This window comes from Streptomyces sp. NPDC001513, assembly GCF_042894695.1.
Lineage (GTDB): Bacteria > Actinomycetota > Actinomycetes > Streptomycetales > Streptomycetaceae > Streptomyces.
This window is the reverse complement of sequence record NZ_JBIAVU010000001.1, coordinates 671989-729265: the sequence shown is the minus strand read 5'-3', so window position 1 is coordinate 729265 and position 57277 is coordinate 671989. Positions and strand designations below refer to the sequence as shown.

General features: G+C 71.4%; 47 protein-coding genes and 2 pseudogenes (2 of these 49 running past the window's edge). 35 read left to right on the top strand and 14 right to left on the bottom strand.

The window, feature by feature from the left end:
* The 5 genes in view from ACFYZ4_RS03320 to ACFYZ4_RS03300 are tightly spaced (each overlapping or abutting the next) and all read left to right on the top strand, a layout consistent with a single transcriptional unit that may run on beyond the window.
* Positions 1–1381, top strand: the 3' portion of a protein-coding gene (locus ACFYZ4_RS03320; protein ID WP_351292502.1) for an ABC transporter substrate-binding protein. The gene continues 281 nt to the left of window position 1, outside the view; the window shows 1381 of its 1662 coding nt (coding positions 282–1662); its start codon lies beyond the left edge, outside the window; the stop codon is at positions 1379–1381.
* The gene (locus ACFYZ4_RS03315) at positions 1378–2337 is read left to right on the top strand and encodes an ABC transporter permease (protein WP_351292500.1); all 960 of its coding nucleotides are present in this window, start codon (positions 1378–1380) and stop codon (positions 2335–2337) included. Before ACFYZ4_RS03320 ends, ACFYZ4_RS03315 begins: the two co-directional genes overlap by 4 nt.
* Entirely contained in the window at positions 2334–3188 is an 855-nt protein-coding gene (locus ACFYZ4_RS03310; RefSeq protein ID WP_351292498.1) for an ABC transporter permease, read from the top strand. The genes ACFYZ4_RS03315 and ACFYZ4_RS03310 overlap by 4 nt, the downstream gene beginning before the upstream one ends.
* Positions 3185–4207, top strand: a complete 1023-nt coding sequence (locus ACFYZ4_RS03305; protein ID WP_351292496.1) for an ABC transporter ATP-binding protein — start codon at positions 3185–3187, stop codon at positions 4205–4207. Before ACFYZ4_RS03310 ends, ACFYZ4_RS03305 begins: the two co-directional genes overlap by 4 nt.
* Entirely contained in the window at positions 4200–4997 is a 798-nt protein-coding gene (locus tag ACFYZ4_RS03300; RefSeq protein WP_390782848.1) for an ABC transporter ATP-binding protein, read from the top strand. Before ACFYZ4_RS03305 ends, ACFYZ4_RS03300 begins: the two co-directional genes overlap by 8 nt.
* Positions 4998–5031: 34 nt before the next feature.
* On the opposite strand, the gene ACFYZ4_RS03295 is transcribed toward ACFYZ4_RS03300, so the two are convergent.
* Complete coding sequence (locus ACFYZ4_RS03295; RefSeq protein ID WP_390782847.1) at positions 5032–5664, bottom strand: TetR/AcrR family transcriptional regulator; 633 nt, start codon at positions 5662–5664, stop codon at positions 5032–5034.
* Between the two features lie 157 nt (positions 5665–5821).
* Between ACFYZ4_RS03295 and ACFYZ4_RS03290 the strand changes: the two genes are divergently transcribed.
* The gene (locus ACFYZ4_RS03290; RefSeq protein ID WP_390782846.1) at positions 5822–6976 is read left to right on the top strand and encodes an agmatine/peptidylarginine deiminase; all 1155 of its coding nucleotides are present in this window, start codon (positions 5822–5824) and stop codon (positions 6974–6976) included.
* Positions 6977–7203: 227 nt separating this feature from the next.
* The gene (locus ACFYZ4_RS03285; protein WP_384346151.1) at positions 7204–9234 is read left to right on the top strand and encodes a SpoIIE family protein phosphatase; all 2031 of its coding nucleotides are present in this window, start codon (positions 7204–7206) and stop codon (positions 9232–9234) included.
* Here ACFYZ4_RS03285 and ACFYZ4_RS03280 read toward each other — a convergent pair.
* Both ACFYZ4_RS03280 and ACFYZ4_RS03275 read right to left on the bottom strand, forming a co-directional pair.
* Positions 9221–10720: a carboxylesterase/lipase family protein gene (locus ACFYZ4_RS03280; protein WP_390782845.1), complete on the bottom strand. Its 1500-nt coding sequence runs from the start codon at positions 10718–10720 to the stop codon at positions 9221–9223. The two genes, ACFYZ4_RS03285 and ACFYZ4_RS03280, sit on opposite strands and share 14 nt — an antisense overlap.
* A gap of 34 nt (positions 10721–10754) precedes the next feature.
* Entirely contained in the window at positions 10755–10949 is a 195-nt protein-coding gene (locus ACFYZ4_RS03275) for a hypothetical protein (RefSeq protein WP_390782844.1), read from the bottom strand.
* 348 nt (positions 10950–11297) lie between these two features.
* Here ACFYZ4_RS03275 and ACFYZ4_RS03270 point away from each other — a divergent pair, with 348 nt between their 5' ends.
* Entirely contained in the window at positions 11298–12050 is a 753-nt protein-coding gene (locus tag ACFYZ4_RS03270) for a class I SAM-dependent methyltransferase (protein ID WP_390782843.1), read from the top strand.
* Positions 12051–12065: 15 nt separating this feature from the next.
* Here the strand turns inward: ACFYZ4_RS03270 and ACFYZ4_RS03265 are convergent, their stop codons facing one another.
* Positions 12066–12455, bottom strand: coding sequence for a DUF6461 domain-containing protein (locus tag ACFYZ4_RS03265; protein WP_390782916.1), 390 nt, complete (start codon positions 12453–12455; stop codon positions 12066–12068).
* 397 nt (positions 12456–12852) lie between these two features.
* Between ACFYZ4_RS03265 and ACFYZ4_RS03260 the strand changes: the two genes are divergently transcribed.
* The 8 genes from ACFYZ4_RS03260 (at position 12853) to ACFYZ4_RS03225 (ending at position 24751) form a co-directional block, all read left to right on the top strand.
* Positions 12853–13092, top strand: coding sequence for a hypothetical protein (locus tag ACFYZ4_RS03260; RefSeq protein WP_351292478.1), 240 nt, complete (start codon positions 12853–12855; stop codon positions 13090–13092).
* A gap of 99 nt (positions 13093–13191) precedes the next feature.
* Complete coding sequence (locus ACFYZ4_RS03255) at positions 13192–13998, top strand: HlyD family efflux transporter periplasmic adaptor subunit (protein WP_390782842.1); 807 nt, start codon at positions 13192–13194, stop codon at positions 13996–13998.
* Positions 13995–16283, top strand: coding sequence for an NHLP family bacteriocin export ABC transporter peptidase/permease/ATPase subunit (locus ACFYZ4_RS03250; RefSeq protein ID WP_390782841.1), 2289 nt, complete (start codon positions 13995–13997; stop codon positions 16281–16283). Before ACFYZ4_RS03255 ends, ACFYZ4_RS03250 begins: the two co-directional genes overlap by 4 nt.
* A 121-nt stretch (positions 16284–16404) precedes the next feature.
* Entirely contained in the window at positions 16405–19173 is a 2769-nt protein-coding gene (locus tag ACFYZ4_RS03245) for an NHLP bacteriocin export ABC transporter permease/ATPase subunit (protein ID WP_390782915.1), read from the top strand.
* A gap of 142 nt (positions 19174–19315) precedes the next feature.
* Complete coding sequence (locus ACFYZ4_RS03240; RefSeq protein ID WP_384346166.1) at positions 19316–20089, top strand: maleylpyruvate isomerase family mycothiol-dependent enzyme; 774 nt, start codon at positions 19316–19318, stop codon at positions 20087–20089.
* 135 nt (positions 20090–20224) lie between these two features.
* Complete coding sequence (locus ACFYZ4_RS03235; RefSeq protein WP_384346169.1) at positions 20225–21514, top strand: cation:proton antiporter; 1290 nt, start codon at positions 20225–20227, stop codon at positions 21512–21514.
* A gap of 58 nt (positions 21515–21572) precedes the next feature.
* Positions 21573–22925, top strand: coding sequence for a diacylglycerol/lipid kinase family protein (locus ACFYZ4_RS03230; protein ID WP_390782840.1), 1353 nt, complete (start codon positions 21573–21575; stop codon positions 22923–22925).
* A 215-nt stretch (positions 22926–23140) separates the two neighbouring features.
* Complete coding sequence (locus ACFYZ4_RS03225; protein WP_351292466.1) at positions 23141–24751, top strand: alpha/beta hydrolase; 1611 nt, start codon at positions 23141–23143, stop codon at positions 24749–24751.
* A 27-nt stretch (positions 24752–24778) separates the two neighbouring features.
* On the opposite strand, the gene ACFYZ4_RS03220 is transcribed toward ACFYZ4_RS03225, so the two are convergent.
* The 4 genes from ACFYZ4_RS03220 to ACFYZ4_RS03205 form a co-directional block, all read right to left on the bottom strand.
* Positions 24779–25144 carry a hypothetical protein gene (locus ACFYZ4_RS03220; RefSeq protein ID WP_390782839.1) on the bottom strand — a complete coding sequence of 122 codons (366 nt, stop codon included), beginning with the start codon at positions 25142–25144 and terminating at the stop codon, positions 24779–24781.
* Positions 25145–25271: 127 nt separating this feature from the next.
* Positions 25272–27119, bottom strand: coding sequence for a serine/threonine-protein kinase (locus tag ACFYZ4_RS03215; protein ID WP_390782838.1), 1848 nt, complete (start codon positions 27117–27119; stop codon positions 25272–25274).
* 116 nt (positions 27120–27235) lie between these two features.
* Positions 27236–27613 carry an FKBP-type peptidyl-prolyl cis-trans isomerase gene (locus tag ACFYZ4_RS03210; protein ID WP_351292460.1) on the bottom strand — a complete coding sequence of 126 codons (378 nt, stop codon included), beginning with the start codon at positions 27611–27613 and terminating at the stop codon, positions 27236–27238.
* 80 nt (positions 27614–27693) lie between these two features.
* Positions 27694–28593 carry an alpha/beta hydrolase gene (locus tag ACFYZ4_RS03205; protein ID WP_351292458.1) on the bottom strand — a complete coding sequence of 300 codons (900 nt, stop codon included), beginning with the start codon at positions 28591–28593 and terminating at the stop codon, positions 27694–27696.
* 346 nt (positions 28594–28939) lie between these two features.
* Here ACFYZ4_RS03205 and ACFYZ4_RS03200 point away from each other — a divergent pair, with 346 nt between their 5' ends.
* The 6 genes from ACFYZ4_RS03200 to ACFYZ4_RS03175 all read left to right on the top strand — a co-directional run bounded on the left by ACFYZ4_RS03200 (position 28940) and on the right by ACFYZ4_RS03175 (position 36423).
* A complete protein-coding gene (locus tag ACFYZ4_RS03200; protein WP_390782837.1) occupies positions 28940–29194 on the top strand; it encodes an acyl carrier protein in 255 nt (84 codons plus the stop codon).
* Positions 29191–30414: a beta-ketoacyl-[acyl-carrier-protein] synthase family protein gene (locus tag ACFYZ4_RS03195; RefSeq protein ID WP_351292454.1), complete on the top strand. Its 1224-nt coding sequence runs from the start codon at positions 29191–29193 to the stop codon at positions 30412–30414. The genes ACFYZ4_RS03200 and ACFYZ4_RS03195 overlap by 4 nt, the downstream gene beginning before the upstream one ends.
* A 34-nt stretch (positions 30415–30448) precedes the next feature.
* Entirely contained in the window at positions 30449–31738 is a 1290-nt protein-coding gene (locus tag ACFYZ4_RS03190) for a cytochrome P450 (RefSeq protein ID WP_351292452.1), read from the top strand.
* A complete protein-coding gene (locus ACFYZ4_RS03185) occupies positions 31735–32550 on the top strand; it encodes an SDR family NAD(P)-dependent oxidoreductase (protein ID WP_351292450.1) in 816 nt (271 codons plus the stop codon). The genes ACFYZ4_RS03190 and ACFYZ4_RS03185 overlap by 4 nt, the downstream gene beginning before the upstream one ends.
* A gap of 56 nt (positions 32551–32606) precedes the next feature.
* Positions 32607–33824 carry a macrolide family glycosyltransferase gene (locus tag ACFYZ4_RS03180; protein WP_351292448.1) on the top strand — a complete coding sequence of 406 codons (1218 nt, stop codon included), beginning with the start codon at positions 32607–32609 and terminating at the stop codon, positions 33822–33824.
* 64 nt (positions 33825–33888) lie between these two features.
* Positions 33889–36423 carry an ABC transporter permease gene (locus ACFYZ4_RS03175; RefSeq protein ID WP_390782836.1) on the top strand — a complete coding sequence of 845 codons (2535 nt, stop codon included), beginning with the start codon at positions 33889–33891 and terminating at the stop codon, positions 36421–36423.
* A 42-nt stretch (positions 36424–36465) separates the two neighbouring features.
* Here ACFYZ4_RS03175 and ACFYZ4_RS03170 read toward each other — a convergent pair whose 3' ends face one another.
* The gene (locus tag ACFYZ4_RS03170) at positions 36466–38202 is read right to left on the bottom strand and encodes an amidase (RefSeq protein WP_390782835.1); all 1737 of its coding nucleotides are present in this window, start codon (positions 38200–38202) and stop codon (positions 36466–36468) included.
* A gap of 127 nt (positions 38203–38329) precedes the next feature.
* Between ACFYZ4_RS03170 and ACFYZ4_RS03165 the strand changes: the two genes are divergently transcribed.
* Entirely contained in the window at positions 38330–38998 is a 669-nt protein-coding gene (locus ACFYZ4_RS03165; RefSeq protein ID WP_384346189.1) for a TetR/AcrR family transcriptional regulator, read from the top strand.
* A gap of 13 nt (positions 38999–39011) precedes the next feature.
* Here ACFYZ4_RS03165 and ACFYZ4_RS03160 read toward each other — a convergent pair whose 3' ends face one another.
* On the bottom strand, positions 39012–39197 hold the full coding sequence (locus ACFYZ4_RS03160; protein ID WP_390782834.1) for a hypothetical protein: 186 nt from the start codon (positions 39195–39197) through the stop codon (positions 39012–39014).
* Between the two features lie 169 nt (positions 39198–39366).
* On the opposite strand from ACFYZ4_RS03160, the gene ACFYZ4_RS03155 reads away from it, so the two are divergent.
* The 3 genes from ACFYZ4_RS03155 (at position 39367) to ACFYZ4_RS03145 (ending at position 44141) form a co-directional block, all read left to right on the top strand.
* Positions 39367–40365 carry a hypothetical protein gene (locus tag ACFYZ4_RS03155; RefSeq protein WP_390782833.1) on the top strand — a complete coding sequence of 333 codons (999 nt, stop codon included), beginning with the start codon at positions 39367–39369 and terminating at the stop codon, positions 40363–40365.
* Between the two features lie 619 nt (positions 40366–40984).
* Complete coding sequence (locus ACFYZ4_RS03150; protein WP_390782832.1) at positions 40985–42394, top strand: DUF5685 family protein; 1410 nt, start codon at positions 40985–40987, stop codon at positions 42392–42394.
* A gap of 220 nt (positions 42395–42614) precedes the next feature.
* Positions 42615–44141 (top strand): DHA2 family efflux MFS transporter permease subunit, encoded by a 1527-nt coding sequence (locus tag ACFYZ4_RS03145; protein WP_390782831.1) that lies wholly within the window; start codon positions 42615–42617, stop codon positions 44139–44141.
* Between the two features lie 148 nt (positions 44142–44289).
* Here ACFYZ4_RS03145 and ACFYZ4_RS03140 read toward each other — a convergent pair whose 3' ends face one another.
* On the bottom strand, positions 44290–44868 hold the full coding sequence (locus tag ACFYZ4_RS03140; RefSeq protein WP_390782830.1) for a TetR/AcrR family transcriptional regulator: 579 nt from the start codon (positions 44866–44868) through the stop codon (positions 44290–44292).
* A gap of 91 nt (positions 44869–44959) precedes the next feature.
* Between ACFYZ4_RS03140 and ACFYZ4_RS03135 the strand changes: the two genes are divergently transcribed.
* From ACFYZ4_RS03135 to ACFYZ4_RS03100, 8 genes are all read left to right on the top strand, one after another.
* The gene (locus ACFYZ4_RS03135; protein WP_351289799.1) at positions 44960–45406 is read left to right on the top strand and encodes a DUF1772 domain-containing protein; all 447 of its coding nucleotides are present in this window, start codon (positions 44960–44962) and stop codon (positions 45404–45406) included.
* A 101-nt stretch (positions 45407–45507) separates the two neighbouring features.
* Positions 45508–46170: a hypothetical protein gene (locus ACFYZ4_RS03130; RefSeq protein ID WP_390782829.1), complete on the top strand. Its 663-nt coding sequence runs from the start codon at positions 45508–45510 to the stop codon at positions 46168–46170.
* Positions 46171–47497: 1327 nt separating this feature from the next.
* Complete coding sequence (locus ACFYZ4_RS03125) at positions 47498–48514, top strand: GMC family oxidoreductase (RefSeq protein WP_390782828.1); 1017 nt, start codon at positions 47498–47500, stop codon at positions 48512–48514.
* A gap of 72 nt (positions 48515–48586) precedes the next feature.
* Entirely contained in the window at positions 48587–49021 is a 435-nt protein-coding gene (locus tag ACFYZ4_RS03120; protein WP_390782827.1) for a GMC oxidoreductase, read from the top strand.
* A 232-nt stretch (positions 49022–49253) separates the two neighbouring features.
* Entirely contained in the window at positions 49254–50072 is an 819-nt protein-coding gene (locus tag ACFYZ4_RS03115) for a 3'(2'),5'-bisphosphate nucleotidase CysQ (protein WP_390782826.1), read from the top strand.
* A gap of 66 nt (positions 50073–50138) precedes the next feature.
* The gene (locus ACFYZ4_RS03110; RefSeq protein ID WP_390782825.1) at positions 50139–50735 is read left to right on the top strand and encodes an NADPH-dependent F420 reductase; all 597 of its coding nucleotides are present in this window, start codon (positions 50139–50141) and stop codon (positions 50733–50735) included.
* 71 nt (positions 50736–50806) lie between these two features.
* Entirely contained in the window at positions 50807–51658 is an 852-nt protein-coding gene (locus ACFYZ4_RS03105) for an acyl-CoA thioesterase (RefSeq protein WP_390782824.1), read from the top strand.
* 304 nt (positions 51659–51962) lie between these two features.
* Positions 51963–52997: a helix-turn-helix domain-containing protein gene (locus ACFYZ4_RS03100; protein WP_390782823.1), complete on the top strand. Its 1035-nt coding sequence runs from the start codon at positions 51963–51965 to the stop codon at positions 52995–52997.
* A 351-nt stretch (positions 52998–53348) separates the two neighbouring features.
* On the opposite strand, the pseudogene ACFYZ4_RS03095 reads toward ACFYZ4_RS03100, so the two are convergent.
* Positions 53349–54161, bottom strand: a pseudogene (locus tag ACFYZ4_RS03095) (glycoside hydrolase family 16 protein); the annotation flags it as partial.
* Between the two features lie 500 nt (positions 54162–54661).
* On the opposite strand from ACFYZ4_RS03095, the pseudogene ACFYZ4_RS03090 reads away from it, so the two are divergent.
* Positions 54662–55118: pseudogene (locus ACFYZ4_RS03090) on the top strand (molybdate ABC transporter permease subunit); the annotation flags it as partial.
* A 76-nt stretch (positions 55119–55194) separates the two neighbouring features.
* Here the strand turns inward: ACFYZ4_RS03090 and ACFYZ4_RS03085 are convergent.
* Both ACFYZ4_RS03085 and ACFYZ4_RS03080 read right to left on the bottom strand, forming a co-directional pair.
* A complete protein-coding gene (locus ACFYZ4_RS03085) occupies positions 55195–56745 on the bottom strand; it encodes a DUF4157 domain-containing protein (protein ID WP_390782822.1) in 1551 nt (516 codons plus the stop codon).
* 280 nt (positions 56746–57025) lie between these two features.
* Positions 57026–57277, bottom strand: partial view of a DUF4157 domain-containing protein gene (locus ACFYZ4_RS03080; protein WP_390782914.1) — the final stretch only. The gene runs 1563 nt beyond the window's last position; only the last 252 of its 1815 coding nucleotides appear in the window; its start codon lies off the right edge, out of view — the gene reads right to left on this strand; its stop codon occupies positions 57026–57028.

Genomic DNA, 57277 nt, shown 5'->3' with positions numbered 1-57277 from the left:
CGAGAGCCTGATGCGCTGGACCCCGGCGCTCACCACCGAACCCGGGCTCGCCCAGAAGGCCTCCAACCCCGACCCCACCACCTGGGTCTACGACCTGCGCCCCGGCGTGCGCTTCCACGACGGCAAGGAGATGACCGCCGACGACGTGGTCTTCAGCCTCGGCCGGCAGATGAACCCCGACAACGCCGCCGCCTGGGCCCAGGTCTTCCAGAACGTCTCCGCCGTCACCAAGAGCGGCCCGCTCCAGGTCACCGTCAAGCTCAAGAAGCCCGACTCCCAGTTCCCGCAGTACATGGCGACCGCGGCCGGCGTGGTGGCCTCCAAGGCCGGCGTCGAGGCGGCCGGCGAGGACTACGGCACCGCCGGCGGGCTCGCCTGCACCGGCCCCTTCGAACTCGGCACGTGGAACAAGGGCCAGTCGATCGAACTCAACCGCTTCGACGGCTACTGGGGCACCAAGGCCAAGTCGAAGAAGGCCGTCTTCCGCGTACTGACCGACCCCTCCGCCCGCACCAACGCCATGCTCAGCGGCGAGGTCGACGGGGGCTACCTGATCCCCACCGAGAGCTACGCCCGCCTGCGCGCCGGCGGCACGGGCACCCTCTACTTCGGCGAGGGCCTGAGCACGGTCAACGTCAACGTCACCAACATGGAGGGCCCCCTCGGCGACGTCCGCGTCCGCCGGGCCCTGTCCCTGGCGCTCGACCGCACCGGATTCGTCAAGGCCGGACTCGGGGGCGCGGGCACCGTCACCAACTCCCTCACCACCAGGGCCGCGTGGGCCGCCGCCCCCGAGCGCACCCTGAAGACGGCCTTCGACAGCCTCCCGCCCTCCGGCCAGGACCTCGCGAAGGCCAAGGCCCTGATCCAGGAGGCCGGGGCCACCGGCAAGACCCTGACCATGGCCACCAGTTCCATAGGCCAGGACGTCTCCCTCCTCGCCACCGCCGTCCAGGCGGCCGGCACACAGATCGGCCTGGACGTCCGGCTGAAGACCATCGCCCCCAACGCCTTCACCGCACTGTTCACCGACCCCAAGGCGCGCGAGGGCATCGACATGTTCCCGCTCACCTACTACGACTCGATCACCGACCCGCTCGACCTCCTGGCGAACTTCAAGACCGGCGCCTACATGAACTTCGCCGGCTACAGCGACCCCCAGTACGACCAGCTCGTCGACCAGGCCACCGCCCTCTACCCGGTCGATCAGCGGATGGAGATCGAGGCGAAACTCCAGCACCAGGCCTCCGAGCAGCTGCTGTGGATCCCCGTGGCGGAGTGGCCGACCGCGCTGTTCCTGGGCAAGCGGGTCACGGGAGCGCCCACCACGATCTCGTACATGTACTACCCGTGGGCCGCCGACGTGGGGGCCGCACAGTGAGCTTCGTCCGCTTCGCCGTACGACGGGTGGCGGAAATGGCCGCCACCCTCCTCACCGCCTCGTTCGTGGTCTTCGGCGCCATGTACCTGGCGCCGGGCAGCCCGGCGAGCTTCCTGCTCGCCGGCCGGTCGGCCTCCCCGGAGGCCCTGGCCTCGATCAACGCCCAGTACCACCTGGACGACCCCTTCCTCACCCGCTACCTCCGCTGGCTCGGGGACGTGCTCCAGGGGGACTTCGGGCGCTCGATCACCTACCGCACCGATGTCTCGCGGCTCCTGGCGGACCGGCTCCCCGTGACCCTGCTGCTGATCACCATGGCTCTCGTCGTGGTCGTGGCGGTCGGCCTGCTGCTCGGCCGGACCGCCGCCGTCCGGGGCGGGGCCACCGATTCCGCCATCCTGGTCACGACCACCTTCGCCGTCGGCACCCCGTCCTTCGTCGCGGCCGTCCTCCTCCAGGGCCTGTTCGCCGTCCAGCTGGGGTGGTTCCCCAGCAGCGGCGCCGGCGAGGGCTTCGCGGACATGCTCTGGCACCTCGCGCTCCCCGCGGTCGCCCTCGCGCTCTACCTGATCGGCATGCTCGCCCGTGTCACCCGCTCCGCGATGCTCGAAGCCCTCGACAGCGAGCACGTCACCGTCGCCCGCAGCCGCGGAGTCCCGGAGCGCCAGGTCATCCGCCGCCACGTCTTCCGCAACTCCCTCGGGACCGTCCTGACCACCGGCGGACTGATCGTCTCCACCCTCCTCGTGTGCACCATCCTGGTCGAGACCGCCTTCAGCATCGGCGGCATCGGCCAGCTCCTCGAACTGTCCACCACCACCAAGGACTTCCCGACCGTCCAGGCGATCTCCCTGATCATCGTCGCCCTCTTCATGATCGTGAACCTGTTCGTGGACCTGCTGCTGCCCCTGGTCGACCCCCGGGTCACCCTCGGAACGAGGGGAGCCGCCGCGTGAGCGCCGTACTCGTCCGCCGGCCCGGCCTCTCCCGGATCCGTGCCACCGGCTCCCCGCTCCACCTCCTCTGCCTGGGGCTCGTCGCCCTCGTCGTCCTCGCCGCGCTGCTCGCCCCCTGGGTGGTACCGCAGGACCCCAACGCCGTCGACCTGGGCAACGCCCTCGCCGGACCCTCCGCCGCGCACCCGCTCGGCGTGGACGCCGCCGGCCGTGACACGCTCTCCCGGCTGCTGCTGGGCGCGCGGACCTCGCTCCTCGGCCCGCTGGGCGTCGTCGCCTTCTCCACCGTGGCGGGCATCGCCATCGGCATGGCCGCCGCCTGGCGCGGCGGCTGGCTCGACTCCGTCCTGTCCCGCAGCACGGAACTGGTCTTCGCCTTCCCCGGCATGCTGCTGGCCATCCTGATCATCTCCGTCTACGGCGAGGGCCTGCTCGCCCCCGTCATCGCGCTGGCCGTCGCCTACCTGCCCTACGTCAGCCGCCTCACCCGCTCCCTCGTGCTCGCCGAGCGCACCCGCCCGTACGTCAGCGCCTACCAGGTCCAGGGCCACTCGGCCGTGCAGATCTGCCTGCGCCACGTCCTGCCCAACATCGCCCCCGTCGTCCTCGCCCAGTCCACCATCAACTTCGGCTACGCCCTGATGGACCTCGCCGGGCTGTCGTTCCTCGGGCTCGGCGTTCCGGCGCTCACCCCCGACTGGGGCCGCATGGTCTTCGACGGGCAGACCGCCATCCAGCACGGCTACCCGCTGTCCGCGATCCTTCCCTGCCTCTTCATCGTGCTGACCGTCGTCGCGTTCAACGTGGTGGGCGAGCGGTGGGCCGACCGCGTAGCCAGGAGGACCCCATGAACCCCACGCGACAGGCGCCCCCGGCGCAACCGGGGCGCCCGGCCCACACGCTCGACATCCAAGGGCTGAGGATCACCCTCCCCGGCACCGCCCGTCCCGTCCTCGACGGCGTCGACCTCGCCGTCGCCGCCGGCGAGACCGTCGCCCTCGTCGGCGAGTCCGGATCCGGCAAGACCCTCACCTCCCGCAGCGCCCTGCGGCTGCTGCCACCCGGCGCGGTCGTCGAAGGCACCGTCCTGGTCGAGGGCCACGACGTGCTGGCCATGGACACCGGCCGCCTGCGCGACGTACGGGCCGGCACGGTCGCCATGGTCTTCCAGGACCCGCGCGCCGCCGTCAACCCCCTGCGCCGCATCGGCGACTTCCTCACCGAGAGCGTCACCCTCACCGGGGCCATGAACCGGACCGAGGCCACCGCCCGTGCGGTCGAACTCCTCCGGGCCGTGGGCCTGGACGAATCCGTCCTGCGCAAGTACCCCGGCCAGGTCTCCGGCGGCATGCTCCAGCGCGTCGTGATCGCGGCGGCCCTGATGGGGGACCCCGCTCTCCTGCTGGCCGACGAGCCCACCACGGCCCTGGACGTCAGCAGCCAGGCCGAGGTCATCGCCCTCCTGGCCACGCTGCGCGAACGCTTCGGCACCGGGCTGCTGTTCGTCACCCACGACCTCGACCTCGCCGCCGCCATCAGCGACCGCGTCTACGTCATGTACGCCGGCCGGATCGCGGAATCCGGGCCCGCCGAGGTCCTCTTCGCCCGCCCCCGGCACCCGTACACGGCGGCCCTCCTCGCCTCCACCCCACGGATGGAGGGCCCGCGCGGCAGGCTCGCCGCCATCGAGGGCCAGCCCCCGGACCTGCGGGAACCACTGCACGGCTGCGCCTTCGCGGCCCGCTGCCCGCTCGCCACGGAGGTCTGCGACCAGCGCGCCCCACTGCCCTCCGCGGCCCCGGGCCGGCCGGACCACCAGGCGGCCTGCCACCACAGCGACCTGCTCGAAGGGAGCGTCGTCGATGCCTGAGAACGTACTGGAGGTCAAAGGGCTGAGCCGCTCCTTCGGAGCCGTCCGCGCGGTGGACGACGTGTCCTTCGCCCTCCCCGAGGGCGGATCGCTGGGCATCGTCGGCGAGTCCGGCTCCGGCAAGACGACCACCGCCCGCATCATCGTCGGCCTGGAGCGCGCCGACGGGGGAGAGGTCCTGGTCCGCGGCCGGTCCCGGACCGGGCACACCCGCGGCCGGGCCGCGCGTCTCGCCCGCGCCCGTGAGATCCAGATGGTCTTCCAGGACCCGTACCTCTCCCTCGATCCGCGCACCAGCGTCGAAGCGGCCCTGCGGGAGACCCTGACCCTGCACTTCCCCGGCCGCGACCACGCGCGGCGCGTACGCGAACTGCTCGACCAGGTGGGCCTGGGCACCCGCGCCGCCGACGCCCTGCCGCGCCGCCTGTCCGGCGGGCAGCGCCAGCGGGTCGCCATCGCCCGGGCGCTCGCCGTGGAACCGGCCGTACTCGTCCTCGACGAGGCCGTCGCCGCGCTCGACGTCTCCGTACAGGCGCAGATCCTCAACCTGCTGGCCGATGTCAGGGAACAGACCGGGATCGCCTTCCTGTTCATCACCCACGACCTCGGGGTGGTGCGGTGCGTGACCGACGAGATCGTCGTGATGCGGCACGGGGCCGTGGCCGAACAGGGCGGCACGCAGGAGGTGCTCGCCGCGCCCGGGCATCCGTACACCCGGCTGCTGTTGGAGTCCGTGCCCCGCCCGGGGTGGGATCCGGCGGCCATCGCCGCGGCCCGGCGGGCACTGTAGCGGGCGTACGGGAGCGGGCGCTCCGGGGCCCGGATCAGGCGCCGGCGGCGAGCGTACGGATCAGGGTGCGCAGCACCGGCCCGGAGTCGACCTCGGAGCCCAGTGACTCCGCCGCGGCCAGGCCGTCCACGGCGGCGGCCACCGCTTCGCCCAGCAGGCGCGGGTCGATTTCACCGCCCCGTTCCTCCGCCAGGACCTGGAACAGGGTGACGAAACAGCCGCGCCAGCGCCGGTACTCCGCCTCCAGGCACTCCCGGACCCGGGCGTCGTTCAGGGCGTGCCAGTGCAACGCAGAGTGGAGGTGGGAGAGTTCCGCGCCCTCGGGCCGGCCCAGCAGCTCGACCACGCGCTCGGCCCGTTCGGCGAACGACCCGGGAGCGGCGGCCGCCTCCTCCAGGGGGTGGATCCACTCGGGGCGGATGTCCTCGACGACCGCCAGCACGAGGTCGGTCCGGTCCTGGAAGTGGTAGTGGCACATTCCGTGCGAAACGCCGGACAGGGCCGCCACGTTGCGCGTGGTGAACCGTTCGCTCATCCCGCCCGCCAGCAGGGTCCGCGCGGCGGTGATCAGCCGTGCCCGGGTCTGCTCGCCCTTGGCCGAGGCCCGGGGCCGCCCGGTGCGGGCAGGGGCGGCGGGCGGGTTCGGGTTCTTCGCGGAAGCGGCCATGGCGTCACTCTAACGAGCCTGCGCGTCGCCACCTGCGGCTTTCCGTGATCCACCGGAATGACCCCGTCCAAACTATTGACCGAGCGCTTGGCCAGTTTTAGCTTTCCGGTCAACCCCGCAGTCGGCGCGGGAAGTTGACCCTCCTAGGGAGCCCCTCATGAACGATCACGCAGTGAACCCGCCCGGTGCGGGCCTGGACCGGCGCAAGTTCCTGGCAGCGGCGGGACTCACCGCCGCGGCCGCCGCCCTCGCGGCCACCGAGGGACGGGCACGGGCCGAGGTCCGCCCGGCCGCCGCCGCGGCGGGCACCTTCCGGGTGCCGATCGAGGACGTCCGCCACACGCGCACCTGGATGGCCTGGCCGGACTCCACCTCCATCTGGGGCAACACCCTCAGCGGGGTCCAGGCCGACATCGCGCTCATCGCCCGCACCATCGCCAAGTACGAGCCGGTCTACATCTGCGCCAACTCCGGCAGCGCCGCCAAGGCCCGTTCCCTGTGCGGCTCCACCGTCACCGTCGTCACCACCATCCCCGTCGACGACTGCTGGATGCGCGACACCGGACCCGTCTTCCGCACGGACGGGGCCGGCGGCATGGACGCGGTCGGCCTGAACTTCAACGGCTGGGGCAAGAAGCAGGCCCACTCCAAGGACACCCTGGTCGCCGGCCGGATCGCCGCCTACCTCGGCGTCCCCTTCACCGCCGCCGGCCTGGTGGGCGAGGGCGGCGCGGTCGAACAGGACGGCGCGGGCACCCTGATGGCCACCCGCAGCAGCCTGGTGAACCGCAACCGCAACCCCAACATGTCGCAGAGCCAGATCGAGGCCGCGCTGCGCACCGCCTACGGCGCCTCCAAGGTGATCTGGTTCGACGGCGTGGTCGGCCAGGACATCACCGACGACCACGTCGACGCGACCTCCCGGTTCCTCGCCCCCGGGAAGGCCCTGGTCCAGATGCCGCTGGCCTCGGACAACGACGTCTACGCCAAGGACGCGCGCCAGCAGTTCCAGATCCTGTCCGCAGCGACGACCGCGGGCGGCACCCGGATGACCGTCGAGAAGCTCCAGGGCCCCGACTACGACAAGATCCGCTCCACCAACCGGGACTTCCTCGCGTCCTACGCCAACTACTACGTGTGCAACGGCGCCGTCATCAGCGGTCAGTTCGGCGACACCCAGGCCGACGCCGCCGCGCGCGCCACGCTGACCCGCCTGTTCCCCGGCCGCGTCGTGGAACGGCTCAACATCGACCGCCTCGGCGCCGGTGGCGGCGGCATCCACTGCGTCACCCAGCAGCAGCCGGTGCCGTAACCGCCCGGCGGCAGGCCGGCGGCCGCGCACCCGCGCGTCCACCGGTCTGCCGCCGCCCCCCGACCGCCGAGGGAGCGGAGATCTCGCGCGACGGTGACGGTCGGCACGGCCCGTGAGCCCGCTGCGGGTCGCCGGGTCCGTCCCCGGGGTCGATACTGAAGGTTGCGGTGCGTGGAGGCGACATGCGTGAACCGGAGCATCGTGGCCCGAGGACGGCCTCGGTGCCCGTGACCGAGACGGCAGCGGTCGTACTGGACGACGCGGGAGTGGTCGTCGCCCGTTCGGAGTGGGCTGCGAAGCTGCTCGACTGCCCGCCGGGTCAGACCTGTGCCCCCCTGCTGGGGATGCTGCCGCGCGCCGGGGCGGAGGCGGGACCGGCCCGGCGCCTGGTGACCCTTCCCGCAGGCGAGCACATCGGCACGAAGGTGCCTCTGGTCTGCACGGTCGTCCGGCTCGCGGCCCGCGCACCCGGCGATCGCGACGCCGAAGCACAGTGGCTCGTCCTGGTCACCCCGGCGGAGACCGCGGTGGACGCGGCCGAGCCCGACTCGGAGCGACGTAGGAAGCGGCTGTCCCACACCGCCGCCACGAGCATCGGGGCCTCCCTGGACGTCACGGACATGGCCCAGGTCCTCGTGAACCTGCTCGTCCCCGACTTCGCGGACTTCGCGACCGTGGACCTCGCCGAGCCGGTGCTGGTCGGCGACGAACCGCTGCGGCTCGACACCAGCGGTGAGGTCCGCCTGCGCCGGACCGCCGCCGCGCAGAGCCCGGGGGTCTCCGCGGAGGACCTCCTCCCGGTCGGCGAGGCGCTCCCTCCCGTACCGGACACCGAGGTGATGCGCCCGCTCATGGCGGGACGGCCCGTGCTCGTGTCCGACGTCGACGTACTGCGCGCCGCGCTCGGCGTGGACACCGAGACCCTGCGCCTGTTCGTCCCGAGCGGGGCGCACTCCACCGTCGCGGTGCCCCTGTACGCACGCGGTCTGATCCTCGGCTGCGTCACGGTCTGGCGCAGCCAGCTGCCCTCCGCCTTCGGCGAGGAGGACGCGGTCCTCCTCCAGGACGTCGCCTCCAGAGCCGCACTCGGCGTGGACAACGCGCGCCGCTACACGAAGGAACACCGGTCGGTGGTGGCCCTGCAGCGAAGCCTGCTCCCGCAGTCCGTCCTGAACACGGCGGCCGCGGACACGGCCGGGATCTACCAGCCGGCGGGCGGCGGCGCCGGGGTCGGTGGGGACTGGTTCGACGTCATCCCCCTGCCCTCGCTGCGCGTGGCGTTCGTCGTCGGGGACGTCGTCGGCCACGGACTCGAGGCCACCGCGGCCATGGCCCGGCTGCGGACCGCGGTGCAGACCCTGGCCGACCTCGACCTGGATCCCGGCGAACTGCTCACGCACCTGGACGACCTGGTGCTCGGATTCTCCAACGAGCAGATGACCGGCGAAGCCCGCACGGAACCCGCGGTGCTCGGAGCGACGTGCCTGTACGCCGTCTACGACCCGGTCACGAGCCGCTGCCTCGCCGCCACCGCGGGACATCCCCCGCCGGCCGTGCTGCCCCCGGGGGAGGAGCCGCACTTCCTGGACATGGTGCCGGGACCGCCGCTCGGCGTCGGCGGAATGCCCTTCGAGGTCACGGAGTTCGGCGTACGGCCCGACAGCACACTGGCGTTCTTCACCGACGGACTCGTGCGCCGCCGCGGCGGCGACATCGAGGAAGGGATGGAGAGACTGCGGAGCTCGCTCGTCGGCGCCGGATCGAGCCGGCCCCTGGGGGACGTCAGCCAGAGCGTGTTCGACAAGGTGCTGCACCACGAGCCCTCCGACGACGTCGCCCTGCTGCTCGCCCGCACCCACTCCCTCCCCTCCGACCGGGTCGCCGAGTGGGAGTTCGAAGCAGACCTTTCCCTCGTCGCGCACGCCCGCGAACTGGTGGGGGGCCGGCTGTCCGGCTGGCAGCTGGACGAACTGAGCTTCGTGACCGAGCTCGTCGTCAGCGAGCTCGTCACGAACGCGATCCGCTACGCGGGCGGCCCGGTCGGGCTCCGGCTGATCCGCGACCGGGTACTCGTCTGCGAGGTGTCCGACCCCAGCAGCACGCAGCCGCGCCTGCGCCGTGCACGGGAGACGGACGAGGGCGGACGCGGCCTGTTCCTCGTCGCCCAGCTCACCGACCGCTGGGGCTGCCGGTTCACCGGCACCGGGAAGACGATCTGGACGGAGCAGCCCATCGGCGGGCCCCTCAGTACGGCGTGAGACGGGAAACGGCCGTGGTGACGGTGTCGAAGCGCATGGTGGTGCGGGACCGCTCGTCGTACCGGTCCCAGCGCGGCATCGCCGGGTGGTTGGGGTCCCCGGTACGGACGAACGAGATCCAGGCCCGGTGCACGGTCCTGGCCAGGCCGTCCCTGATCCTGGTGTCCATGCCCGCCAGGAACGGCGCGTGCGCCCACGCGTCGAAGTTGTCGAACACGAAGGGCAGGTCCAGGCAGTGCGGGGCACCCAGCCGGCCTTCGTACGCGGGCGTGGGGAAGGCGAACTCGTACGCCCAGACCGGGCGGCCCCGTGCCGCCCGCGCCTGCGCGAACGCCAGCGTGGGCTTCCTGAACAGCTCGTCGGTGCTCAGGTCGACGAGGACGTCGACGGGCCGCGCCCCCGGGCGGGCGGCCTCGTACGCCGCGTAGGCATCGGCCGCGCCGTCGCCGAAGGTGGCCCGTGCCCGGCGCAGCACCTGCTCCCTGGTGGCCGACGCGTACATCTCGCCGAGCGCGAAGCTGAAGCTCGACTCCTCCGCAGTCCAGCCGATGAGGACGTCGATGTCGGCGCCGGGACCGTCGAGCAGGTTCTCGACGGGTTGCCGCGGGGCCGTCGAGCCGTCCAGGACCGGCATGAACGGCACGGTCCAGTGCCCCCATTCCGCGGTGTTCCCGAGGAGTCCGGCGGTGGCCTCGACCAGCAACGGCCAGGGTGTGGTGCGCAGTTCGTCCATGTCCTTCGCGCCGGTGATCCCGAGAAAGGCTGAGGTGCGGGCGAGGGACGCGGCGGGTGTGGCGAGCGGCATCCCGAGCGGGACGCTCTGGAGGACGGCGCGCCGGAAGGGACGGCCGTCGCCCACGTGGCCCGCGAGCGCCGCGGTGGAGAGGGCGCCGGCGGACTGGCCGGCGACGGTGACGTTGTCGGGGTCTCCGCCGAACGCGGCGATGTTGTCGTGGACCCAGCGCAGTGCGGCGAGCTGGTCGGTGAGCCAGAGGTTGCCGTGCTCGGCGCCGTCGTCCGACTCGAAGTAGAGCAGGCCGAGCGGTCCGAGCCGGTAGTTGAGGTTCACCACCACCAGGTCGCCGTCGCGTGCGAAGGTCTCGCCCGAGTAGGTGGGCATCGCGCCGGACCCGGAGAGGAAGGCGCCGCCGTGGATCCAGACCAGGACAGGCCGGCGCGCGTCGTCCGCGCCGGGCGTCCACACGTTGAGGGTCAGGCAGTCCTCGTCGAAGGGCGGGAGGCCGTGGCTGCCGAGTACGGGGTCGCCCGCACGGACGGCCTGCGGCGCACTCGGACCGTACGCCGAGGCGTCAAGAACCCCGGACCACCCCGGATGCGGCTGAGCGGGGAGCCATCGGAGGGACCCGACGGGCGGTGCGGCGTAGGGCACGCCCCTGAACACGGCGAGGCCCCCTTCGACGACGCCCCGGATCCGGCCCGAGCCGGTGGTGACGACGGGCGCGGTGCCGTCCTGAGAAAGACCCATCTGGTGTTTCCTTCCGTTGAATGGGGGGCTGCTTTCACGTGGAGAGCCTGAGGACCGCGTCCAGCAGGCAGGCCCCGCCGAACATCAGGTCGGAGATCCGGGCGTGCTCGTCCGGCGCGTGGATGAGCCGCATGGCGTCCGCGTCACTCGCGGAGGGAAAGAACCCGACCACCTTCGTCTCGGGGAAGGCACGGGCGTCGGTGGCGGCCGGGTTGATGTACGGAACCACGCGCGCACCCGGTTCGTGGGCCGCGACCCGTCCCGCGGACAGCAGCGTCGGGGTGGCGGTGCTGTGCAGGCCGGTGACGCTCCCGGGAGAGGTGGCGCGCGACGGCGATCTCGTGGCCCGGCGGGTTCGAGGCGTCCAGGCGGATCAGCGCCGAGAGGTGGCCGACGAGGTGCCGTTCCTGTTCGGTCCAGGAGAACGGCAGCGGCATCGGCTCGGGTGTGGTGCACATGTGCGCTCCGGGCTGCTGAAAAAACGCGGACAGACTGCTGTTACACGTGTAACCATCTCTGGTGGTCCTGTGTAGCACCCCGCCGCGCTCCCGCGCCAGCCCACCCGGAGGTTCACCTCATGGCCCACGACTACGAGACGCACGTCGCGGAAGCCCGACGGGCCGCCCTGACGGGCTGGGACTTCGGCTGGCTGACGGGCCGCACGGCCGGCGAGGGCCCCTCCTGGGACTACGCGGAGCGCGCCCGCGCCCTGCTCCCGCGCGCCCGTCGGCTGCTGGACATCGACACCGGCGGCGGCGAGTTCCTCGCCTCGCTCGCCCCGCTCCCGCCCGGGGTCGTGGCCGTGGCCACCGAGAACTGGCAGCCGAACCTCCCCCTGGCCCGGCAGCGGCTCGCCCCGCTGGGCGTGGAGGTCCACCGGACATCGGGGCTCAACCTGCCCCCCGGACCCTTCGACCTGATCCTCAACCGGCACGGGCTGCTGGACGCGGCCGGCATCCGCGCCGCCCTCGCGCCGGGCGGCCGCCTCCTCACCCAGCAGGTGGGCAGCCGCAACCAGCTCGCACTGAACGAAGCCGTCGGCATCCCCGCACCGGCGGATCCCGACGGGTGGACCCTGGACCTGGCCGTACGGGCCCTGGAGGCCGCGGGCCTGCGCGTGACCGCGGCGCGCGAGGAGATGAGCCCCTACACCTTCCACGACATCGGAGCCGTGATCTTCCAACTGCGCGCCATCCCCTGGCAGTTCCCCGGCTTCACCCCGTCCGCACACGAGCCCGCGCTCCGCCGACTCGACCGGCACATCAGGCGAACGGGCGGATTCACGGCGCACGACCACCGGTTCCTGATCGAAGCGCGAGCGCGAGACTGAACGCCCCGGCGCGCTTCACACGGCAGTGAACGCGAGGGCCGGAAGGGCTTGGCCCGCCAGGGAGGCCCGTGGCAGTTCGACGCCGAAGTGCTGCTCCACCAGTTTCAGGAGGAGCACTTCGGAGCTCTCCTCGGCGGTCCCCTCCGGAACACCGGCCGCCACCAACCCTGCGGCCACGAGACCGGACGCGAGCTGCCCTGGGGACTCGTCCACGACATCCTGGGCGTCCGAAGGTTCGAAGTACGCCACGACCTCTCCGTCCACGGCGTGCAGGAACCACACGGGCGGCATGCCGCTGTTGAGCACCGCGATGCACTCGGTTCCCACCGATACCCGGCGCGCCGCCGCGGCTTCCACACCCTCGGCGCTCCACTGCTCCAGCGAGAACGCCCAGCCCCCCCGCAGTGCACACCAGGCGTGACGGGTCGGTCACCCCGCGCGCCTTCCGGAAACCTGCACATCGTGTTCGCGATCGCTTCCGCCGACCTCCTCCGCTTCACGATGTGGGGGATTCGCCCCCGCCGTTTGGTGGGGCTTGTCCTGTTTGGTTCTGTGTAAGCAGTGGGCGGGCCATATCTGTTACTCGATCCTGTGAAGAAGCCGTCACCATTCGGTGAATCAAGCTGCACGACAGGCGTCGGAGGTGATCATCCGCGCGTGAGGGGGGCGTCAACGGGATTGGCTGGCCAGCCCGTTCGCGTGCTTTCATCTTGCGCATTGCGGCAGTCGGAAAAGGCGGTCGAGTTTCGCTCGCCCAGCCGCCGCATCTGTGAATTCCTCCCCCCAATGAAAGGTGCGCGTCATGCGTAACGACATCGAGACCCGCGAGATCGCCGACACCGAGCTGGACGCCGTCTCCGGCGGCATCATCAGCGTCTCCGGCGGCCTGGCCGGCGCCGTGACCAGCGATGTCAGCGGCGTCGTGGGCGTCGTCGGTTCCCTCCACACCGTCCAGGCCGCGCAGGGCATCGTGTCCCACGTCCCCGGTCTCGTCACGGGCCTCACCGGCGTTTCGGTGAACACCGGGCGCGCCGGTCTCTGATCCGGATATCCCCATGAACCCCGGAGCGTCCCCCACGGCTCCGGGGTTCCTGGCTGCCCGCGCGCCCGATCGATGCGAATGCAGTGGAAGGAATGATCCGTGCAGTTTCGCCAAAAGGCTCTTTCCAAGCTGCAATCGCCCGAAGAACTGGATTTGCCCGTCCGGTTCGCGCGCCCGCAGGGGCGCCTCGTCCTGGCCGTCACGGTCGTCGTCATGGCCGCCGCCGGCTTCTGGGCCTTCACGGGCACCGTCGCCTCCAAGCTGAGCGCACCCGGCATCCTCACCCGGGCCGAGGGCAGTTACGTACTGCAGACCCCGGTCGCCGGACAGGTGACCGGAGTCCTCGCCGAGGAGGGCCAGCTGCTGGACGCCGGCGCGCCCCTGCTCAACGTCCGTACGGAACAGGGGGAACGCCCCGTGCGCGTGGTGACCGCCGGCCGGCTGACGACACTGGTGGCCAAGGTCGGCTCGGTCGTCGCCACGGGTGCGGACGTGGCGACCGTGGAACGCGTGAAGAATCCGGAGGACCCGCTGGTGGCCGTTCTGTACGTGCCGGGCGGCGACGGCTCGGCGATCCCCGTGGGCGCCGCGGTCGACCTGAGCGTCCAGTCCGTCCCGCAGCAGCGGTTCGGCACGCTGCGCGGCCGCGTCCAGGCGGTCGGCCGCGCCCCCCAGACACAGGCGCAGATCGGCGGCTTCCTCGGCGACAGCGGGCTCGCCGAACAGTTCGCCGGCCACGGCAATCCGGTCGCCGTACTCGTACGGCTCGAACGCTCGCCCTCCACCAAGTCCGGCTACCGCTGGTCCTCCGCGGACGGGCCCCCGTACGCCCTCGACTCGCGGACGCCGCTCACCGGCGCCGTCCACCTCGCCGCCCGGCGCCCCGTCGACTGGCTGCTGCCATGACCGCGCCGCGGACCGGGACGCCGCCGCAGGCGCCACAGCTCCCTCCCCCCGGGCGCCGCCGCCGGCGCCCCGAACCCAAGGGCGGCACCCGCCGCAGGGCCGCACGCGTCCCCGAGGCCCCCAGGGGCAGGACGCCCCGCCCCGTACGCACCCCCACCGTGCTGCAGATGGAGGCGGTGGAGTGCGGAGCCGCCGCCCTCGCCATGGTCCTCGGCCACTACCGCCGCTTCGTCCCCCTCGAAGAGCTCCGCATCGCCTGCGGCGTCTCCCGCGACGGCTCCCGCGCCAGCAACCTCCTCAAGGCCGCCCGCGGTTACGGGCTGACGGCCAAGGGCATGCAGATGGACCTGGCCGCGCTCGCCGCGGTGCGGGCCCCGGCCGTCCTCTTCTGGGAGTTCAACCACTACGTGGTCTACGACGGCACGGGCCGCCGGTACGGCCGCCGTGGCGTGTACGTCAACGACCCCGGCAAGGGCCGCCGGTTCGTCCCCATGGACGAGTTCGACACCAGCTTCACCGGTGTCGTCCTCACCTTCGAGCCCGGCGAGGGCTTCCGCCGCGGCGGCCGCAAGCCGGGTGTCCTGGGCGCCATGCCGGCCCGCCTGCGCGGCACTTCGGGCACCATGGCCGCCGCCGTGATCTCCAGCCTGCTCCTGGTCGCGGTCGGGGCGTCGGTGCCGGCGCTCAGCCGCACGTACATCGACATGTTCCTCATCGGGCAGCAGACGTCCCTGCTGGGGGTGCTGTTCGTCGCGATGGCCGTCGCCCTCGTGCTCACCGCGACGCTCACCGGGCTGCAACAGGCCAATCTGCTGCGCGGGCGCATCATCTCCTCCACCCTCGGCAGTGCCCGCTTCTTCCGGCACCTGCTCCGGCTCCCGGTCACCTTCTACTCCCAGCGCAACCCGGCCGACCTGGTCCAGCGCCTGCAGTCCAACGACGCGGTCGCCGAGACCCTCGCCCGGGACCTGGCCGCCGCGGGCGTGGACGGCGTGGTGGTCGTGCTCTACGCGGTGCTGCTGTGGACCTACGATCCGCAGCTCACCCTCGTCGGCGTGGCCGTGGCGCTGCTCAACGTCCTGGCGATGCGCATCGTGATCGGGCTGAGGGCCACCGGTACCCGGAAACTGCGCGCTGAGAGCGCCCGGCTCACCAACACCTCCTACAGCGGTCTCCAGCTCATCGAGACCATGAAGGCCACGGGCGCCGAGAACGGCTTCTTCCGTCGCTGGGCCGGACAGCACGCCGTCACCCTCGACGTGCAGCAGCGGCTCGGCGTGCCCAGCGCGTGGCTGGCGATCGTCGCGCCCACGCTGGCGGCCTTCAACAGCGCGCTGATCCTGATGATCGGCGGCCTGCGGGCGGTCGAGGGTCACCTCACCGTGGGCCTGCTCGTCGCCTTCCAGGCCCTGGTGACCAGCTTCACCGCGCCGATCTCCCGGCTGGGCGGCGTCGCCGGCCGGATCCAGGACTTCGCGGCCGACGTCGCCCGGCTCAAGGACGTCGAGAACTTCCCCGTCGCGCCGGTCCACGCGCGGCGCGAGCCCGCCGGCGGCACCCGCCGCCTCAAGGGCCATGTGGAACTGGACCACGTCACCTTCGGCTACAGCCCGCTGGACGCCCCGCTGCTCAAGGACTTCTCGCTCTCGGTCGGCCCGGGGCAGCAGGTCGCGCTCGTCGGCGGCTCCGGCAGCGGCAAGTCCACCGTCTCCCGGCTGATCTCCGGCCTCTACACCCCCTGGGAGGGGGCCGTCCGCATCGACGGGATGCGGCTCGCGGACATCCCGCGCGGCGCGCTGGCCGCTTCCGTCTCCTTCGTCGACCAGGACGTCTTCCTCTTCGAGGGGACCGTCCGCGACAACGTCACCCTGTGGGACCCCTCCATCCCCGACGAGGCCGTCATCGCCGCCCTCGAGGACGCCGCCGTGCACGACGTGGTCTCCCGCCGCCCCGGCGGCATCCACAGCCGCGTCGAGCAGGACGGCCGCAACTTCTCCGGCGGCCAGCGCCAACGGCTGGAGATCGCCCGGGCGCTGGTGCGCCGCCCCAGCGTCATGGTCCTCGACGAGGTGACCAGCGCCCTGGACGCGGTGACCGAACAGGTCATCATCGACAACCTGCGCCGTCGCGGCTGCGCCTGCGTGGTCATCGCGCACCGGCTGAGCACCGTGCGCGACAGCGACGAGATCGTCGTACTCGACCGGGGCACGGTCGTGGAACGAGGGCGCCACGAACGGCTGCTCGCCGCCCGGGGCCCGTACGCCGCATTGGTCAAGGAGCACTGAGGTGACGCAGGCACACCACGGCACCGTGGGCTTCACGGCGGGCACCGGGCCGTCGGGCGCCGGGCCGTCGGGCGCCGGGCCGTCGGGCGGGCCGGACCCGGTCGTCGCGGCCCTCGGCGGACTGGGCTCGCCCGTCGACTGCACGGGCCTGCGCAGCCTGGCCCTGGAGGGCCCGCTCGTCCTGTGGCTCGTCGTACAGGGTGAGCTGGACCTGTTCGCCGTCGACGCGGCGCAGGCCGGCCACTGGCACTTCCTGGGCCGGCTGGAGCCGGGCACACTGCTGCTGGGTCCGGCCGAGGGGCCCGACCACACCCTCGTCGGCCGTCCCCTGGAGGGGTGTTGGCTGCGCCGCATCGAACTGCGGGAGCTGTACCGCCCGGAGTACGGCGACCAGTTCCACGTCGACCACGGGGCCGCCGACGGCGGGTGGCTGAGCCCCCTGGAGGACGCCTTCGCGCGCGGTGTCGGCCGCGGCCTGCGCGTGCTCTACCAGGCCCCGCTCGACGGCAGCGCCACCACCGGGCACGGTGGTGCCGACGACGACATCCTGTGGATGCAGATCACCCCGGGCAGCGTCCAGTACGGGGCCGTGTACGAGGCGGAGGCGGTGGGCACCCTCCTCGTCGACGCGGCGATGTGGCAGGGCATGGTCGACCAGCAGCACCGGCTGCTGTACGCCCTCGACGGCTGGATCGAACAGCTCGAGCGCACGCACGAGGACCGCACCGCGGCCGGCATCGAGGCGGGCCGGGCGGCGCGCACCCAGGCGGACCGCACGCTGCTGGCCTCCATCGTCCGCTCCGGCCGCCACCCCCACCGGAGCGGCAGCGTCGACGCGACCTTCGCCGTGTGCCGTACGGTCGCCGCCGCGGCCCGCATCACCCTGTCCGAGCCGGGCGGGGCCGGCGCCGCGTCCGAGCAGCTGGATCCCGTCGAACGCATCGCGCTCGCCTCGCGGATCCGCACCCGGGTGGTCAGGCTCGGCGGGCGCTGGTGGCGGGAGAACAGCGGTCCGCTGGTCGGTCGGCGGGAGAAGGACGGCACGCCGGTCGCCCTGCTGTGGCGGCGCGGCGGCTACGAGGCGGTCGACCCCGCCACCGGCACGCGCGAGCGCATCTCGAAGACCAACGAAGCCGCCTTCGAACCGCACGGCGTGATGCTCTACCGCCCCCTGCCCGAGGGGCGGGTGGGTCTGGTGGCCCTGCTCCGCTTCAGCGTGCGCGGCACCGGCCCGGAGCTGCGCAGCCTCCTCCTGGGCGGGCTGGTCGCGGTGGTCCTCGGCGCCCTGGTGCCGATCGCCACCGGACAGGTCCTCGGCCGGTACGTCCCGCAGGCCGAGAACGGCCTCATCGTGCAGACCGGGATGGCCCTGATCGCGACCGCGATCGTCTCGGCCGCGTTCATGCTGCTGCAGAACACCTCGCTCCTGCGCATGGAGGGCCGCATCGAGGCCACCCTGCAGCCGGCCGTGTGGGACCGGCTGCTGCGGCTGCCGGCGACGTTCTTCGCCGGCCGCTCCACCGGCGAACTGGCCGGCGCGGCCATGGGCATCAGCGCGATGCGCCGCGTGCTGTCCGGCATCGGCCCGGTCTGCGTCCAGGCGGGCGCGGTCGGCACGGTGAACCTCGTGCTGCTCCTCGTCTACAGCGTGCCGCTGGCGATGGCCGCGCTCGCCATGCTGGTCGTCATCGCGGGGGTCTTCCTGGGCCTGGGGCTGTGGCAGCTGCGCTACGAGCGCCGGCTGATCAAGCTCGGCCACCGGCTCGGCAACCAGGCCTTCCAGACCCTGCGCGGCCTGCCCAAACTGCGCGTGGCCGCCGCCGAGAGCTTCGCGTACGCGGCCTGGGCACGCGAGTTCGCCCGTACCCGCGACCTGCACCAGCGCACCGGCCGGATCCAGAACGTCATCACGGTCCTGGGCGCCGTCTACCTGCCGCTGTGCACGCTGGTGATGTTCGTCCTGCTGGCCGGACCGGCCCGCGGCGCCATGTCCGCCGGCGAGTTCCTGACCTTCAGCACCGCGCTGACGATGCTGCTGTCGTCGGTCACGCAGCTGACCGGTGCGCTGATCTCGGCGGCCGCCGTGCTGCCGATGTTCGAGCAGATCAAACCGGTCCTGCGGGAGCTGCCCGAGGTGGGCGGCTCCAGTACCCGGCCGGGGGAGCTGACCGGCGCCATCGAGGCCAAGAGCCTGTCGTACCGCTACGCCGACGACGGCCCGCTCGTCCTCGACGACGTCGACTTCCGCATCCGTCCGGGGGAGTTCGTCGCGATCGTCGGCGCCAGTGGCTGTGGCAAGTCGACGCTGCTGCGGCTGCTCATCGGCTTCGACAAGCCCCTCGCCGGCAGCGTGCTCTACGACGGCCAGGACCTGGCCGCGCTCGACCAGACGGCCGTGCGCCGCCAGTGCGGTGTCGTCCTGCAGAACGCCCAGCCCTTCACCGGCTCGATCCTCGACTGCATCTGCGGCGCCGGGACGTTCTCGCCGGAGGAGGCGTGGGAGGCCGCCGCGATGGCGGGCCTGGCGGAGGACATCAAGGCCATGCCGATGGGCATGCACACCATGCTGTCCGACGGCGGCGGCACCGTCTCGGGCGGCCAGCGCCAACGGCTGATGATCGCCCAGGCCCTCATCCGCAAGCCGCGCATCCTGTTCTTCGACGAGGCGACCAGCGCGCTGGACAACGAGGCCCAGCGCGTGGTCATCGAATCCACCCGTGCCCTGCACGCCACCCGCATCGTGATCGCCCACCGCCTCAGCACGATCATGGACGCCGACCGCGTGATCGCCATGAAGGACGGCCGCGTCGTCCAGCAGGGCCCACCGGCCGAGCTGCTCGCCGACACGGCCGGCCTCTTCCACGACCTGGTCCGCCGCCAACTGCGCTGACCGCTCGCGCGGGCGCAGGCGAGAAAATTGACATCCTCAACGGTTGAGAATTACCGTCGTTTATTACTTGAGGACGTAAAACATCCATTCTCTCAATCATTGCCGCCGCCTGGGGCGGCACCAGCAGAGGAAGGGCACGGACATGAACCCCGCCCAGCACGGAGCGGCCGTCGCAGCCGAGACCGCCGCATTCGTCGCCGCGGTCGAGGCGGCCGACCTCTCCACCCCCGTGCCGACCTGCCCCGGCTGGACCCTAGAAGACCTCACGCGGCACGTCGGCAGCGTGCACCGCTGGTTCACCGAGCTGCTGCGCCGGCGCATCCAGCAGCCGCCGACCAGCCGTGAGGTGGACCTGCGGCTGCCGGAGCAGCCCGACGGCCTGCCCGACTGGCTGGCCGCGAGCGCGGCGGAGGCCGCCGAGGTGTTCGCCGCCACCGACCCGGACGCACCGATGTGGGCCTGGGGAGTCGACCAGCACGCCCGGTTCTGGGTCCGGCGCATGCTCTTCGAGACCCTCGTCCACCGGGTCGACGCCCAACTCGCCCTCGGGCTCCCGCCGCACATCGACCGCGCACTCGCGGTCGACGGCATCGACGAGTTCCTGACCAACCTGCCGTTCGCGTTCCCCTTCGCGCCGCTGACCGCCCAACTGCGCGCCCCTGACCGGACCATTCGGTTCAGCTGCACGGACGGCGAAGGCGACGGTGACGGCGACTGGCTGGTCCGCCTGCGCCCCGACGGCTTCGCCCTGGTGACCGACCAGGCCGAGCCCCTCGCGGCGGACGCCACCGTCCGGGGAACCGCCGCCGACCTCCTGCTCCTCCTCTACGGCCGCCTCGACCGCCGCAGCGACGCCTTCCGGCTGCTCGGCGACCAGGACCTCCTCACCCACTGGTTCGCCCACTCCGCCTTCTAGGCCCGGTCCTGGCGATCCGGCGCCCCGCGAGGCCCGTCACGCGGCGTGTCCCGGCCCACGTCGGTCCGTCACGCTCCGCCGACCTGTAGGAACGAGGTCACGGTTGGTCCGGCGGGTGGATCTGGAGGGCTGTTCATGAGCGGTGGCGCCTGGACCGTCGCGGCGGCGGCGACCGTCACGGCCGCGTACGCACTCGGCTCGCGCAGGCTGTCCATCACGCCCGTGTCGTCGGCGATCGTGTTCGTCGGCGCCGGCGTTCTCCTCGGGCCCGCCGTGCTGGACATCGTCAACCTGGGGGACGACGCCGCACCGATCGTGGCCCTCCTCGAGACCACGCTGACGCTCGTGCTGTTCACCGATGCCCTGTCCGTGCGCAGACAGGACCTCCGGACCGGCGGCTTCCTGCCCGGGCGGCTGCTGGGCATCGGACTGCCCCTGAGCATCGGCGCGGGCTGGCTCCTCGCCTGGCCCCTGCTGCCGGGGCTGACCATGTGGGAGCTCGCACTGCTCGGAGCCATCCTCGCCCCGACCGACGCCGCCCTCGGAAAGACCGCCATGACCCACCCCCGGGTACCGGCGCTCGTACGGGACGGGCTGAACGTCGAGAGCGGCCTCAACGACGGCATGGTGCTGCCCTTCTTCATCCTCTTCCTCGCGGCCATCCCCGGCACCCACTACGCGCAGGAGGGCGTCACGGGCGTCTTCTGGCGCGCCCTGGTGCTGAGCACCGCCATCGGCTTGCTGGTCGGGTGGCTGGGAGGCCGGCTGCTGCAGTGGTCCCGGGCCCGGGGGTGGGTCGCGGGGGAGTGGTGGCAGGTCTACCCGCTGGCCGTCGCGGCAGCGGCGTACGAACTCGCCTTCGTGACGGACGGCAGCGGGTTCATCGCCGCCTGGGTGGCCGGCTTCGCCTGCGGGTACGCCCTGCGCCGCTACCCGGTCGGCGAAGAGCCGGGGGACGTCCACCGCACGGCCGAGTTCACCGAGACCCTCGGAGGGCTCCTGGCGGCGATCAGCCTCCTCGTCTTCGGGGCGGTGCTGCTCGGCCCCACCCTCGAACACCTCAGCTGGCGGATCTGCCTCTACGCGGTGCTGAGCCTCACCGTCGTCAGGATGCTGCCGGTGGTCCTCTCCCTCGCCGGGAGCGGACTGCGGCCCGGCACGGTGGCGTACATCGGCTGGTTCGGGCCACGCGGTCTCGCGTCCGTGGTGCTGGCGCTGCTCGTGGTGGAGGACCACGTTCCGGGGGTGGACCTCCTGGGGCGGGTGGTCGCGATCACCGTCGGCCTCAGCGTCCTCCTGCACGGCGTCTCGGCCGTACCCCTCGCCGAGCGCTACGGCCGCTGGTACGAGAAGGCCGCGGCCGCCTCCCCCGGTCTGCGCGAGGGCGCCCCGGGCGGACGTGCTGCGCAAGGTGAGCGCCCGTAGCCTGAAGAGGAGATCGAATGTCCTGTCCGGCAGCCGTGGAGCGGCGGGAGGTTGCCCCATGAGCAGGCGCTGGGCCGCGCGACTGGCCTTGGCGGCGGGCGCGGCGGCGATCGCGGTGCTGGTGGTCTTCGCCGGGCTCGGCAGCCTCCTGCTCATGGTCGTGGGGTGGGCGGGGCTCGTGCTCACGGCGGCCGGCGGGTGGTGGCTGCTCACCCACACCGGCTGGATCAGGGCACTGGCCGCACTGCTCGCGATCGCCGCGCCGCTCGGAGTCCTGATCCTCTACACGGCGGCCGGGCTGCTGTGGGTCGTGCTGCTCTCGCTCGCCCTGTGGGCGCTGGCCGTGTCCGCGGGCAGGGCCGCGCTGGTCGACGACACCCCGCCCGGCATGCCGGAGCACTCCGCCGGCCGGGTCGAACGGCCGTTCCTGATCATGAACCCGCGCTCGGGCGGCGGGAAGGTCGAGAAGTTCCAGCTGGCGGAGCGCGCCCGGGCCCTGGGCGCCGAGGTCGTCGTGCTGGATCCGGCCCGGCACCAGGACGTGGCCGAGCTGGCGCGGAAGGCCGTACGGGACGGCGCCGACCTGCTCGGCGTCGCGGGCGGCGACGGCACACAGGCCCTGGTCGCCGGTGTGGCCATGGAGCACGACCTTCCCTTCATAGTGATCAGCGCCGGCACCCGCAACCACTTCGCCATGGATCTGGGCCTGGACCGGCAGGACCCCTCCACGTGCCTGGAGGCACTCACCGACGGCGTCGAACTGCGCATCGATGTCGGCTACCTCCACGCGGGAGAGCCCGAGGGCCGGAGCGCGGAGCGGAGCGCGGGGCGCGTCTTCCTCAACAACGCCTCGTTCGGCGTGTACGCGGAGGTCGTGCAGAGTCCCGCCTACCGCGACGACAAGGCCCGCACCATCCTGGAGATGCTGCCGGATCTGCTGACCCACCACAGCGGCGCACGGCTGACCGTCCGTGCCGGTTCGCTGACCAAGGACAGTCCCCAGGCCGTCCTCGTGAGCAACAACCCCTACGAGAGGGGCGACTCGGCCGGACTGGGACGCCGAGGGCGGCTGGACTCCGGCGAGCTGGGAGTGCTGTGCGTCGGTGTCGGCAACGCCGCCGAAGCCACGGAACTCCTGCTGCGCGGCGGGCAGGGCCGCGGGCTGACCGAGGCCACCGCCCGCGAGGTCGTCGTCGACGCCGACGCTCCCGTCATCCCGGTCGGCGTCGACGGCGAGGCCCTGACGCTGCCCACTCCGGTGCGCTGTCGCATCGAGTCCGGCGCCCTGCGCGTGCGCGTGCCCCGCCACCGGCCCGGCGTCCCGCACACCGCGCCCCCGATGAACTGGCGCCGGGTACGACGGCTGGCCCTGACGATGGGGCGGACCGCGGCAGGACACGGGGCCGCCTGACCGGCGGCGGGCCGTCCGACCGGCGGTCCGGCCACCCCTCTCGTCGCTCCAAGTGCGTGCGTACGGTCCACCGAGTAGCGTCGAGAGCGAGCATTCCGCCCCTACCGCTGCCCCCGGAATCGGCCCATGGGTGGTCCCGCAGTCCCCTTGCGCGCAGCGCGTGCCGACCTCGTCCCTCGCTCGTTCCCGTCATCCCGAAGTGACCGGGAGGCCAGATGACACGCCGGCAAGCACCCGGTCGCCGCCGCACCGTACGACGACTCCAGGCCACGTCGGCCGCCATGGCGACGGGTGTCCTCGTCACCGGTCTGCTCGCGGCGCCCGCCGGGGCACAGGCCCGGACCGACGCCACCACCGGCCCCGGAGCGCCGATCGGTACGGTCGCGCGGACGGTGGGCGACGCCCGCTTCGAGCCGGGCCCCTGCCCGAAGACGCCGGAACCGATCGAGGAGCTGGAAGGGGCCCGCTGCGGCACGCTCACCGTGCCCGAGAACCGCGCCGAGTCGACGGGCAAGATGATCAGACTCGGTGTCGCGATCGTGCCCGCCGCGTCCGACACCCCGAAGCCCGACCCCATCGTGTGGCTCGCGGGCGGACCCGGAGACGACGCCGTGGGGGAGGCGAAGATGGCGATCGACGGCGGCCTGAACCGCGACCGTGACGTGATCTTCATGTCCCAGCGCGGTACGTACTCGGCGGATCCGACGCTCCTCTGCCCCAACATCGACGAGTTCAACGCACGAGCGGTCGGCCTCGTCTCCGACGCCCCGTCCACCGAACGCCTGCACGTCGAGGCCACGAAGGCCTGCCGCGACCGACTGGCGGCCCGCGGGATCGACCTCGGCGCCTACAACGACACCGAGAGCGCCGCCGACTACGAGGACCTGCGCACCGCGCTGGGCCTCAAGCAGTGGAACCTGTTCGGGATCTCCTACGGCACCCACCTGGCGCTGGTCTACATGCGCCTGCACCCCGAGGGGCTGCGCTCGGTCGGCCTCGACGGCATACTGCCGCCGTCCACGTCCGGGTCGGCCGCGACCTGGAGCAGCGCCCGGCAGGGCTTCGACGGCCTGTTCAAGGCCTGCGCGGAGCAGCCGGCGTGCAACAAGCGCTATCCGAACCTGTCCGCCACCTTCGACCGGCTCGTCCGCGAACTCGAAGCCAAGCCGGTCACCACCACCGTCACGCTCCCCGGCAGCGACAAGCCGGTGAAGGTCGTCCTGGACGGCGGCGCCCTGGTGAACTGGATGACCTCAGCCACCCACGTGGCGCCCCAGGTTCCCGCCGCCCTCGACGAGCTGGCGCACGGCAAGCCGCAGCGGATCGCCCGGCAGTTGGCGGGCGGCAAGCTCAGCCCCCAGGCCATGGGACGGGTCGCGCACGGGCTCGTCTACGGCGTCTTCTGCAGCGAGTGGACACCGTACGAGAGCCAGGAGCAGGCGCTGCGGGGCGGCCAGAAAGCCTTTCCGTCGTACCCCCGCTCGGTACAGGCCCAGGCTCCGCAGCTCACCTTCCTCCGTCCGGACTGCGCCGCCTGGGACGTCCCCGCGGCGGCGCCCTCGATCCGGGACGCCACGAGCGGGGACATCCCGACCCTCGCCCTGTCGGGCGGGTTCGACTCCCAGACCGGGGCGGACAACGGGCCGTACGTCGCCCGTACGCTGAGCAAGGCCAAGGTCGTCACGGTCCCGTACGAGCCGCACGTGGTGTTCGCCACCTCGAAGTGCGCCCAGGAGATCTCCGTCTCGTTCTTCGACGACCCGGCCGCGCCGAAGACCGCGTGCCTCGACAGCCTGAAGGCGCCCGAGTTCGAGATCGGGCCCTGAGCCGCCCGCGGCCCACGCCCTCAGAGCTCAGGCGGACCTGCGGCGCAGAGCCCGGCGGACCCCGTACAGGACGACGAGCAGCACGACGACCACGAGCACGACGATCAAGAGCTTCTTGAACAGGCCGCTCTTCTTCTTGCTCTTCTTCTTGCCCTTCTTGGTCCCGGTGGTGGCCCGGACCTGGGACGACGTCGGTGCCTGGAGACCGGTGGCCACGCCGGCGCCGGCGAGGTGACCGCCCTGCGGCAGCGCCGCGGCGGCGGCAGGAGCCTGCCGGACGGCCGGAGCGGCGGCCGAGGCGGTTGCCGCAGGACCCAGGAGCATCCCGGCGAGCACGAAGAGCGGGATGATGGCCGCCGCGACCGTCGGGCGCCTCTTCGGATTGCTGTTCATTGTCACTGTCTCCCCTGTTCTCCCCTGCCCGAGCCGGGCCCGGTGGGATCCGGACGGCCGGGACGTGAAGGCATCGTCGACGAGTTCGACCGCCCCGGCAAGGACTGGGCAGCAGGCAGACGATTCCTCAGTTCTTGGCCGCGGCCTCGGCATTGCGCCAGACCGTCAGGTCGACGGTGATGAAGGCGGTCTCGTTCTTCGCGCCCGACCTGCCGCGGAAGGTCGCCAGCGTGATGTGGCCGGCCTTGCTCAGCACGCAGACCTGTGACCCGTCCGTGAGCTGGTCGAGGCCGATCTTCTCGGTGAAGCGGGTCACGGCGCGGCAGGTCTCCAGGGAGCCCTTCTCGGAGTTGTTGAGCAGGACGAGCTTGCCGTTCGTGGTGCCGAACTTCTCGTCCCCGAACAGGGTGTCCCGGTAGTAGAAGAGGTCGGCGTGCCCGTAGAGCACCCCGGCGCCGGTCGGCTCCTCGGCCGGGCGCGGCGGATTGTCGGCGAACATCAGCTCGTGGTTCTGGGGCACGTCGATGCCCTGGTATGAGACCGGCTGCGGGTCGGGCCGCTGCTGCGAGGCGCTGCCGCCGCCCGACGCCTTGTCGCCCCCGTCCTTGCCGGTGCCGTCCGGCAGCATGGACCCGATGACCGCGAGCCCGATGACCGCGGCCGCCACCGCCCCGATGACGATCAGCGCCGTCCGCTTGGGGCGCGGCGCGGTGGGCGGGCCGGTGACGAAGCCCGGGGGGTGGAACGGCACGTGCGTGCTGTGGCCCGGGGCGTACGAGGGCTGCGTGTACGGGGGTTGGCTGTACTGCTGCTGGTTGTACTGCGGCTGGGGGTACGGGGCCTGCGCGTGCGGGGCCGGCGTCGGGTATCCCGGCGGCACGGCCCCCGCGGCCGGAGCCGTCTGCGTCGGCGCGGCGGCCACACCGGTCGGGATGTGTCCGGGCGCGGCGGCGGGTGCCGCGGGCGCACCCGCGGCCGGTGACTGCGGCGAGACCTCGGTCGGAGTCGGAGTCGGAGCCGGAGTCGGCGCGGCCGTCGGCGGCTGCGGCGGCGGGGTGGGCGCCGGCGCGGGCAGCTGCAGCCGCTCGGTGATGGAACCGGCGACGGCCTGCGGCAGCCAGTCCTCGCCCTGGCGGAGCGGGGTCTCCGAGGCCGCGTTGCACAGCTCGATGACCTCGGTCAGGGTCGGGCGGTCGGCCGGATCGCGACTGAGGCAGCGGGTCACCACCGGCCGCAACTCCTCGGGCAGGGCGCTGAGGTCGGGGTCCTCGTGCACGATCCGGTAGAGCACCGCGTGCGAGGGCCCGTCGCCGAACACGGAGGACCCGATCGCGGTGAAGGCCGCGATCTGCCCGAGGGCGAAGACGTCGGTGGCCGGGGTGATCGTGCCGGCCGAAGCCTGTTCGGGCGCCATGAACGCCGGGGTGCCGACGCTGACACCGGTACTGGTCAGAGCGGTGGAGTCGGCGGCCCGGGCGATCCCGAAGTCGATGACGCGCGGGCCGTCGGAGGCGAGCAGCACGTTGGCGGGCTTCAGGTCCCGGTGGACGATGCCCGCACCGTGGATGACGTGCAGTGCCTCGGCGACCCCGACGGTCAGCAGCAGCACGCTGCGCACCGGCAGCGCGCCGTGCCGGGCGACGGCGTGGGCGAGCGAGGGACCGGGTACGTACGCCGTGGCCAGCCAGGGTTGGGGGCCCTCGGTGTCCGAGTCGATGACCGGCGCGGTGTAGAGCCCCTGGACCCGCTCCGCGGCCCGCACTTCCTGTTGGAAGCGCCGCCGGAACTCGGGGTCCTCGCTGAACTCGGGCCGGATCACCTTGATGGCGATGGGCCGACCGCCCGGCGTGTAGGAGAGGTAGACCTTGCCCATGCCGCCCGCGCCCAGCACGGCCGCCAGGCGGTAGCCGCCCACGACGGGCGGGTCGTCCGCCTTGAGCGGCTGGAAGAAGTCGGCGGAAGGTGCGCTGCCCATGGGATCCATCTCTGATTGCGGCCGTTCAGCACCTGCCGGCGCCCCGAAGTCAACCGAGAGCGTACCCAATCCACTTCGTTCCGACAGAGCGAGGCCAGGGGCGAATCGGCCCTTCCTCAGACCACGGAGAGCAGGTCCACCACGAAGACGAGCGTGGAACCCGCCGGGATCAACGGCGAGGGGGACTGGTTGCCGTAGCCGAGGCGCGGGGGAATGACGATCTCGCGCCGACCGCCGACCTTCATCCCCCTGAGCCCCCGGTCCCAGCCCTTGATGACCCTGCCGCCCCCCACGGCGAACTTGAACGGCTCGCCCCGGTCCCAGGAGGCGTCGAACTCCACTCCGGACTCGAAGGTGACCCCGACGTAGTGAACCCGGACCACCCTGCCCGGCTTCGCCTCGGGCCCGTCCCCGACGACGAGATCCCGGACGGTCAGCTCCTCGGGAGCATCACCCTCCGGAACTTCGATCACGGGCTTCGTCAGTTCACTCATCGCCGCCTCATCGCTCTCCGCCGGAGTCCCTCGTACAGACCGGCCGGGCGCACGGTCACTCCATGCGGTAGACGATCACGCTACCCGCTCAACGCGGTCCGGGGCCGCGGGAAGTGCTCCAGCGCGGCGAGGTAGGGCGCGTCGTCCAGGGCCTCGCCGAGGAGGAACCTGCGGGTCAGGTCGAGGTGGTCCCGGGCGCGGGTGAGGAAGACCCAGTGGTCGGCTTCCCGGATGGTGGCGAACACCGCGTCGGACGACATGGCGGCCAGCGCCCGGCAGTCGGCGGGACGGACGGCGACGTCGTGTTCACCGGTGACGGCCAGGAGCGGGACCGACAGCCCGGTGGGCTGCGGTGCGTTGCAGACCAATTGCAGGCACCGGGCCCACACGTCGATGTGGGTGTCGTCCGAACTGCGGAAGAGGTCGGTGAGGATCCAGCGCAGGGTCTCCCGTCCGCGTACCGGCAGTTCGGGGTCGAGGCACAGCAGACGGGAGACGACCTCGTCCACCAGTTCCTGCCGGGTGGCACCCTTCGCGCGGGCCACCAGGCCGGCCGGGGTGGTGCCGTCGACGAGGACCGGGGGGTGTCCGCTGGCGCCGGTCAGCACGACGCGTTCGGTGCGCCCGGGATGGCGTTGGGCGAAGCGATAGGCGATCTCTCCGCCGTGGGAGGTCCCGCAGACGTTGACCCGAGCGAGGCCGAGCTCGTCCAGCACGACGGCGAGGCCGTCCGCGAGGTCGCCGATCGTGCTGTCCGGGGGTAGCGTTCCCGGGCCGGACAGTCCGGCGATGCGTACGCCCACGAGGTCCGCGAGCGGCAGGAGCGCTTCGTTCTGGGGGTGGATGGTCGCCTCGCCCTCAGCCCGCGCGCGGACGAAGAGGACGGGCGGGATGCGCGGTTCGGCACACGTACGGGCATCGACTTCGAAGACCAGCGGTCCACTGCGGATCGTGCGGATGCTGACGTCGCGTCGCTCCATCGGGGTACGTTCCTCCTGCGCTCGTGGCGGACTGCCGCAGTGGCCGGCGCCTCTCCGCAGCGGTCGTCGAAGGGCCTTTGTAGCAGCGCTCCCCGGTGCGCACGGAGCTTGATCATCCGGATGGGTGACGCGCCTCGGCCGACTGCCGACCCTCGCCGTCCCCATGGGCCGATGCGCGCACGGGGAGGCGGGCCGCGGCAGACGTCAACACCGGACAATCGGGGAATACGGCACGTTTCCCCGTCGTGAGTCGATCGTTGATCATGCCGAAAGGTTCGTGGTGTGACGCCGCCCCCTGTGGGCGGCGAGCGCCCTCGAACCGGCACCCAACGGGAGGCGAACCACGGTGAGCACTGTCTACGACGCACTGCTCGGCATTCTGGACGAGACGTTCCGCGTCGAGCCGGAGATGATCCGCGCCGACGCGACCCTGGACGAGTTGGAGCTGGATTCCCTGGCGGTGGCGGAGCTCGCCGCCATCATCCAGGAGCAGTTCGGGGTCAAGGTCAGCGGCCGTGACGTGGGCAAGGGCACCACGCTCGACGAGCTGGCCGCACTGATCGCCTCCGAGGAGGCACCCGCGCCGATCGCGGGCCGATGAGCGCTCCGGACATCGCGGTCACCGGACTGGGGATGCTCACCCCGGCCGGCGCGGGGACGGACGCCACATGGCGCCGGGTGTGCGAGGGCGGCTCCACCGTCGCGGCGACGAGCCCGGCGCTGGTCGGCATGCCGGTGGACTTCTGCGCCTCCGTCGGTGAGATCGACATCGGCGTGGTGGGGCGCCGGAACGTCTACCGGCAGGACCGGTTCGTGCAGTTCGTGCTGGTGGCCGCGCACGAGGCACTGGCCGACGCCGGTCTGACAGCGGCGGAATGGGACGCCGACCGGGTGGGCGTGGTGATCGGGTGCGGCATGGGCGGCGTCGCCACCTGGGAGAAGCAGCACGCCCGGCTCCTCGGGCACGGGCCCGAGCGGGTCTCACCGTTGCTGATCCCGATGATGACGCCGAACTCCGCCGCCGGTGAGCTCGCCCTGGCCTTCGGGGCGAGAGGTCCGGGCTCCGTCGTGTGCACGGCCTGCGCGTCCGGTGCGACGGCCATCGCAGTGGCTCGCGACCTGCTCGCCTCCGGCCGGTGCGACATCGTCATCGCGGGCGGAACGGAAGCCGCGATCACTCCGTTGACGGTCGCGGCTTTCGCCAACCTCGGGACGCTGTCGCAGCGGCGGGGGAACCCGGGGGCCGCGTCGCGGCCCTTCGACATCGACCGGGACGGATTCGTGATGTCCGAGGGGGCGGCGGTACTCGTGCTCGAGAGGGCCGAGCACGCCGTCGCCCGCGGCCGGCGCCCCAGCGTCCTGCTGGCCGGATGCGGCGCCGCGTCCGACGCCCACCACGCCACGGCGGCACACCCCGAGGGCAGAGGGGCGCGGCAGGCCCTGCGGTCGGCACTGCGCGATGCGGACCTCGTGGCGGGGGACGTCGACCACGTCAACGCCCACGGCACGTCGACGGTGTTGAACGACGAGGTCGAAGCAGCCGTCATCGGCGACCTGCTGCCGCACGGACCGCAGGTCACCTCCACCAAGGGCGTACTCGGGCACATGCTGGGTGCGGCCGGCGCGGTCGAAGCGGCGCTGACGGTGCTGGCGATCCAGCAGTCGACCGTCCCGCCCACGGCGAATCTGGAGAGCCCCGGTCCCGGCGGGGAGCTGAACCTCGTCTCCAAGACCGCCTCGCGCCTGCCGGTGCGCGCGGCTCTGTCCAACTCCTTCGGCTTCGGAGGCCACAACGTCGTCCTGGCCTTCCGCCACGCATAGCAACGCTTCCCCTGCCACAGGAGGTCCGTCGCCCATGGGCACCGCCACCACGCACCTGGCCGCGCCGCCCGCCCCGCGCGGCATCATCCGGCGGTTGCAGTCGCGCCAGGGGCGCGAGGACCCTTTCCCGCTGTTCGAGGAGGTCCGCCAGGCCGGACCGGTGGTCAGCCTGGGACCGAGCTCGCTCCTGGTCACCGGATACGGCGAGTGCCTCCAGGTCCTGACCGACCGGGTCTGGCAGGTCCCCGACCGTGACTGGCGCACCGCCCGCGGTCTGGACACCGACAGCCCCGGTTCACAGATCCTGGCAACCCTGCCACGTCTCAACCCTCCCCGCCACGGACAGATGCGTCGGCTGCAGTCCGGCCCGTTCACGGCCACTGCCCTGGAACGGCTGCGTCCCACCGTCCGGAGGCTCGTACGCACCCACCTCGACGAGTTGGACGCCCAGCTGTCCCGCTGCGGCCGCGTGGACTTCGTCGAAACAGTGGCCCGGGCGCTGCCGATCGCCGTCATGTCCGTGATCCTCGGACTGCCCGCAGCAGACCGGGACCTCCTCGCCCGGTACAGCATCGCGACCGCCGCGTTGACCGAACCATTCGCCACGCCCGAGCAGACGGCGGCCGCGGACGCGGCAGCCGCCGATTTCCACGCCTACGTCATGGCCCTGCTCGACGAGCGGGCCCGCACTCCCGGCGACGACCTGCTGTCCCGGTGGCTGACGCAAGCACACGGGGGATCCGGCACCGTGTCCCGGGACGAGCTGGCCGCCCATGTCGTCTTCCTGGTCGGCGCCGGCGCCGAAACCACCTCGTCCCTGTTCGCCACCGCCCTCCAGGCCCTGGAAAGACATCCTGATCAGGCGCGTTGGCTGGCCGCTCATCCGGAAGCCATGCCCCAGGCCATCGAGGAACTCACCCGCTGGGATCCGTCCGTGCAGAACGCCGTCCGCGTTCCCGCGCAGGACACCCACCTGGCCGGGATTCCCGTACCCGCCGGGACCCTTGTCCACGCGCTGATCGCGGCCGCCAACCGAGACCCCGCGCACTTCCCCCGCCCTGATGCCCTGGACTTCCGGCGCCGCCCACAGCGCAGTCTCAACTTCGGGGCCGGGATCCACTACTGCCTCGGAGCACCCCTCGCGCGGATGAACGCCTCCGAATTCCTCCCCGAACTCCTGCACCGCTTCCCCGCCTTGCGAACCGTGGGGCCGGCGGCTCGTCCCCCGGGGCTCAATCTGCGCACGTTCCTGACCCTCCCCGTCACCCGCACATCCCCGGACGCCGAAGTCGACCGCGCGGCCGCGAGGAACGGAGCGGCATGAAGATCCTGAAGGATCGTGTGGCGGTCATCACCGGCGGGGCGAGTGGCATCGGACTGGCACTGGCCGAGAGGTTCCTCGGCGAGGGGATGCGCGTGGTCGTCGCGGACAACGACCATGGCGCCCTGGAGCGTGCCGAGGCCTCACTCGCGCCGATCGGGCCGGTCCTGGCCGTCCCTGCGGACGTGGCGAACGCGGCTTCGGTCGAAGCCCTCCGGGATGCCGCGGTCGATCGGTTCGGCGCGGTCCACGTCCTGTGCAACAACGCGGGTGTGGGCGGGCTGCAACGGTTCGCGCATACCGCACCCGCCACCTGGGAGTGGACCCTGGGCGTCAACCTGCAGGGTGTCATCTTCGGTTGCAGCCTCTTCCTGCCCGTGCTCGCCGCTCAGGAGGAGGCCTACATCGTCAACACGGCGTCCATGGCCGGATTCCTGGCCGCCCCCTACCTGGGCCCGTACTGCGCCTCGAAGGCCGCCGTGATCGCCCTGTCGGAGTCCATGAGCGCCGAGTTCGCGACGGAGTTCCCCCACGTGGGTGTGGCGGTGTTGTGCCCCGCCTACACCGCCACCAACATCCGCCACGACGAACGCAACGCCCCCGCAGGCCATGTGATCCGGTCCCGGTCCGATCCGGACCTCGACGAACGCCGACAGGCGGGCTACCGCGAGATCGAAGCCGGCATTTCCCCCGCCGAGGTCGCCGAGGTCGTGGTCCGCGGCATGGCAGAACGCCGAACGCACCTGTTTCCCCAGCCGCGATGGGTCCGCCGCTTCGAGCAGCGCGCCGCTGCCATCGCCGCACGCCTCGACTGAACCGGCCGAGGCCTGCACCTCTTTGGACCACCACCGCCGAAGCAATCGGAGGAACCATGCCATCCGTCCTTGCGTCCACCGAGGCGTCGACGCCCGCGCTCCCCACCGGGGGCGGCCGGCACATCGCCGTGATCAATGCGCCACAGCCGGGACACGTCAATCCCACGCTGGCCGTCGTGACCGAGCTGGTCGCCCGGGGCCACCGGGTCAGCTATGCGATCACCGAGGAATTCGCGCCCCAGGTGAAGGAAGCGGGAGCGGACGTCGTCACCTACCGCCTTCCGGGCGACAGCCTCGAACCGACGGAGAACCTGACGGCCGGGGCAACGGAAGCGATGCAGCAGAACATGCGCGCCCTGCCCGAGCTGGCGGCAGCCTTCGGCGACGACACACCGGATCTCGTCCTGTACGACCTGGCCGCCGCCGCGGGGAGACTGCTCGCCGCGCACTGGCGCGTTCCCGCGATGCTCCTCGCTCCGACCCACCTGCCGTACGAGGGTGTCCTGCCGGAGATGTACGGGGTGCCGGACCTGGATCACATCCCCGGGGCCGACCTGCTCAGGATGGTGCTCGCGGCCCGTGGAGTGCGGGAGTCGCTGGAGGAGCTGATCCTCGCGCCTCGCCACGCCGTGGCCTTCTTTCCCCGGGCCTTCCAGCGCAAGCCCGACACCGTCACGGCCGAGTCCGTCACGTACGCGGGGCCGGCGCTGGGCAATCGCTCGTACCAGGGGAGTTGGAGCGCCCCGAAGGACGGGCGCCCGGTCCTCTTCGTTTCGCTCGGCACGCAGTTCACCCGGCGCCCCGAGTTCTACCGGGCGTGCATCGAGGCGTTCGCGGACACCGACCTGCACGTCGTGATGACCGTCGGACACGGCGTCGACCCGGCCGGCCTCGGACCCGTGCCGAAGACGATGGAGATCCACACCCGAGTGCCCCAGCTCGACGTGCTCGCCCGCGCGGCGGCGTTCGTCACGCACGGCGGCATGGGCAGCGTCATGGAAGCACTGGCCCATGGAGTGCCGCTCGTCGTCGTCCCGCAGATGGCGGAACAGCAGACCAACGCCCACCAGGTCGAGCGCCTCTCGCTCGGCCTGCACCTGCCCCGTGAGCAGGCCACCCCCCAGGCACTGCGCGCATCGGTGCAGCGCGTCACCACCGACCAGGACATCGCCCGAGCCGTCGCCGAGTTCCGTCGGACGATCGACGAGGCGGGTGGGGCGATTGCCGCGGCGGACGCCATCGAGCGGGCCCTGACGCCCGAACCGGCGCCCTGACGGGAGGCCGGCCCACGCCCGTTCCCGTCAGAGGACGCGACGCGAGTGAGCCGATGAGGACGCCATGGTGCTGCTGAGGATCGCCCTGCGAAGCGCCCTCGCCCACAAGGGCCGGATGGCGTGCTCCCTGATGGCCGTCGTGCTGTCGGTGGCGTTCGTCGTCGGCTCGCTCGTGTTCTCGCGTACGGCTGCCGGCGCGTTCGAGGGACTCTTCGCCGCCACCACCTCCGACCTGTCGGTGCGGCGCGCGGGAAACGGGATCCTCCCGGTGGCGACCGCCGGCCGCATCGCCGCCCTGCCCGGCGTCCGCACCGCCGTGGGAGACGTCAAGGTCGACGACGCGGCGCTGGTGGACCCGGCCCGGAACCGGCCGGTCGGACCGCACGAAGGCGCGCCGGTCACCGTCGGAGCCTGGACCGCCGACGCCGCACGCCGGCTGGCCCTGACCTCCGGGCGCCCTCCGGCCGGCGGCCACGAGATCCTCCTGGACGCGGACTCCGCCGCCGCCTCACGGATCCGGACCGGCGACCGGCTGCGCGTCATCGCCAGGGCGGGCTCCCACGACTTCACCGTCTCCGGCACCGCCCGCTTCACCACGGTCAGCCCCGGTGCGGCCCTGGCCCTGATCGAACCCGCCACGGCCCAGCGGATCCTGCTGGGCGCCGCGGGGTTCACCTCGGTCGAGATCAGTGGCGACGGAACCCGCGATGCCGGCCGCCTCGAAGCCGACATCGCGCGCGACCTCGGGCCCGGTTACCGGGTGCTCACCGCGGCCGAGCAACGCCGGCAGGACATCACCGAGCTCCACTCCCTGCTCGGCTTCCTCACCTACGCCCTCATGGGCTTCGCCGGCATCTCCCTTCTGATCAGCGGCTTCCTGATCGTCAACACCTTCTCCATGCTCGTCTCCCAGCGCACCCGTGAGTACGGGCTGCTGCGCGCCATCGGCGCCGGCCATGCGCAACTGTCCCGAGCGCTGCTGCTGGAAGCAGCGGCCCTGGGCGTCCTGGGCTCCGTCCTGGGCCAGCCGGCCGGTCTCGGCCTCGCCGTTCTGCTGACCCGCCTGATGACCACCGTCGGCATGGACCTCACCGACGCGTCCCTGGTCCTCCCGGCCGGTGTTCCGGCCGTTTCGATCACCGTCGGCGTCGTGGTCACCGTGGTCGCCGCCTGGGCGCCCGCGCACAGGGTCGCCAAGGTCTCCCCCCTCGCGGCGATGCGCCACCACGCGGTCCCCCCTGACCGAGGAGCCGGCCGCGTCCTGACCGGCACCGCACTGCTGCTGACCGCAGTCGGCGCCGTGTGCCTCGTCCAGGCCGACGCACCGGCGGACACCACCACCGGAGGACTGGTCCTCGCCCTGGGCGTCCTCCTCACGCTCACCGGATCGGTGGCGGGAGGTCCGGTGCTCGCCACGGCGGCGATCCGTCTCCTCGGGGCGCCGGCCGCGCTGTTCGGAGTCGCGGGCCGGCTCGCCCGGCGCAACGCCGTGCGCAGTCCGCGCCGCACCGGTGCCACGGCCGCCGCTCTGCTGATCGGCATGTCCCTGGTGACCTTCGCCGCTGTGGTGACCACCTCCCTGACCCGCTCGGTCGACTCCCAGATCGACCGCTCGATCGGTGCCGACTACGCCGTGCTGACTCCGCACGGTGCGCTGCCCCAGCCCGCCGTGGCAGCCGTGCAGGCCGTCCCCGGCTTGCGGCACGTCACCGTGGAGAAGGAGGTCGAGGCGGTCGTCCTCACTCCCGACGGACAGCGCACGCCCACACCCATGGTGCGCGCCTGTTCCCCGTCGGTGCTCCACGACCTGCGCCTGCCCGTCACCGCAGGCACGAGGGAGGGAGCCTTCGCGGGCGGAATCTCCGTGGACGCGGACTTCGCGGCCGAACACCACCTCGTACCGGGTTCCCGCCTGACGGTCGTCTACGCCGGCGGCCGGCGACAGGCGCTGCCGGTGGCCCTGATCACCACGGTCGGCAGCGGGCTGTTCGACGGCGCGTTCTACACCGGCCTCCCCACCTACACGAGCGCGGTCCCGGAGGCCGAGCAGCCGGGCGCCCGCAGGCTGTTCGCCCAGGCGGCCTCCGGCGCCGACGAGCGGCGGGTGATGGCCGACCTGAAGCGCGCGGTCAGGCCCTATCCCCGGCTGACGGTCCAGGACCGGGCCGGCTACAAGAAGGGCGTCCGGGAACAGATCGGGACCGTGCTGTACCTCGTCTACGCCCTGCTCGCCCTCGCCATCACCATCGCCTTGCTCGGCGTGGTCAACACCCTCGCCCTTTCGGTGGTCGAGCGCACCCGGGAGATCGGTCTGCTCCGGGCCATCGGCCTCTCTCGGCGGCAGCTGCGCCGGATGATCCGTGTGGAGTCCGTGGTGATCAGCCTGTTCGGGGCGGTTCTGGGGTGCGGTCTCGGCCTTGCGTGGGGAGTGTGCACGTGCAGGCTGCTGGCCCCCCGGGGGCTGGACCGGATTGCCGTACCCCTGGATGCGATCGCCTCCGTCGTGGCGGCCTCCCTCCTGATCGGACTCGTCGCCGCACTCGGCCCGGCGTGCCGAACGGGCAGGATGCACGTCCTGAGCGCGGTGGGGACGGACTGACGGGGAGGGCGGGGCCATCACGCCGCCACCCTCCCCGTCAGGTCACTGTGCGGACAGACGCGGCGTGCGCGGCGGTGCGGTGCGCCGGCTGCCGGTCTTCTCGAAGGCCGCGGCGAGGGCCAGCAGGGCGTTGTCGTCGTAGGCGCGGCCCGCGAAGGTCAGCCCGACGGGCATGCCGGTGTCCGTCATGGTGCCCATGGGCACGGTCACGGTCGGGATGCCGAGGTGGCGGGGGACCAGGTTGCCGTTCGCGACCCAGACGCCGTTGCGCCAGCCGAGGTCGGCGGACGCCACGTCGACGTCCATGTCCGCGGGGCCCACGTCGGCGACCGCGGGGAAGAGCACCGCGTCCAGGCCCAGTCCGTCCATCCACAGCTCCAGGTCGACGCGGCGCGTCTCCTCCAGCCCGCGCAGCCCCTGCTCCAGGTGCGGCATGTCGGCGAGGGAGGCGTACGGGCGCTCGCGCACGAAGCGCGGGTAGTCGCCGACCGTGTCGTCGAAGCCGTCGTAGCGGTCGGGCAGTTCGCCCTCCTGCTTGGGCCAGATGCGGGTGCCGTCGACCTCGGCCAGGGTGGAGAGCGCCGGGTCGCCGTTGGCGCGCAGGAAGTCGTCCCAGGCCCAGGCGGACAGGTCCTCGATCTCGAAGGTGAGGTACTCGCTGCTGACCAGTCCGCGGGTGAGCAGCGAGGGCGCTCCGGGGCGGTCGGACTCGTAGTGCGACACCACGGGGAAGTCGACCTCGACCACCTCGGCGCCGGCGGCCTCCAGGTCGTGGCGCGCGGCTTCCCACAGGGTGATCACCGAGGGACGCGTGTCGATGCGCTGCCCGGTCTGGCCGCCGATGCCTCCGTCGGGGTTCGTTCCGGCGTCGGGGTCGGCGTTGATGTACATCCGGGGCACGCCGACGCGCTTTCCGGCGAGCGCGTCGGATGCGGCCGCGGCGTCGGCGGGCGCGAGGGCCGGGTACGAGGCGGGGCGTACCTGCGAGGGGGAGGGCAGCGCCACCCACGGCTGTGCGCGCCACAGGTCCCCGCGCGTCTGCGCGTCGTCGGCCACGATGACGTCGAGCAGTTCGAGCAGGTCCGCCATGGTGCGGGTGTGCGGGACGACGACGTCCATGGTCGGTACGAGCGGCCAGTTGCCGCGGACCGAGATCACCCCGCGGCTGGGGGTGTAGGCGCACAGCGCGTTGTTCGACGCGGGGGCGCGGCCCGAGGACCAGGTCTCCTCGCCGAGGCCGAACGCGCCGAAGGACGCCGCCGTCGCGGTGCCGGAGCCGTTGGAGGAGCCGGAGCCGTAGGCGCTGGTGAGCCAGTCGGCGCTGTACGGGCTCTCCGCGCGGCCGTACACGCCGCGCTGCATGCCGCCGTTCGCCATCGGCGGCATGTTGGTCAGGCCGATGAGGACCGCGCCGCCCGCGCGCAGCCGCTCGATGGCGAAGGCGTCGCGCTGGGCGACGAGGTGCTCGAACGCCGGGGAGCCGGACGCGGCCGTGAGCCCCTCGGCGAGGTAGCTGTCCTTCGCGGTGTACGGGACGCCGTCCAGCGGGCCCAGCGTCTCGCCGCGGGCGCGGCGTGCGTCGGAGGCCTCCGCTTCCGCGCGGGCGCGCGGGTTCATCACGACCATCGCGTTCAGAGCGGTGGCCGTGCCGGGCCGGTCGTACGCGTCGATCCGCGCGAGGTAGGCGTCGAGCAGGCCGACCGCGGTGGTCTCGCCCTTCTCCAGCGCTGCGCGCAGGTCGGCGATACAGGTCTCCACGACATCGAATCCGCGCGTCATGTGGGTGTCTCCTGGGTGGTGAGGGGGACAGGCCCCATCGCACTGACTAGATTTTCAGTCTAGACCAAGGATCTAAATTCTGGGAACCTAGACTGAGGGCTGGATTTCCGGAACCGAAAGTGAGCTCATGCCGACGTCAGAGACCGGGCCCGCGCTGCCGTCCGCTTCCAGGTCCGCGGACCTGGCCCCGGTCGACAGGAAGCGTCAGCCCAGCGGGGACGAGGCGCGGGGGCGGGCGATGCGGGCCGCCATCAGCGTCATCGCCGAGAAGGGCACGGCGGCCCTGCGGATGTCGGACATCGCCGCGCGGGCCGGCATGAGCACCGGGCACATCCTCTACCACTTCGGCAGGAAGGACCGGCTCCTGCTCGAAGTCCTCGCATGGAGCCAGGCGGATCTCTGGGCCCGGTTCCAGCGGGCCTCCGACCAGGCCGCATCCCCTGCCGAGAAGCTGGACCTGTTCGTCCGCTTCTACCTGCCCCGCCACCAGGGCGACGAACGCTACGCGCTGTGGACGCAGGTACTGGCCCAGGGCAACGACGAAGCCGGCCGAAAGATCCTCACCGAGCTGCTGGACGGCTGGGACGAGCGCCTGGAAGCCATCCTTCGGGAGGGCCGGGACCTGGGACACTTCGCCGACGTGGACCTCACCGAGTTCACCATCCGGGCGGTGGCCATGCTGAGCGGGATCTCCGAGGACGTGATGTTCGGACGGTCCCGCTGGCAGCACACCTCCGCACACGCGTTCGCCCTGGCCGCTCTCGAACGCGAACTGCGTCCCACCGGGCAGGGCTGACCCGCGGCCGGGCTCAGTCGCGCGGCGTCCTGCCCTGCCCGCGGCCGAGGACGGTGGTGGCGATGCCTGCGACGAGGAGCAGCAGGCAGAGCATGAGGAAGGGCAGGCCGGGGCCGGGGAGGACGTACATCGCGGCGCCTGCCACGGTGACGGCCGCGCCGATCGCGGTCAGTGTCATGCCGATCCGGTGTGTGGGCACGGGGGCTCCTTGGTGTGGACGGTGCGAGCGGTGGGATGCCGGCCGGGCCCGGCGCATGCCGGGCCCGGCCAGGGGGAGCGAGCGGTCCGCGGGCCGGAGCCCGCGTCAGCGGTGGATCAGTATCCCCAGTAGATCCGCGAGGAGTGCTTGGGAGGCCTCGCGCAGGAGTTTGTCGAGCTCCAGCATCTCGGATCGGCTCAAGGCCGGTCTGGGCACGCTCGGTGGTAAGGATGAGCTCGGCTGGCGGAGCCTGTGGCTGGAATGCCTGGCCATGGCCTGCGGACTGGACGTCTCGGAGCAGCGGACTTCAGAAGAGGCACTGATCGAGCTCGGCCGGCGGGCCAAGGCGGTCTTCGTGATCGACGGCCTCGAGGACCTCATGCAGAACCTGGACAGTGACACGAAGCGCACTGCACTGAGAGTTCTGCTGATTGACGTCCTCGGATGGCTCCGCTCCCTGCGCGGCCGCCCCTTTGGCCTTGTGGTCTTCGTCCGGCGTGACCTCGTCACCGGTGCGGTTCGGCAGAACAGCGGCCAGCTCCTGGGTCGGTACGATCACTACGCCCTGCATTGGAGCAAGGATGAGGCCCTTCGGCTCGCCCTCTGGGTGACAGCGCACGCTGATGCGCTGCCCAAATCCGTTCCGCTTTCAGGGATCACCGATCTCTCGGCGGACGAGTTGATCGACAGTCTCATCCAAGTGTGGGGCTGGAAGATGGGCAGCGCGAAGTCCCGCGAAGCGCGCTCCCACCTGTGGGTCCCTGCGGCCCTGGGTGACTTCAACGGCCAGGTGCAGGCGCGCGATGTAGTGATGTTCCTCGCAACAGCAGCCAAGAACTCTGAGCAGTACAACGAGACGGTGGAGGACCGTGTGCTCGTACCTACTGCGATGCGTAAGGCCTTGCTGGAGTGCAGCAGAAACAAGATCATCTCGGTGGGGGAGGAGAACAAGGAGATTGGGCGGCTGCTGGTGCACATGCAGGGGCTCAGCCACCCTGTCCTGGTCCCGTTCGACCTCGAGCAGGTCGAGTTGAATGTGGTGGATGCGGACCTGCTGATTGAATCCGGGGTCTTCAGTAAGGGTGCTGACGGGCGCTACTGGGTACCGGAGATCTATCGACACGGTCTTGGGTTCAACAGCGAGCGCCGTGCACGGGTGCTCTGGTAGCAGGCCGCAGCCGCAATCCTCTCGTCGAGGCCGTATCGGACTCATCCGATACGGCCTCGAGATCGCTTTGGAGTCCCTCGGGGCCGATCGGTGGTCACTGCGGTGGGAGCGGCTCGGGTGGTGAATGCCGTGGGCTGCCGAGGAGTGCGAGGTGTCCGGAGTGCCATGGGGTGCGGGACACGCGGCGCCGAGCGCTCGCGAGGATGCCGTACGGCGTTGGGCGCGTCAGCATCTCGTTTATCCGGGTCCTGTCAGATACCACGCGAAGTTCCTCGATGACGTGCCGGAACAGGCGAAACGCCCGATCGGGCAGTCCAAGGATGGGAAGAGACCGAGGCGCTTGGGCGAGTAGCTGACCGGCAGAAAAGCCTCTCAAGGGCCTCCCAGCCGATGTCGCGGTCCGGGAACGGTCCGGATCTTGGTCGCGACGGGTACCCGGCTCCGCAGACACCCCTCGGAAGGGACCATTTAGGATGTCGGCCGCGCGTTGATGTCACGTGCGGTTGACGTCACGCCGGGTCGTGCCTCATGTGCGGCCTTGCGTCTGTGAGCCGTGAGCCGTCCGTGAGCCGTCCGAGCGGACGCGTCCGGTTGGCTGTTTCTACGGGGGAGAACTTCGGTGTTCGGAATCATCAGGCCATGCCGTCATCGCCTGGGCGAGGGCTTGCGTACCGAGTGGATGGCGCATCTGTGCGGGCTGTGCCTGGCTCTGCGCAGCGAGTACGGGCAGTTCGCGAGGGTGGCCACCAACTACGACGGCCTGATCGTCTCGGTGCTGACCGAAGCGCAGTCGGAGCGTACTGGGGACTGGCGGCGGGGTGCCGGTCCGTGCCCGCTGCGAGGGATGCGGTCGGCGGACGTGGCACAGGGTGAGGGCGCGCGGCTGGCGGCGACGGTGTCGCTGGTGCTGGCCGCAGCGAAGATGCGTGACCATGCGGCCGACGGCGACGGCCTGGTGGGGCGCCGCCCGGTCGCGATGGCGGCACGCCGGATCGCCCGCAACTGGGACCGTGCGGGCGTCGCAGGCGGCGAACGACTCGGCTTCGACACCGCGCTGCTCCTCGCGGCGGTCGAGCGCCAGCCGGACATCGAGCGGTCGACCGGCCCCGGTGGCTCGCTGCTGACGGTCACGGAGCCCGCGGAGACGGCGACCGCAGCCGCCTTCGCGTACACCGCAGTGCTCACGGACCGCCCGGGCAACGCCGAACCGCTGGCGGAAGCCGGCCGTCTGTTCGGTCGGCTGGCGCATCTGCTGGACGCGGTGGAGGACCTGGACGCGGACGCGGCGTCCGGTGCGTGGAACCCGATCGCCGTGACCGGTGCGGACCGCGCCGAGGTGCGCCGGCTCTGCGACGACGCCGTCCATGGAATCCGACTCGCCCTGTCCGAAGCCGTGTTCGTCGACGACCGGCTGGTGCGGGCGCTTCTGGGCGTCGAGTTGGAGCGTGCCGTCGATCGGGTCTTCGACCCTCGGCATCGTCACCATCAGCACCGCCGCCCGGTGCGGGGCCCGCGCATGCTGCCCTGGCTGGGACGCCGTACGGAGACGGAAACGCCCTCGGAGGCCGGTACCGGAACGGGCGCGGGCACGGCCTGCGGCGTAGGGGAGCTTGCGGGCGCGGCCCGGGAGGGCGGGGTGATGGCGTCGGGTCGGTCTTCGGAGGGGGAGTGTCGGCGGTGTCGCGAGTGGGGCCGGCTGTGCGGCGATTGCAGGTTGTGCTACAGATGCTGCCGCTGCGACGAGGACGCCGGCGAGGATGACGCAGAGCCCGTGCAGTTCGGCGACGGCAACCGCAACGGCGGCTCGAACCGGGAGGGTTCCGGCAGGGACGGTTCCGGGAGCGATGGCTGGTTCGGCGGCCAGGGCGGCGGCAGCTCGAGCGGCTCCTCGGGCGGTTCGGGAGGTTCGGGCGGCGGTCATGGGTCCGGTGGCTCTGGTGGTTCCGGCGGTGGCTCGGGTGACGGCTGCGGCGGCGGTGGCGGGGGCTGCTGCAATCCCTGCAAGTGCTGCTGCGACTGCTGCGACTGAACGAAGGCTGAGCCGGGTTCCCCGGCGGGTTCCCCGCCCGGCGGGGAACCGGGTGCCGAACGTCTCGTCGCTGTGCCGCCTACCCCCTGCGGTCGGCCGTTCCGGGTCGGCAAAATGGTTTGAGCTCGGGCGGCGACAGCGACAGGATCGGGAAAGACCGATGAGTTTTTCCCGGCGCCGCAGTCTGCCAGTGTGACCGCCACGCGCGGAGGACACTCACATGACGGAAGGCACCATGCCCGCACCACACGAAACGCCCACCCTCGCGCCCACCCTCTCGCCCGCCCGCGTCACCGCCGTACTGCGGATTCTCGTGCTGTCCACGTTCGTCGTCCTCCTCAACGAGACGATCATGGTCAACGCGATCCCGCGGCTCATGCGCGAGTTCGAGGTCACCGCAGCCGCGGCGGGGTGGCTGTCCACGGCCTTCATGCTCACCATGGCCGTCGTCATCCCGGTGACGGGGTGGTTCCTCCAGCGCGTGACGACCCGAACCGCCTTCGGTCTCGCCATGGCGCTGTTCCTCGCCGGCACGGCCCTGGCCGCGGCCGCGCCCGCCTTCCCCGTACTGCTGGCCGCCCGCGTCATCCAGGCCAGTGGCACCGCCGTCATGATGCCGCTGCTCATGACGACGCTGATGACCCTCGTGCCCCCGCACGACCGCGGCCGTGTCATGGGCAACATCACCCTCGTCATCTCCGTCGCACCCGCCCTCGGCCCCGCCGTCTCCGGTGTGCTGCTGCAGCTGGGGTCATGGCGCCTGCTGTTCCTGGCCGTCATTCCCATCGCCGGAGCCATGGCCATATTCGGTCGGCGCAACCTGGTCAACATCGGCGAACCGCAGGCCGCCCCCATCGACTGGATGTCCGTCCCCCTAGCGGCCGTGGGCTTCGGCGCCCTGGTGTACGGCCTGAGCGGGCTCGGTGCCGAGAACGCGGCCCAGGCCCCCGTGCCCCCGGAGGCCATCACCCTGGCCGGGGTCGTGCTCGTCGGGCTGTTCGTATGGCGACAGCTGGCACTGCAGCGCTCCTCCACCCCGCTGCTGGACCTGCGTGCACTGACGTTCCGTCACTTCTCCGTGGCGCTGGGCCTGATGTGCCTGTCCTTCATGGCCCTCATGGGCGCGTTCATCCTGTTGCCGATCTACCTGCAGGAGGTGTGCGGCCTGACCTCACTGCAGACCGGGCTGCTCCTCATCCCCGGTGGCCTGACCATGGGCCTGCTCGGACCACAGGTCGGCAAGCTCTACGACCGACTCGGCGCACCACGCCTGGTCGTACCCGGAGCCGCACTCACAGCCCTTTGCCTCGCGCTGTTCGCCTTCACGGGCGAACAGACCTCACCGTGGCTGGTGCTCGCCCTTCACGTGGCCCTGAGCGCGGGTATGGCGTTCGTCTTCACCCCCGTCTTCACCTCCGGCCTGTCCGTACTGCCGCCGCACCTCTACCCCCACGGCTCCGCCATCCTGGGCTCGCTCCAGCAGGTCGCGGCCGCCGCCGGCACCGCCCTGGTCATCAGTGTCATGTCGGGACGCGCCGCCACGGCCGTAGCCGAGGGCGCCGACACCACCGGCGCCCTCGCCACGGGCATCCGGTGGGGATTCGGCATCGGCGCCGGGATCGGCGCCCTGGCCGTGCTGGTCGCGCTGCTGATCCGCACCCCGCCCGCTCCGCCACAGCCCGCTACGTCGGAGCCCCAGGCCGAAGACGGCACCACGACAAGCAAAACCGCCCCCACCCCCACCTGACGCCCTGGCGCCAGGCCTGGTGCCCGCCGCGACGAAGGGGCCACGGCTCGCCTGCGGCCAATGGCCCGTCCGGCCGTACGACGCCCAGCAGCCGCAGGCAGGCAACAGGGCGCGAGGACCCCGACTGGGTGCCCGCCGGGATGGTGGGTCAGATGATGGCGAGACGGTCCACCAGCAGGTCCACCCTCCGCTCGGCGTCTCCGGGTGGCAGCCGTCCCGCGCGGGTCAGGGTGGCCAGCCCGTGGAGGGCCGCCCAGAACACCTCGGTGAACAGTCCCGGGTGGACGCCGTCGCCGGCGACCTCGCCGAGCGTCTCCAGCAGGGCGGCGAAGGCGTCCTTCAGCGGCTCCGGCGTGTCCTCGCTCGCGAACGCCAGGCCGCCGTCGAGCTGGAACATGGCGTCGTAGACCGCCGGGTTGCGCGCGGCGAAGTCGAGGTAGGCGCGGGCGAGAGCGGTGACCCGGGGGCGGAGGCCGTCCGCGGCGGAGGCCGTGGCCCGCAGCGCGGCGGCCATCTCGGCGGCACCCTCCAAGGCGACGGCGCCGATGATCTCGCGCTTGCCGCGGAAATGGCTGTAGAGGACGGGCTGGCTGTATTCGATGCGCTCGGCGAGCCGGCGGGTGGTGACCGCGTCCCACCCCTGCTGCTCGGCGAGTTCGCGGGCCGTCGCCACGATGAGGCGCTCACGGTCCGCCCGTTCGCGCTGCTTGCGTTCCTGTACCGACATGATTCGATCCTAGCATCGCTAGACAATCGAGCGGCAGTAGTATTAGCGTTGCCTCATCAGCTAGCAACGCTAGATTCTTGGAGGGGTCATCATGCTCAACGCACTCGAGGTGTTCACCACCGTGGTCGTCGGCGTGATGGTGGGGGTGGAGTTCGCCGTCGCCTTCGTCATCAACCCGATCCTCAGCGCCCTCCCCGAGGACAGTGGCCAACTCGGCCGCGCCCACGGGGGCCGGATGCTCGGCGCCGTGATGCCGGTCTGGTACATCACCTCGCTCATCCTCGTCGCGGTCTGGGCCGTTGCCGGATGGCACAGCCCCGACACCGGCCTCGTCGTCACCGCCGGCGCACTGCTGATCCTCAGCGTGATCATGTCGATCCTGCTGCTCGTCCCGATCAACAACCGGAGCAAGACGTGGACCCCCGAGAACCGGCCCGCCGACTGGAAGCAGCAGATGAACCGCTGGGACCGCTTCCACTACGTCCGCGTCGCCGTCATCATCGGCGCCTTCGCCCTGCTGGCCGCCGCCCTCACCTGACCCGGGCGGCAGCGGGCCACCGAGCAGCGTGGTCGGACCGTGACGACAGGACGTGGGTCAATGGCACCTGCGCGAAGAGCTGCTGAGATGAGGAAGCTGCCATGAGCACGGGAAGATGGCTGTGGGTCTGCCTACAGCGCTACGTCATGACCGTCGCTCTCAGCGGGGTGGCCGCGGCCCTGGTACTGCCCGTTCTGGGCGACGATCCCTTCTGGGCGTCGTTCGGCGCGGGGCTGGGGGTGGGGCTGATCGTGGTGCCGCTCCTGACGGGCGCGACCATGTTCGTACTCGTCCTGCTGGCCGGCCGGCGGTTCGAGCCGCCGACCGGAGGTCCCTCGCGGATCCGGGGCGGCTGGCTGATCGTGCTGCCCCTGGTCCTGCTGCTGCCGGTGGCCCTGCTCATGCCACTGCAGTACCTGATCGTGCTCGGCGCGCAGCTCGTGTACCTGGTGTGGGTGCTGCCCTGCCAGGACGCCCGCGACACGGCGGACGTGCTGCGCTCGCTCGCCGACCCGGCCGTCCCCGCGGAGCAGCGGGCCCGGATGGCACGGGCGCTCGCGGGACTGCAGGGCAGGTCGGTCGTCGAAGCCCTGGTGCAGACCTCGGCCGACGCGGAGCCGGAGGTCGCCGAAGCGGGTCTGGAGACCCTCTGCACCATCTGGCGGCGCGACGGAGTCGTCGGCGAGGACCTGCTGCTGAAGCTCGACTCGCAGGCCCAGGACCGCGTCCGGGCCCTCGGCGTCAGGGTGCGGAGCCCTTGGTGACGACGGCGGCGATCGGCCGCGCATGACACGGGCCCGACTCTCCCATGCGCTCCCGCGCGCCTCCCCGAAGGCCCGTAATCGGGCGCCCAGTTCGCCGAGTTGGCGCTCCTCCAGTGTGGGGACGTTGAACCGCAGGTACCGCTCGTCGGAGGGCGTGAAGAGGGGGCTCGGGAGCACGGCGACGTCCTGTTCCCGCACCAGGGCGCGCACCACCGCGTGGGCGGATGCCGCGGAGGGGTGCTGGACCCACCCGAAGAAGGCACCCGAGGCGTGAAGTTCGAAGCCGCCGGGCGCCCCGGCCCTGAGCGAGCGCAACCGGTCGAGCTCGGATCCGTCTCCAGAGCGCGTGCGCTGCACCTGTCCAGCGCCCCTCGCAGGGCGCGTGGGAGGTCAGGCGTTGCCGAGGTGGGCGGAGTGGCCCCGTGCCAGCAGTTCGCGCACGATGCGGCGCTACCTGCGGGAGTACTCGCTGTGGAGCGGTCTCCACCATCGGGGTTCCACTTCTCCAGAGCCCGGAGCTGCTCCGCGAGCCGCGCGGGACGGCCGGAGACCGATCGTCTTGGGCCCTCGGACGAGGAGGCCGAGGCGGAGATGCAGCGCCTGCTTGGCATCGTCGCGGTGGGCGTCAGGTTGACCTCGTACTGTCGGCGACTGGGCTTGCAGCGACGCTATGGGCGCCGACCTTGCGGGCTCCCTGCCTCGATCTGTCACCGGTGAACGCCTTGGGGGTCCGCCTACCGTCCTCGCCGCCGACCCAGGTTGACGTGGCCGTCGGTGGGAGGGGGGCGTCTCGCCACTCGTATGGCGCTGAGGTTCCGAACGAACGTCGCGGAGGTTCAAGTACGTGCCGTGTCGGTATTCCTAAGATTCGACGGCAGGAGGGAAACCCGGGCTGTTCCTGGACGGGTACACACCAAGGACAAGAAACTCGTGAAACAAGAGCAGTGCAGCCGCACAGCCGTCATCGTAGGTACCGGCGCTGCCATGGACATCCCCAACAGGGTGATCGGCAATGGCCGGACCGGGTGCGCCCAGGCCCGCCGGATCAAGGTGATCGTTCGCCAGCGGGCCACCTCGGTGTCCGTCGGCACCAGCAGCGCGCGCGGCCTGCCTGCGGACCGCCCTGCTCCACTGGAGCCCGCTCGCTGCTGATCAGCCGGTTCCACGCCTTCTGCGCGCCGAGCGCTCGGAGGCGGCCGAGCGAGGCACAGGGCCGACCCGAAGAGAACCATCCCGACTCTTCGGTCCCTTGAGTACATGCAAGCAATCAGCTCTTTGATCGTCGAGGAGCTCTTTTCCTGAAACCCGGTGGGCGGACAGTGCTGCCGTGGGAAGCGGAGACATGATGGGCCAGAGTCGCTATGACCATGTCGTTGTGGGAGCGGGGACAGCGGGGTGCGTGATTGCCTCCCGGCTTTCGGAAAGCCCCGGCGTGCGGGTGCTGTTGCTGGAGGCGGGAGCCCGGGACGCGACCGAGGCGATGGCATCTCCCTGGGGGTTCCTGGGGTTCGACCCGTCATCCCTCTGGCCGGGCGCCTCGACCGTGCAGGCCGGTACGGGCCGGGCCGCTGACGTGCTGCGCGGTAGGGCGCTCGGCGGATCGTCGAGCATCAACGGTCTCTACCACCTGCGGGGGCACCGCTCCGGTTACGACGAATGGCCCGGACTCGGTGCTCCGGGCTGGGGTTTCGACGATCTGCTGCCCTATTTCCGCCGCAGCGAGAGCGCTCGCGGTCGTGATGCCTCGGTGCGGGGCACGGACGGGCCGGTCGTGGTCGCCCCGGTTCCGGAACCCCATCCGCTTGCCGCGGCGGGTGTCGACGCCGCGGTGCAGGCCGGTTTCATACGCGCCGATGACATCGGCGGCGGGCTGGAGACCGGATTCGGGTGGAGTGACATGAATCTGCCCGGCGGCGCCCGCCAGAGCGCGGCCGACGCCTACGTCCGTCCGTTCCTCGACCGGCCGAACCTGGACGTCGTCACGGACGCGACCGTGCGGCGGCTGCGCATCACCGCGGACCGCTGCACCGGCGTCGAGTACACCGTGGGTGGCGCGCACCTGTCCGTCGAGAGCGCCGAGGTCATAGTGACCGCCGGGGCCGTCGGCTCCGCGCACCTCCTGATGCTGTCAGGGATCGGCCCGGCACGACACCTTGGCGAACACGGCATCGGCGTCGTCGCCGACCTGCCGGGCGTGGGATCCCATCTGCAGGACCATCCGATGGCGGCAGTGGTGTACGAGGCCGCCCGGCCCGTACCGTTCGTTCCTGCCAACCCGCCGGCCGAGATGATGGGCCTGCTGTACAGCGACCCCGCCGCGGCCCGGCCGGACCTTCAGGTCTAGGTCGTCGCCGCACCGCTCCCCTCGGCATGGGGCCCGCCGCCGGCCAACGGCTACTCCATCGCCTTCTCCGCGATGGCTCCGCACAGCAGCGGCACCGTGCGCCTGGCGGACGCCGATCCCGCCGGCGCTCCCGTCGTCGACCCCGGCTACCTGAGCGACGACCGTGACCTGGAGGTCATGCGCAAGGGCCTGGCAGTGGCACGCCGCATCGGGGAGGCCGACGCGTTCGCCGACTGGCGCAAGCAGGAAGCGGTGCCGGGCTCCGGGACGAGCGGCGAATCCGTGGACGAGTTCCTCCGCAAGGCCACCGGCCCCTACTTCCACTTCACGGGCACCTGCCGCATGGGAACCGACGCCGATGCCGTCGTCGACCCCGCGAACCTTCGCGTCCATGGGATCGCCGGACTGCGGGTCGCCGATGCCTCGGTGATGCCGTCCATCCCCTCGGCCAACACCAACGCGACCGTCTACGCCATCGCCGAACGGGCTGCCGAACTGCTCGACTGAGTCTTCTCCCGTGCCCACAGCGCTTCCACAACACGCCTCCACAACGCGCTTCATCCCCCCGTCGTGCGCTGAATGCGGCCCGGACTCCGGCTCATCGCGAGCCCGGTGACATGCAGGCGCGCGGCCGCCCCGGCCACCCTGCCCTCCTCCAGCAGCGCGTCGAACACGGCGGGCCAACGCGCAGTTCGGCCCCGACCGGCCTCATCACCCCTCCTCAGACAGGAGCACCACCATGTCCGAAACGCTTCAGACCACTGACGTCGTCACCTCCGACGCCGGCCTGCTCGACCAGACCGCGACCGCCGTGCGCGCCGCCGGTTCGGCGCTGCGCGAGCGCTTCGGCGACGTGGTCCGCTACGAGACCCGCGAAGAGCTGATGCGAGCGCTCGCCGTCAACGACGACACGGCCCTCGACATCCTGCGCCCCCGCCTCACGGCGCTGCGTCCCGACGCCCGCTGGGTGGAGGACGAACTGGACGGCGGGGCGCTGCCGCCCGGCGAATGGTGGGTCGTGGACCCGGCCGAAGGCAACGTCAACCACCTGCACGCGCTGCCCGAGTGGGCGGTGACCGCCACCCTCGTACGGGAGAACCAGCCGGTCCTCACCGTGGTCCACCTGCCGTTGACCGGCGAGACCTACACCGCGCTCACCGGCGCCGGCGCCCACCTCGACGGCCGGCCGCTGCACGTCTCCGGCACCGCGGACCTCGGCCTGAGCATCGTGGCCACCAGCCAGGCCCGGCCGGACGAGGACGAGAAGGTCGTACGGCGCGTCGGCTCCTCGATCACCGCGATGCTCTTCGACGCGCTCGTCGTCCGCACCGCCGTGCCCGCCACCCTGCACCTGACGAACGTGGCCGCCGGCCGGATCGACGCCTTCTGGCAGTTCGCCGGCGCCCGAGCGGATCTACTGCCCGGCGCGCTGCTCGTCACCGAGGCCGGCGGACGGATCTCCGACGCCGAGGGCCGCCCCTGGACCCCGCAGAGCGAGAGCTTCCTGGCCGCCGCGCCCGGCGTCCACGCCGAGGCCGTCGCCACGCTCTCCCGCTGACCCCGCACACCACACCTGCACCCGCACCCGCACCCGCACCCGCACCTACGCAAGGACCACATCATCATGACCACGATCGCAGTTCTCGGAAACGGCCGCGTCGGCGGTAACCTGGCCACCGCCCTCACCGGGGCAGGGCATGAGGTGACCGTCGTGGACCGCGCGCCGGGCGCCGCCGCCGACGCCGCCCGCACAGCGGAGATCGTCATCAACGCCACCCCGGGCGCCGGCTCCCTGGAACGTCTCGCCGCCCTGCGCGAAGAGCTGCACGGCAAGATCCTCGTCGACGTCTCCAACGCCACCACCGACGGACCGGACGGCCTGCCCGCCGACCTGATCTACCCCGGCTCGAGCCTCGCCGAACAGCTCCAGGAAGCACTCCCCGAAACGCACGTCGTCAAGACGCTCAACACCATGCTCTTCCCGGTGATGACCGCGCCGGCCACGCTCACCCAGACGCCAACCGCCTTCCTCTCCGGCGAGGACGCGCTGGCCAAGCAGACCGTCCGCGAACTCCTCACCGACCTCGGCTGGCACAAGGAATGGATCACCGACCTCGGCGGGATCCAGACCGCCCGCGCCACGGAAGCCGCCATCCTCTTCGTTCCCCACGTGATCCGGTCCACCGGATTCACCCCCTTCGCGATCTCGATCGCCCGCTGACTGTCGAGCCGCACAAGCTGCACGTGACCGGAGCCGGAGCCGGAGCCGGCACCGGCACGGATGGGTCATGCATGAACCTTCCTGAAAATCAGAGTGCCGGCGTCCAGGTCGACGTCCGGGTGCGACAGGCTGATCTCGGCCGAGATGGCTCGACCAGTACGATCGGCACGGCCCGCTGGCTGGAAGACGCCCGGATTCGGCTGCGGCTGCACCGCTTCGAACGCCTCGTCGGCGAGGGGAGGTTCGGCCCGTTCCGGATACTGCTCGTGGGCCAAGGGGTCAGCCGGCTCGCTCCGGCCGGACCGGTCGGTACCCGCGTGCAGGTGCACACCGGCGTTCGCCGGGTCGGGCGCTCCTCCGTCACCTTCGGACAGGAGGTCATGGTCGGCGACAAGCGTGTGGGCAGTGGCGACGCGACGGTCGTGCTGGCCGACAAGTCGGGGCCGCTCCGGCTTCCGGACGAGCTGATCGCCGATCTCGACGTGATGCGGCTACCGGAGACAGGGCTGGCAGGAAGGCCGGCGGATCCCCGTCTGCGCCCAGAGCGCCTGCGCCGTGCCCACTACTCGTACTGGGCCCCGCTGCGTTCCCGGATCGGTGACGTCGATTCCAACCAGCATGTCAACTTCATCGCACTGGCAACTTGGTACGACGAGGCCGTCGCCGCATTCACCTTGGACTCGATCGGGACGGCTGCGGGGCGCTCGGTACCGGATCTGCCGCCCTGGTCGTCCCAGATCCAGTATCTCGGTGAGGTGACCTACCCGGGCACCTACGAGATCGCGCTCACGGTCCGTTCCGTCGACACCGGGTCTGTGCACTACGAACTCGGTGTCTTCCGAGGCAGCACCTGCCTGGGCGTGGCCGACGCCATCGGCCCGCACGGCGAACTGCGCGCCGGCCGCGAGGCGAGCCTGGCCTGATGCCGTACCCGCCACAACGGCCCACCTCGGCACCGCTCTGAGCGTCGCATTCCTCACCACACGACCATGACCAACGATCGCGCGCTCGATGTCTCAGCGCCAACCCATGCACGAGCTCACGACGGAAGATGGAGCGCGAGCGCGACCCCTGACGTTCAGGCTGCGAGAAGCCTGAACGTCAGGGGTCGCGTCTTTCGTTGTAGGAAGATTGGCACGGTGTCCACATGAGTCATGGCGGCGTCCCGCGGAACACGATCACCACGGGACGGCGTTGGAGCAATGAATACGAGAGGATCGGCGAGGGATGCACGGCACTGGAGCGGAGGTCGACGGCGCGCGCGGGGTGTTCGCAGTGGACTCGACCGCCCCCGGCTCCGCACCGCGGGGACTCGACGCTTTCCGGCGCGGGTGGGAGACGCAGGTCGGCGACGATGTCTTCCAACTGCCGGCCTTCAGCCCGGACACGATCGGTGACTTCCGGGTCAAGGGCAAGGTGGCCAAGGTGCACGGCGCGGCGATCGCCGATCTTCACGCCGCGTCGGCCACCCGGACCGCGGACGTCCCGGGCGGCGATCAGGATCTGGTTGCCATGTACGTCGTGCGGAGCGGCGCATGGACTCTGGGCGGCCCGCCCGGTTACGGCGACCAGACCGTGTCGGCCGGGCAGTTCCTCGTGCGGCACCTCGGGCGCCTGACGGCCTTCGAGACGTCGGCGCACCTCACGGCGAAGTTCCTCGTCCTGCCCCCCGGCGAGCTCAGACCCCTGCTCGGGACCCGGGTCATCACCGGGCCGGCGGACTCGGCCGAGATGCGCTTGCTGACGGCCCTTACCGACATGATTCACGCAACCGTGGCCGACCTCGGCCCGGCCGGTCTGGTAGCTGCCCAAGGCACCCTGATCGAGCTGACCAAGGCGGTGGCGAAGGGCCGGTTCGACGACGCGGAACCCCGGCTGGCTCCCGCGCTCACCCAGGCAGCCAAGGACCTCGCGGACCGTCGGCTCGCCGATCCCGAACTGTCTCCGGCGATGCTTGCGCGTGAACTCAACGTCTCCGTCCGTACGCTGCACCGGGCATTCGCCGCGGTGGGTGAGCAGGTGACCACCTACATCCGCCACCGTCGACTGCATGAGGCCCGGCTCGCCCTTGGCTCGCCGCCAGGGCGCCTGAGTATCTCGGAACTCGCCGCACACTGGCAGTTCGCGGACGGCAGTCACTTCACCCGGGCCTTCAAGAAGCACTACGGCCAGACTCCCACCGAGTACGCCCGCTCGACCGCTGCAGCCTCGCTCTCGCCGAACCGGCACCCGCCGGGCCACGGGCCGGCCGAAAGCGCGTGACCGGAGGCATGGCCGCAGTTCAGCGGATCCCGCCGACTCGTGTCCCAAGCGAGGTAGTGCCGAGCAGCCCCCATCTGCACTGAGCGTCACGATGGTTCGGTACGCCATCGGCAGGGAACTGGACCGCGTATGGTCCGGATCTTGGTAAGGGGCAGCGACGCGGTGGGGTAGAGCCCGGTCGCGTGGCGCACGGGAGTGCCGGCACCGTAAGGCCTGCTGGACGGCCGTGGACTGGCGGCGCGGCGGAAGTTCCTGCTGCACTCCGCCCGATAGCGGAGTCTCCGGGACTTCCGCACGTCCTTTCCTTCCTGCCCGTGGCCGTTGAGGCCTTTCGTGTCGCTGCTGAGGCAGTCAGGAGGTCGCAGGGACGTCGTCGATGTAGCTGGTTCCGGCAGTGCGGTAGTCGGCTACCTTCGCGGCGATCTGAGACGGAAGGAGGACCTGGTCCTTGACGTGGAGGACGTAGTCGACCTGCTGGTTGTAGGTGCGTGGTGTGAGGGAGGCCGAACTGCTCAGATCGATCAGCCACTGATTGAAGCTGATCGTCATCGGACGCTCAGGGAGATAGGCGGCGTCGTGTGTGCCGAAGAGGTGCCCGTCGATGTAGTAGGCGATTGCGGTGTCGTCGATGGTCAGGACCAGCTCGCGCCAACCGGCATAGCTTTGTGGACTCTTGGTCTGATAGTTGTCGACTCGCCATGGGTCGAGCTGGTAGGTCTCCCAAGAGGTGGTGTAGAGGACGTTGGCGGGCTCGCCCCAGCCGCCATTGGGCAGATACTCGAAGTCGTACTCGGCGTAGTCGTCGGCCATCGGGGCCGTGAGGTCGTTGATGATGAAGAAGGCCTGTACGAGATGATCCCCGTCGGGTCCGGACGTTGGGGTGTCGGCGAATCTGACCCGGGCGGCGTACGTGCCGTTCCGGAACTTCCGGGCCTTGGTGAAGACTTGAGTATGACGGGTGGACTGAGCCGTGCCAGCGGTGGAGGTCTCCAGGTTCATCACGGTGGTGTTGTCCTCGATGAGGAAGGTGACCTTGGTGGGGTCCCAGGTAGCGCCGGGTATGCCGGGACCGCCGGAGCCGGCGCGGATCCTCCAGCCATGGGCCGCGAGCGCCGGGTCCGTGGGCGAGGTGTAGGAGAAGTCGTCGAACAGGGTTTGGCCGCCACTGGCAAGGCCGTGCCCTTTGATCGGAGCGTGGCCATCGCGCAGGTTGTCAGTGCGAGCGGCGGCCCCACTCGCAGCGGTGCGTCCCGGAACGGACGGGCCGTTGAGGCGGTGGCTCATCTGGCGGGTTCCCTTCGTTCACTCCCGGATCGCGTGGGAAGGGCTGGGGGAGGGCGCGCCGTGCTCGGGGACGGGCACAAGCCTGGCCTTGGGGCCTCGGGGCTCTCCCAGCCCAGAAGGAGCGGGGCCGACGGCGTGAGTCTTCCGCGCCGCTCGTTCGGGGCTTCACCGAATGCTCGGATCCCCTTCCAGAGATGTACGACGAACTTCGTGCGATCAACCTTTTCGGGTTCGAAACGTACGAACACACTGTCCTCCTTGCATACATTGTCGATCCCGCCCGCGAGGCATGCCAGCTCGCCCGCAGCTGCCCAACGCCGAACGCGTGGCTCACCGAAGACGGTCTTCGAGGGTGCAGGAGGTGCGCTCTTGGCCCTGGCGGCCACCTCGCCCACACCCATCCCGCCGAACTCTCCGGCGGCCAGGCCCCGCGTGTCGTCCTGCCCCGCTCTCCCTCGCTGCCCGGCGGCACCTGCACCACATCGAGGAACCCCTGGCCGCCAAGACCTCGTAGAGGCGATCTCGCTCGCCCGCAGGGGCCTGGTCCTGGCCGGCGGCCGTACCCTCCAGGACGGCCCACCGGCCGAGGCCACCCCCACTCCTCCTCGCCGTGGTGGCCTGCACGGTCAACCGCAATGCCTGGCCCTGTACCGCTCTCGCTGAAGGCCTCCACCTCGAAGGCGGTGGCATGCCCAACGCTGCCGACCCGCTCCCCGAGGGCGCCGCCGCGCTCGCGATCCCGTCCCGGAGTCGGTGTCACTGCACCGCGCACAGCCCCCTGGAAGTACCCTCGTCGTCTGGCCCGGCGCCGTGCGTGAGATCACCGCCGTTGGCACATGAGCAGCCGCTCCAGCGTTCCGGAACATGAGGAGCACTCACGCATGTTCCGGCCCGACGTGCTGCACTGCCCTGGCTACGGTCCGCGGAGCAGGAGCTCCACCTCAAGCTCTGCCTCGGCCGTGATCTCGGCCTCTGTCATGAGTGCATCCGTCGCCAGCATCTTGGCGTCGTTCTCCGCGACCAGCTCGGCAATGCGCACGACCAGCTGTTCGGCTTCCGGTGCCTTCTCCGGTGTGAGGAGCTGGGGTGCCACGAAAGCCGCAATCGCCGCGACGGCCAGAACGCCGATGGCGATCTTCGCCTTTCGACCGGCCGGCTCTATCCCCTCCTTCCAGATCAGGTAGCGTCGCTGCGCCAGCAGGAACTCTCGACGGCCCCGGACCAGGCTCTCGGTGGCGCGGCGGACGTCCCCGGTCCGTACTGATGAGTCCACGGCCGCGAGTGAGGCGAAGGCGTTGAGCCAGAGGGTCTCGGGAGGGACGGGCCCGTTGAAGAGCTGGTTGGTCCAGTAGCCCGCGAAGCCGGCAACCGACGGCCGGTCGATCAGCTCGGCTTGGACCTTATGCTCGCCGGAGTAGTGATCGAGCTGACGTCGCAACTTCTGCGCGCCCTCGGCCAGCGCGGCCAACGCTTTGGCCTTCTCCGGGGTAGGGGCATTCTCCTTCTTCCGCTCCTCGCCGCTGCGGCGGTAGACCTGATAGAGAACCAGACCCTCTTCTCCCACCGGGTGTTCGGTCGCGGCGGTGCAGATCTTGCAGTCGGGGTTGCCCTCCAGCGGCCCCAGTATGTGAGGCGGGAACCACGTGGCGTGCACCCGGTTCCAAGGCCGTCCTCCGTGCTTGACCCGGAGCGCCTCGGCCAGCCGGTACTCGTCCCGGAGCTGCTCCTGCCCCTCGTTCGCGTAGCCGACGGTTTTGATCTCGTAGATCGTGTGGGCAGTGAAGTCCATGATGTCGGGCGCCCGTTGGCGCCTCAATCCGCGGAGCTCACCCAGGAACTCTTGGGCGAACCTGGCGTCCTGCGCGTCCTTCGGGAGCGTGATCCCGTATTCAGGGTTCCCGCCGTAGAGAAAGTCGGAGCCGACCAGGATCTGCTCCTTGGGCCCCGCGTGCGTGGCCCGATAGTTCCTTTCGAGAAGCCGGTTCGCCGGGCCGTAGATCGTACGTGGTGCCGCACTTTCCGGCTGCCACTCCGGGGGTGCCGGGCACGGCTCCTCGGGGTGGAGCTGGACCGTCCCGGCTGCGGGCGCGTATCGGATCTCAGGTGGTGGTCGACCCGGGTACGCAGGGCCTGCGGCCAGGTCGGCGAGCCGGTCAGCCTCCCGCTCGGTTGCGGCGTCTGGGCTTCCCACCGACCATGGCGGCGCGGTGCTGCCGCGCTGCTGACGCACATGGGCGAGCTCGTGGGCGAGGAGCCGACGGCCCGATGCGGTGCCGGGAGCGTAACGTCCCGGCGCGAAGACGATCGTGGTGCCGGTCGTGTACGCGGCCGCGCCCAGCGCGGCCGTAGAGACAGGGTCGCTGTGAACCCGGATGTCGCCGAAGTCATGTCCGAAGTGGCTGTCTGCCCAGGTCCGGGTCACCGGGTCCAGCGCTGCGCCGCTCGACTCGGCGGCATGCGCCACGGTTCGAGCCACGAAGTCGCCGGATCGTGGGACTTCGCTCGTTCCGTGCTGCCGTGCGGCGGGGCTCAACGCGGCAGGTAGCTGGTGCGATCGCACCCCTCTATCGTCCCGCTAGTCCCGGGCAGTGGCAACGGCACCAGCAACACCTTGGGCCTGCGACGTTCATGGCCTAGGCCAGGGTGGGTGCGAGGCCGGCCGGCACGTCGACGGCCTCGTGTACGTACCCGCGCTCAGGGGGCCACCACCCAGCCTCGCCGCCAGGTTGGAATGGGCTCACTGTTCACGCCTTCCTGAGGACGTTGCGCCTTTCGAGCTCTTTGATGATCAGTAGGTAGTTCTCTCTGATGAGAGAGACCGTGGCGTCGATCAGCGCTGCCGACTTCGGATCCGTACCGCTCGTCACCTTGTCCTTCACTATCGTCTCGCCGTGAGTCGTGACGTGCGGCACATGATCCCAGACGCTTCTGTAGAGGTCGGCGAGTGCAACTCCTTGTGATTTGAATGCGCTGAGCACATTGAGTTGCGATTGGGC

Bases quoted from the DNA above. Each gene is read 5' to 3' on its own strand.
- ACFYZ4_RS03305 (WP_351292496.1), top strand. From the start codon at position 3,185: ATGAACCCCACGCGACAGGCGCCCCCGGCGCAACCGGGGCGCCCGGCC.
- ACFYZ4_RS03300 (WP_390782848.1), top strand. From the start codon at position 4,200: ATGCCTGAGAACGTACTGGAGGTCAAAGGGCTGAGCCGCTCCTTCGGA.
- ACFYZ4_RS03295 (WP_390782847.1), bottom strand. From the start codon at position 5,664: ATGGCCGCTTCCGCGAAGAACCCGAACCCGCCCGCCGCCCCTGCCCGC.
- ACFYZ4_RS03290 (WP_390782846.1), top strand. From the start codon at position 5,822: ATGAACGATCACGCAGTGAACCCGCCCGGTGCGGGCCTGGACCGGCGC.
- ACFYZ4_RS03280 (WP_390782845.1), bottom strand. From the start codon at position 10,720: ATGGGTCTTTCTCAGGACGGCACCGCGCCCGTCGTCACCACCGGCTCG.
- ACFYZ4_RS03270 (WP_390782843.1), top strand. From the start codon at position 11,298: ATGGCCCACGACTACGAGACGCACGTCGCGGAAGCCCGACGGGCCGCC.
- ACFYZ4_RS03260 (WP_351292478.1), top strand. From the start codon at position 12,853: ATGCGTAACGACATCGAGACCCGCGAGATCGCCGACACCGAGCTGGAC.
- ACFYZ4_RS03250 (WP_390782841.1), top strand. From the start codon at position 13,995: ATGACCGCGCCGCGGACCGGGACGCCGCCGCAGGCGCCACAGCTCCCT.
- ACFYZ4_RS03240 (WP_384346166.1), top strand. From the start codon at position 19,316: ATGAACCCCGCCCAGCACGGAGCGGCCGTCGCAGCCGAGACCGCCGCA.
- ACFYZ4_RS03235 (WP_384346169.1), top strand. From the start codon at position 20,225: ATGAGCGGTGGCGCCTGGACCGTCGCGGCGGCGGCGACCGTCACGGCC.
- ACFYZ4_RS03230 (WP_390782840.1), top strand. From the start codon at position 21,573: ATGAGCAGGCGCTGGGCCGCGCGACTGGCCTTGGCGGCGGGCGCGGCG.
- ACFYZ4_RS03225 (WP_351292466.1), top strand. From the start codon at position 23,141: ATGACACGCCGGCAAGCACCCGGTCGCCGCCGCACCGTACGACGACTC.
- ACFYZ4_RS03220 (WP_390782839.1), bottom strand. From the start codon at position 25,144: ATGAACAGCAATCCGAAGAGGCGCCCGACGGTCGCGGCGGCCATCATC.
- ACFYZ4_RS03215 (WP_390782838.1), bottom strand. From the start codon at position 27,119: ATGGGCAGCGCACCTTCCGCCGACTTCTTCCAGCCGCTCAAGGCGGAC.
- ACFYZ4_RS03210 (WP_351292460.1), bottom strand. From the start codon at position 27,613: ATGAGTGAACTGACGAAGCCCGTGATCGAAGTTCCGGAGGGTGATGCT.
- ACFYZ4_RS03205 (WP_351292458.1), bottom strand. From the start codon at position 28,593: ATGGAGCGACGCGACGTCAGCATCCGCACGATCCGCAGTGGACCGCTG.
- ACFYZ4_RS03195 (WP_351292454.1), top strand. From the start codon at position 29,191: ATGAGCGCTCCGGACATCGCGGTCACCGGACTGGGGATGCTCACCCCG.
- ACFYZ4_RS03190 (WP_351292452.1), top strand. From the start codon at position 30,449: ATGGGCACCGCCACCACGCACCTGGCCGCGCCGCCCGCCCCGCGCGGC.
- ACFYZ4_RS03185 (WP_351292450.1), top strand. From the start codon at position 31,735: ATGAAGATCCTGAAGGATCGTGTGGCGGTCATCACCGGCGGGGCGAGT.
- ACFYZ4_RS03180 (WP_351292448.1), top strand. From the start codon at position 32,607: ATGCCATCCGTCCTTGCGTCCACCGAGGCGTCGACGCCCGCGCTCCCC.
- ACFYZ4_RS03175 (WP_390782836.1), top strand. From the start codon at position 33,889: ATGGTGCTGCTGAGGATCGCCCTGCGAAGCGCCCTCGCCCACAAGGGC.
- ACFYZ4_RS03170 (WP_390782835.1), bottom strand. From the start codon at position 38,202: ATGACGCGCGGATTCGATGTCGTGGAGACCTGTATCGCCGACCTGCGC.
- ACFYZ4_RS03165 (WP_384346189.1), top strand. From the start codon at position 38,330: ATGCCGACGTCAGAGACCGGGCCCGCGCTGCCGTCCGCTTCCAGGTCC.
- ACFYZ4_RS03145 (WP_390782831.1), top strand. From the start codon at position 42,615: ATGACGGAAGGCACCATGCCCGCACCACACGAAACGCCCACCCTCGCG.
- ACFYZ4_RS03140 (WP_390782830.1), bottom strand. From the start codon at position 44,868: ATGTCGGTACAGGAACGCAAGCAGCGCGAACGGGCGGACCGTGAGCGC.
- ACFYZ4_RS03135 (WP_351289799.1), top strand. From the start codon at position 44,960: ATGCTCAACGCACTCGAGGTGTTCACCACCGTGGTCGTCGGCGTGATG.
- ACFYZ4_RS03130 (WP_390782829.1), top strand. From the start codon at position 45,508: ATGAGCACGGGAAGATGGCTGTGGGTCTGCCTACAGCGCTACGTCATG.
- ACFYZ4_RS03120 (WP_390782827.1), top strand. From the start codon at position 48,587: ATGGCTCCGCACAGCAGCGGCACCGTGCGCCTGGCGGACGCCGATCCC.
- ACFYZ4_RS03115 (WP_390782826.1), top strand. From the start codon at position 49,254: ATGTCCGAAACGCTTCAGACCACTGACGTCGTCACCTCCGACGCCGGC.
- ACFYZ4_RS03110 (WP_390782825.1), top strand. From the start codon at position 50,139: ATGACCACGATCGCAGTTCTCGGAAACGGCCGCGTCGGCGGTAACCTG.
- ACFYZ4_RS03105 (WP_390782824.1), top strand. From the start codon at position 50,807: ATGAACCTTCCTGAAAATCAGAGTGCCGGCGTCCAGGTCGACGTCCGG.
- ACFYZ4_RS03100 (WP_390782823.1), top strand. From the start codon at position 51,963: ATGCACGGCACTGGAGCGGAGGTCGACGGCGCGCGCGGGGTGTTCGCA.